Consider the following 57,671-nt stretch of genomic DNA (forward strand, 5'->3'; position numbering starts at 1 on the left):
CAGTAGTTATCCCCCTCCATCAGGCAGATCCCCAGACATTACTCACCCGTCCGCCGCTCGCCGGCAAAGTAGCAAGCTACTTTCCGCTGCCGCTCGACTTGCATGTGTTAGGCCTGCCGCCAGCGTTCAATCTGAGCCATGATCAAACTCTTCAATTTAAGATTTGTTTGATTTGCTACCCAAGGGTAGCGATGCTCAAAGATTACTTTCTGCAAATATGCATTCGAACCGAAGTTCAAATGTGTACTGCTTTGGTCACTCTTCAAGACTTTGATATTTCTTCTGCCTGCCGAAACAGGCTAGATATCGTCTTGCGAGTGCCCACACAGATTGTCTGATAAATTGTTAAAGAGCGTTCGTTACCTGTTCGCTTGCGGCGAATCTTACGGTAACGCGGGAGGTGCACATTACGCTTTCCCGCTACAGAGTCAACAACTTAATTCGTTAATTTTCTCTGCTCTCCCCGGCCACTCTGTGAAGTTGCTCACAGCGCCGTGTCGATGGATGCGCATTATAGGGAGCTGCTTCAGAATGGCAAGGGTTTATCGTAAACTTTATTCTGTTTGCTGATTATTTACGCTTTACGTTTATTTAATCCGCATTTTGATGGTTTTGGGTAGCTCTACAAGGCTATTCAGGACGATATCCGCCGCAGCTTCACCTTCTTCCGTTACCGGTTTACCGCTTCTGACCAATACCTTGGTACCCACATTGGCAGCCAGAGCAGCCTGCATATCTTCTATTTTGTCACCGACCATATAAGAAGCAGCCATATCAATGTTCAATTCTTGCTGTGCTTCTATTAGCATACCCGGTAATGGCTTGCGGCATTCGCAGATTTGGCGGAACGCCTCAACGCTACCTTCCGGGTGATGGGGGCAAAAATAGATACCGTCCAAATCAACACCACGATCGGCTAACGACCAATCCATCCACTCCGTCAGGCTAATAAACTGTGCTTCGGTGAATTTGCCACGAGCAATGCCAGACTGGTTCGTCACCAGCACCAAAGCAAATCCCATTTCCTTTAATTCGCGGCAGGCGTCAATCACGCCGTCTATAAACTGAAAGTTATCTATTTCGTGGACATAACCGTGGTCGATATTAAGGGTACCGTCACGATCTAAAAATATTGCGGGAACTGGCTGTGTCACTTATCTGCTCCTGAGGACTGTTAACCACGTTAGTATTGCATGTTTCACCCATCATTGAGAACGAAGAGAAATAACCTTCCCAGTTGACTTGGACGTCTAGACGCCTTAACATCCGATACATGCTTTGGTTTCACTAAAGTTTACTTTTTATCTAGCCACGGAAACTGACGATAAAATAAGAATAATATGATTAAACTCTCGAATATCAGCAAAGTGTTTCAGCAAGGTACGCGTGTTATTACCGCCTTATCTGACGTGACTCTCCACGTTCCTGCTGGGCAGATTTATGGCGTTATCGGCGCATCAGGCGCAGGTAAAAGCACCCTGATTCGTTGCGCCAACATGTTAGAACGCCCAACCAGTGGTCAGGTTCTGGTTGACGGTCAGGATCTGACATTATTATCAGAAAGCCAACTGACTCGTGCACGCCGTCAGATCGGTATGATTTTTCAGCACTTCAATCTGCTCTCTTCCCGTACTGTTTACGGTAATATCGCCCTGCCTTTAGAGCTGGATAATATGTCACGAGCAGAGATAAAGAAGAGAGTGCTCGAATTATTGGATCTGGTTGGGTTGACTGACAAGCAAGATGCCTATCCGGCAAATCTGTCCGGTGGACAGAAACAACGTGTAGCAATCGCCCGGGCGCTGGCCAGCAACCCCAAAGTGTTACTCTGTGATGAAGCTACCAGCGCACTGGATCCGGCAACCACTCGCTCGATTCTGGAATTGCTGAAAGATATTAACCGTCGTTTAGGTTTGACCATTTTGTTGATTACTCATGAGATGGATGTGGTAAAGCGCATTTGCGATCAGGTTGCCGTGATCAGCGAAGGTCAATTGATTGAAAAAGATAGCGTAAGCGAAGTGTTCTCTCATCCAAAGACACCGTTGGCGCAACAGTTTATTCAATCGACTCTGCATCTGGATATCCCAGAAGACTACGCCCAGCGCATGACTGCGGAACCGACATCCGATCGCGTACCACTTTTGAAACTGGAGTTCACGGGTCAATCGGTCGATGCGCCGCTGATTTCACAGGCTGTACGTCGCTTCAATATTGATATTGGGATTCTTAGTTCACAAATGGATTATGCCGGTGGCGTTAAATTCGGCGTTATGTTGGCGGAATTGCACGGCGATAATGAAAATGCATTATCTGCCATTAAGTTCCTGCAGGATCATCATGTAAAAGTAGAGGTTCTGGGTTATGTCTGAGGCAATGATGTGGTTAATGGGCCGGGGCATCTGGGAAACTATTATGATGACCTTCGTTTCCGGTTTCTTCGGTTTCGTGATTGGGTTACCGATTGGCGTACTGCTATACATTACGCGTCCGGGTCAAATCAGCGCCAATAATAAGCTGTACAATTGCTTGTCGGCACTGGTTAATATCTTCCGTTCTATTCCTTTTATTATTTTACTGGTTTGGATGATTCCATTTACCCGCATGATCGTGGGTACATCTATTGGTTTACAGGCCGCTATTGTGCCGCTAACCGTCGGTGCTGCGCCCTTTATTGCGCGGATGGTTGAAAATGCTTTGCTGGAGATTCCTTCTGGCCTGGTGGAAGCCGCTCGAGCCATGGGTGCTACGCCATTCCAGATCATCAAAAAAGTATTACTGCCAGAAGCTTTGCCTGGTCTGGTTAACGCTGCAACCATCACGCTGATTACTCTGGTTGGTTATTCTGCCATGGGTGGTGCGGTGGGAGCCGGTGGTTTAGGTCAAATTGGTTACCAGTACGGTTACATTGGCTATAACGCAACCGTTATGAATACTGTATTAGTGTTGTTAGTTATTTTGGTGTATCTGATTCAGTTCTGTGGTGATCGGATCGTTAGAACCGTGACTCATAAGTAATAATCAGCCTGCGATAGCGCTCACAACAGCGCATATTAAAATGAATGTCTATAGAGGAAAGGATATGTCTTTTAAATTGAAATCCATCGCGGCAGTCGGCGCGCTGATTGGTACTCTGGTTCTGACCGGTTGTGGCCAGGAAGAAAAAGATCCAAACCACATTAAAGTTGGTGTAATTGTGGGCACCGAGCAACAAGTGGCCGAAGTGGCTCAAAAAGTTGCAAAAGAGAAATATGGCTTAAACGTTGAGCTGGTTACGTTCAACGATTACGTATTGCCAAACGAAGCGCTGAGTAAAGGTGATATCGACCTTAACGCCTTCCAGCATAAACCTTATCTGGATCAGCAAATCAAAGACCGTGGCTATAAACTGGTGTCTGTCGGTAACTCGTTTGTTTATCCAATTGCTGGCTATTCCAAGAAGATCAAATCATTGGATGAACTGCAACCGGGTTCTCAGGTTGCTCTGCCCAACGATCCAACGAACCTTGGTCGCTCATTGTTGCTGTTACAGCAGCAAGGTCTGATCACTCTGAAAGATGGCGTTGGCTTGCTGCCAACCGTGCTGGATGTAACCGGCAATCCGAAAAACCTGAAGTTGGTTGAGCTGGAAGCACCTCAGTTGCCACGTTCACTGGACGATCAACAAATCGCACTGGCGGTCATCAACACCACTTATGCCAGCCAGATTGGTTTAACTCCGGCCAAAGACGGTTTATTTGTTGAAGGCAAGGATTCACCTTACGTTAATCTGATCGTGGCGCGTGAAGACAATAAAGATGCGGAAAATGTGAAGAAATTCGTGCAGGCATACCAGTCTGACGAAGTTAACGAAGCGGCGAATAAAGCCTTCAATGGCGGTGCAGTGAAAGGTTGGTAATTTTTTATTACCTATTTTAGTCACTATATCTGCAAGACGGGCTTCGGCCCGTCTTGTTATTTGTGAGATAGATTGCTTCAATAGCGCAACTTAAATATAAAGCAAAGGAATTTCTATGCGTGCGTTACCTCTTTGTTTGTTAGCTCTTTCGCTAACGGGATGTTCTATGTTGCAAAACGGTTCATCCACCAACGAAAGAATGTTGCCCAACAAACCACAGCCAACAATAAAAAATACTCAAGCTTCGGCACCGCGCCCTGCTCCGGTCAAACTGTACAAAACGGCTGAAGAATTGGTCGGCAAACCTTTCCGTGATTTAGGTGAAGTGTCAGGTGAATCCTGCCAGACCAGCGCCCAAGATTCACCACCGAATATCGCAACTGCACGCAAGAGAATGCAAATCAAAGCCTCTTATATGAAAGCGAATGCGGTATTACTCCATGAGTGCCAGATTCTCAGCGGCGTTCCAGGTTGTTACCAACAAGCTATCTGCCAAGGTTCCGCGCTAAACGTATCGTCAAAATGACCACATTTACCTTTGAGCAGATCGGTGTTATCCGCTCACCTTATAAAGAGAAGTTTGCGGTTCCCCGGCAGCCTGGGCTGATTGAAGATGGCGGCGGCGAGCTACAGCTTCTCGCGCCTTATAATCAGCCAGAAGCGGTTCGCGGATTAACCGATTTCAGCCATCTGTGGATCATGTTTGTTTTTCACCAGACCATGGATGGCGGCTGGCGGCCAACGGTGCGTCCGCCAAGACTTGGCGGTAATGCCCGCATGGGCGTATTTGCCACTCGTTCGACGTTTCGCCCCAACCCTATCGGCATGTCGCTGATTGAGTTAAAAGGCGTTCGCACCAAAGGTTCTGACGTCATCCTCGAACTCGGTAGCCTGGATCTGGTTGATGGCACGCCAGTTATCGATATCAAGCCCTATTTGCCGTTCGCCGAAAGTCAGCCGCAAGCCCGAGCCGGTTTTGCTCAATCGGCACCGGATGCTGATATGCCCGTCTCTTTTTCAGCTTATGCTCAGCAGCAATTGATTGAGCATCAGACCCGCTACCCGAATTTACAGCGTTTTATCCAGCAGGTTCTGGCGCAAGATCCTCGCCCGGCTTACCGCAAAAATGATGAAGAGTCGCGCGAATATGCCGTATTATTATTGGAATTTAACGTTCGTTGGCGAGTTATTGGGCAACAAACCGAAGTGTTATCCCTCGAACCACGCTAAATTTCATGCTGTTCTCTTTTGACAACCGGTTCTCACTGGTAAACTAAACTACTTTTATTGTTTTTGACTGCCTGACTACACGGCAGCCTGTTGCAATTTGCAGTTCTAATGGAACCAAAACATCATGCGCACTAGCCAATATCTGCTCTCCACTCTGAAAGAGACGCCTGCCGACGCGGAAGTCATTAGCCATCAACTGATGCTGCGTGCCGGCATGGTTCGTAAACTGGCCTCTGGTCTTTATACTTGGTTGCCCACCGGTATTCGCGTTCTGAAAAAAGTTGAAAATATCGTTCGTGAAGAGATGAACAACGCGGGTGCTATTGAAGTGTCGATGCCAGTGGTTCAGCCGGCAGACTTATGGCAGGAAAGTGGTCGCTGGGAGCAATATGGCCCAGAACTGCTGCGTTTTGTTGATCGTGGCGAACGTCCTTTTGTTCTCGGCCCGACTCACGAAGAAGTGATTACCGATCTGGTTCGTGGCGAAATCAACTCTTACAAACAGTTGCCGCTGAATTTCTTCCAGATTCAAACCAAATTTCGTGACGAAGTGCGTCCGCGCTTTGGTGTGATGCGTGCCCGTGAGTTTTTGATGAAAGATGCTTATTCTTTCCATACTACTCAGGAATCTCTGCAAGAAACCTACGATGCGATGTATGAAGCGTACAACCGTATCTTCAGTCGTATGGGGCTGGATTTCCGTCCTGTGCTGGCTGATACCGGTTCTATCGGTGGCGATGCTTCACATGAGTTCCAGGTTCTGGCTGACAGCGGTGAAGACGATATCGTGTTCTCAACGGGTTCTGACTACGCGGCTAATATTGAATTTGCCGAAGCCATGGCGCCTACCGAACCACGCGCCGCAGCAACAGAAGCGTTGCGTATTATCGATACGCCAAATGCTAAAACCATCGCAGAATTGGTTGAGCAGTTCCAGATGCCTATCGAGAAAACCGTCAAAACGCTGATGGTTCACGCTCACGAAGAAAGTGGCCATAAATTGGTTGCCTTGCTGGTACGTGGCGATCACGAACTGAATGAAATCAAGGCGGAGAAACTACCACAGGTAGCCAAACCTCTGACTTTCGCTACCGAAGAGGAAATTCGCGCTATCGTCGGTGCAGGTCCAGGTTCTCTTGGCCCAGTCAACCTGCCGATGCCTGTTGTGGTTGATCGCAGCGTAGCTGTCATGAGTGATTTTGGTGCCGGTGCCAATATTGATGGTAAACATTACTTCGGTATTAACTGGGAGCGCGATTTACCGCTGCCACCGGTTGCCGACCTGCGGAATGTCGTTGAGGGTGATATTAGCCCTGACGGCAAAGGTACGCTGCTGATCAAACGTGGCATCGAAGTCGGTCATATCTTCCAGTTAGGCACCAAGTACTCCGAAGCGATGAAAGCAACGGTTCAGGGCGAAGATGGCCGTAATCAGGTGATGGCCATGGGTTGTTACGGTATCGGGGTTTCCCGTGTGGTAGCAGCAGCGATTGAACAAAATCATGATGACCGTGGAATTATCTGGCCAGACGCTATCGCACCCTTCCAGGTGGCTATTCTGCCAATGAATATGCACAAGTCATTCCGCGTAAAAGAACTGGCGGAAGAACTGTATGCCACCCTGCGAACTAAAGGCATTGAGGTGATTCTGGATGACCGTAAAGAACGTCCAGGCGTCATGTTTGCCGATATGGAACTGATTGGTGTACCACATAACATCGTTATTGGTGATCGCAATCTGGATAGCGAAGAAGTCGAATACAAAAATCGCCGAACCGGTGAAAAGCAAATGATCAAAACCAGCGAAATCATTGAATTCCTGCTGAGTCAGATCAAAGGCTAATTCGCTAAAGTCAGCGACAAAAAAGCCCTATTTAAAATAGGGCTTTTTATTGCATCGTTCTCAATCATCGACTCACTGCAAATCAGCGATAATTTCCTCGCTACTCTTTGCTATCACAGGTTTTACCCGCAACAAACTGAATATCACCGTCTGGAATCATTGATTTATCCCATCGTCCCTCTTCCATAGAAGGACGCATGCCGAAATGTCCGTTTAGCATCAGAAATACCGGTTCGCCCGCTTTTCTCCGCACACTCAGGTAACCTTTTTCCAGCTCGATATTATTGTTTACGGCATAGCTTTGACCTGTCGTACAATCGGTAAACCGCGCCGCGTCAGCCATATAAACATACATGCCACGCAATGGTATCGACGTCGTTGGCAACGCTTCGCTTGCCGTTAACCGATAATTGAGTGACGACTGAATCGGCTGGCCAGTTTGATCGAGCATTTCCAGATCCTTACCAACCGGATGGAAGTAACGCTTTTCCCCCTTAGCATTGGTCAGCACTAGTTTATCGGCGGTTCGCGCCCAGGTTCCCTGCTCTGAAAAGACTTGATCGCCATCTTTGGTATCGCGATAGGTTTCCTGCAATACAAAAGTGCCATCATCATCTAAAAATAAAGAGGTATCCAACGCACTGCAATCGGCACAAGGCAATACACCCTGATAGCTTTGCAACATCGGTTGTAAAGTCTGTTCCGTGGGCTGATAACGATGATTACACCCAAGCAGCGACAACGCGCTAACCGCCAATAACAACGTAATACTGAGTTTACTCACAGTTTATCTCCTACTGCGTACCAATCCTATGGACCCACACCCCTCGCAGGCATCAATCCTGATGTATTTTACCGCGCAGTGCCTTAGTTGCGCCCTTGCGAACTTTGCCCTCAACCCGACGAATTTTAGAGCCTTTGGTCGGTTTGGTTGGCCGTCGGGTCTTTTCAACTACCATTGCCTGTCTGATCAACGCAACCAAGCGGGCTAGCGCGGCCTCCCGATTCATATCCTGACTACGGTATTCCTGTGCTTTGATGATCACAATACCGTCCGCCGTCACCAAATGATGATTCAATGCCAATAAACGTAGCTTATAGTACTCTGGCAGGCTGGAGGCCTTGATGTCAAAGCGCAAATGTATCGCCGTTGAGGATTTGTTAACATGTTGACCGCCCGCACCCTGAGCGCGGATGGCCGTCAACTCAATCTCACTGTCAGCCAGCATTAGGTTGTTGGAAATATTTAACACTGCTATTGCCCGTTGTCCTGCCACTCGGAAAAAGTAATTTCCAGATTATTCTGAGCGTCGGAAAGCCAAATAGTTCCCTCTTGCAGCGTAGCCTGCAACGTCATATTGCGTGTAGACAGTGCTGCCAGTTTGGCCATTTGCTCATCCTCCAGAAAACGCACCCGCAGATTGGCGTGGCCGGACAGCTTCTCTTTCACCTGCGGCCACCATACTTTTGCCGCACGTTCGCCATAGGCATACAACACAACCTGCTGTGATTGATTACAGGCTTTGCGTAACCGCTTTTCATCCGGTAAACCTAGCTCGACCCAAAGCTCAATACCATTATGGTCGTTATGCTGCCAGATTTCCGGCTCATCATCGGCACTTAACCCTTTAGTAAAGAATAAACGGTCGTCTGCATGACAAATCCACGCCAGTAGGCGCAACATCATGCGCTGGTCAGTTTCAGACGGATGTTGAGCAACCGTCAGGCTGGTATCCTGAAAGACATTGCGATCCATATCAGCAATATTAACGGTGGCTTTGTGAATGGTTGCTTTTAGTGCCATGGTGACCTCTTGGTTTTAAGGGGGACAGTGTACTTGATCGGCGATTAATGCGCTCAGTTAACCCATGAGAAAACCGATCATTAGTGCCTTTCGCTCCGCGAATAAACCTTGCGCCGAACGCTAATATCTCCCTAACTCCTGTGCTATAGTCCTTATAAGTTCAGAGTTTATCTTTGTGAATTTATGATGTGGTTTACCATTGAAAATCCACCGGGTTAAACTTTTCCAGGAGGATTACCGTGCAACAATACTGTGAATTAGTACGTCGTTTTTATGCCGAGATTGGCAGTGGCGATCTTGGTTATGTGCCTGATGCGCTGGGCTGTGTATTGAAAGCATTGGACGAAGTTGCGGCAAACAATGCGCTACCGTCCTCCGTTAGGGAACAGGCGGCTTATGCCGCCGCTAACTTATTGGTGAGCGATTATGTCGATGAGTGAAGAGTATCAACCCATCAATTGCGATGATTACGATAATCTGGAACTCGCCTGCCAGCATCACCTGGTACTGACGTTGAAGTTGAGAGGCGGCGAGATCGTAGAAGGTAAGGCCAGTGACCTGCTGTTAAGAAAACACGTTGAGTATCTGATTATCGAAGAATCAGGGAAAATACGCGAGTTACGTCTGGATCATATTGCCAGCTTCAGCCATCCAGAAATCGGAACTGTCGTCGTGAGTGCATCTTGACATTTCCAGCATAAAAAAGGGCCGCAATTTAAAAAACGGCCCATTTTTATTGGCTCCCGACAAAGCTAAGGTTTCAAACTGGCATAATAAGCGGCCAAATCGGACATATCCTCCTCGGTCAAACCTGATACATAGGCGCGCATGACTTCGGCCTGACCACCGGAACGCCCACCGGTTTTATAAGCCTTTAAGGATTGCTCCAGATAAAGCGCATTTTGCCCAGCGAGATTAGGATACATGGGAACAGATACTTTACCGTTCATGCCATGACAAGCAATACAGGTTGCCGATTTGGCTTTGCCTGCTGCGATATCGCTTTTTGCTAGCGCAGAAAAACTACTCAAACTCAACATCATTGCCACCAAAAGTACTGATCTCATCACCACTCCTCAATATCACTCTTTATTATTCTTTACTGTCCGTATCGCCGGTTTTCAGCCACTGTACTCGCCAATAAGGTCGGTTTTCTTCTGCTGCGCCCTGCGTCGTAACAAAAATGCCAATAGCCGCGATCAACTGCTCACCAAAATACAGGAGCGGAATACGTTCCCGTTCCCACGGAGGTATCCCTAGTTCTTGCCATAACTTTTTGGCACGACGAGAATGTAGACGCCCCACTATTTTAATTTCGCCTTGCAAGCCAAAACGGATACTGACGACCTCTTCAGCGGCTGGCGTTCTAATTTTTTGCCCGTTCTTATCGGATAATATCAAGGTGCCCATACCGGCAGGTAACACCAGCGGACTCGGGACTGACCAAGACACCACGGTTGGAAAAATTGCTTCCCTTATCGGCAACAGATAAAGATGCTGGCGAAAGCGTCGAATCTGATGATTTGACAGTTGTAGAATCGGTTCTGCATCGAGCCGTGCTAGCGCAATCTCATCCCATAATCGTTGTAATTGCTCTCTCGACGGCATCATGACACCTTGCCCGGCAAGCCAGCGTCGCAACAAAGCTGCGCGCTTGATATCTGACATTGCTTTCAGCCCGCTAATGGACAACGAACCATCGGGTTGCTGCAACTGCTGTAGTGGCTCAGCCAGCAGCTCATCCAGCAATTGTTCCTGCTCGGCACACAGTTCGGCACTGCGCGCCGTAGCGCGACTAAAATGTGGCCAACGCTCGGACAAAGTTGGCAGGACTTTCAGACGCAAGAAATTGCGATCAAAGCGATCGTCTTGATTACTGTCATCCTCGATCCAGGTTAGTTGGTAGTCATCCGCGTAACGCTCTAATTCCTGACGAGAAAGAGCCAGCAGCGGACGGATAATATAGCTATGGGCAAAAGGCATCAATGCCGCCATTGCAGATAGCCCCGCAGGGCCGCTACCGCGTTTTAAGGCTAACAGAAAGGTTTCGCACTGATCGTCGAGATGTTGAGCTGTCAGCAGAACTTCATCGCTGGCCAGCCTGGTTTTGAATGCCTGATAGCGCGCCGTTCGTGCCGCAGCCTCAATGCCAGTGTCGCTAGGGTCAATCTGGACTCGCACCATCTCCAATGCAATATTCCAACGCTGACACTGATGTTGACAATGCTCGCCCCAAGAATCCGCCAATGGGTTCAGACCGTGATGCACATAAATTGCCCGAATAACCAGATCGGGTAGCAGCCTGTCGCGTAACATCATCAGCGCGTGGAGTAACACGCTAGAATCCACCCCGCCGCTAAAACCAACCAGCAGGTGACGAGCGCCCTGCAACTGACTGGCTATATGTTTTATGATCGGATGCGGATCATGGTTCATCAATATGTCACTGTTTCGATTTGATTTCATACAATTCCAAAGGCAATCCATCCGGATCTTGGAAGAAAGTAAAACGTGAGTGGGTATAGGGATCAAGGCGAAGAGGTTCGCAGGTTACGCCTGCTGATTTAAGCTGTTGAATGCTTAATTCAATATCATCGACCTGAAAAGCCAAATGCCGTAAACCACAGGCTTCTGGGCGACTCGGGCGAGGTGCCGGTTCAGGGAAAGAAAATAACTCAATCGTATAATGGCCATTCAGTGCCAGATCGGCTTTCCAGGAATCACGCTCCTGACGATAAACCTCACTCAGCAAAGTAAAACCCAATACATCACAGTAAAAGTCTTTACTGGCCTGATAATTTGAGCCAATTATCGCAATGTGGTGAATCTGACGAATGCCTAACATCCTTTACTCCATATGATATCAATCCGCTTAAATATCGCGACCTCAGCGGATATTGGCGACCACTTTGCCAACCAGGTCCGCCATCTGACATTTTTCTATAATACCGCGAATCTGCGGCCAAAACATATCGTAAGGCGCCAGTTTCATCTCCGACAACCTATTCTTGATGTGCAAATTCAGATCAAAAGCTCGCTTAAACTCCATCGTTCGGCAGAGTAAACTCATTGTCGCCGCGTGTTGTGAAGTTCAGGGTTCAGTTAATTCTTATAGTATCCCTATTTAGCTAATAATCGTGATAATATTCTGCTGCATCTCCTCAAACCTCACATGATTGGCTATTCGCTTATAATAATATGAAAAAATATCACTAAACACCTAATTAGACAATGATATTGAGAGAGTTCATATCTAGCCAAATAAAAAACAAAACTAACAAAACTCATTCGCCCCCATCACCTAAACTTCAATGCAACATACCCAAAAAAACAAAGACAATAACATTAATAAAAAAATATAACGTTAACTTTTCTCACACCTCTATCTTTATTTTTATTTTTAATATTTTTTTATAAAGTTATAGTATTTTATTTAAATTTATAAAGGAGGTGTTATGCAGGAGAATTTCTTCTCTCTATTATTTAATCTATCATTTCTTATCGTTTTCTTATTTTTTTATATTCCGCCCAGCTACGCTATTCACCCCGTTAACATCGTATATCGAGCAGATACCAGAAACTTAGCAGAGATATATGCGGTCAACGGAATGCGACCTTGGGAAAATCAGCGTGTTGACTATGATCTGATTCATCATTTTGACGGCGAATCTGTGGATGATTACACCAGCGCTTTTGTCTCTACTAGCTCTTCATTAAGCCAAAGCGTTGAACATGCGGCATCACTTGCCAGAGCCAATAGCGAGGAACCTTTTGATGATGACTTTCGTATTTTTATCTACGCAATAAGACCCGGGTTAAATTTCTATAACGTCGAAGGCTCCATTGCTCATGCCAGAGATAATAGTGTAGAAAATTCACCACGACGATTAGGATTATCAGCTATATTACAAACTTATGGCGCAATGGAAGAATGGGTTGCGCTTGAAGGCATCGCGACAGATCGTATTATCTCTTTTATCGAACTAACCGGAGAAATGCTGCAACGTTATTATCAATCCGACCAGTTAGTTTCACATACATTTTGGGCTAATCGCTGGCAACCAAACTCAGGTTATAACGTAGCGAACGATCATGATATCAGTACCGTAGAGTTTTATACGAATATTGGTGATCCCCGCGGCTATCGTAATGTAATACAAATTGACACACAACATCAATTACCTACTTCGTTTATTTGTATAACACCCAACAGTGAATCGGCCAAGAAAAGGCAGGTGAAAAATAATATCTGTCAATTTAGGAAAGGCCGGCACTTCTATTTAATCAACAGACTAGTAGCAGCATTAGATAATAATTTTAAATAAAATATAAATTCATCATAATGAACTTTATACATGGAGGTTTCTTTGAATAAACCAATGATCTTTTCCATTTTAATATTATTAACTCCAGCCGTCTTTGCCGATAATACTCCCGGTAGTAGTTATGTAATAGACGGAACCGTCGCAGCTATTCGTATGTCTGATCAAGGATGTCGAATTTCATTTAGCGAAAAAACCGTGCCAAGAGAAAATAGGGTCTGGCATTTCAGTAACACCCCCATGATCTGCAATCTGGCAAAAACAGCTTACATACTGCGGGAAACAGTCAGGGTAAATGTGGATGTAGATCAGAACAAAGAATACGTTAACACCATTTCCAGCATTATTATTGGCGATACAAATTCAAAGTGGTTACCCAATAGTCTCTGATCAAATCGTTCGTATTTGCCAATAAAAAACCCGGAGCCAAATTTTGACTCCGGGTTTTTAACTGAAAGATTAAATCAGCAGTAGCCGTAATTCATCAAGCGCTGATAACGACGATTCAACAACTCTTCGTTGTTCAATACGTCCAGATCGCTAAGATCGGCCAGCAACTGCGCTTTCAGTGAAGCAGCAATGGCTTGATAATTACGATGCGCACCGCCTAATGGCTCAGGGATCACAGAATCGATCATTTTGAGTTCTTTCAGGCGCGGCGCAGTAATGCCCATAGCTTCAGCAGCCAACGGCGCTTTATCTGCACTTTTCCACAGAATTGATGCACAACCTTCCGGAGAAATAACCGAATAGGTACTGTATTGCAGCATATTCACTTTATCGCCCACACCAATGGCCAATGCGCCACCAGAACCACCCTCACCGATAACGGTACAGATGATTGGAACATTCAAGCGAGACATTTCACGCAAATTACGAGCGATGGCTTCAGATTGGCCTCGCTCTTCTGCACCAACGCCAGGATAAGCACCTGGAGTATCGATGAAAGTAATGATCGGCAGCTTAAAGCGCTCAGCCATTTCCATCAACCGCAGCGCTTTACGGTAACCTTCCGGTGCTGGCATACCAAAGTTACGACGAATCTTTTCTTTGGTTTCGCGGCCTTTCTGATGACCAATGATCATCACCGGACGACCTTCCAGACGAGCAATCCCACCGACGATAGCTTTATCATCAGCGTAAGCACGGTCACCCGCCAGCTCTTCGAAATCCGTAAAGATATTAGCGATATAATCCAGAGAATAAGGGCGTCGTGGATGGCGCGCTAATTGTGCGATCTGCCAGGCCCCGAGGTCCGAAAAAATCTTCCGCGTCAGCTCAACACTTTTCTCACGCAGACGCTGGACCTCTTCATCCAGATTAATATCTAATTTTTCGTCTTGACGGCTGACTGCAGTCAGCGAGTCAATTTTCGCTTCCAGCTCTGCAATCGGCTGTTCAAAATCAAGAAAATTCAGACTCATAGCATTCCTATTTTAGTCAAATTCCAGTTCCACCTGCTCATTACCCACCAACGTCCGCAAATCAATCAATAAGCGATCTGTTGGTGTCACACGCCATGTGGCACCAAACCGCAGCCTGGCACGCGCATCTTCCCGTTGGTAATAAAGATGGACTGGGATCGTCCCCGAACGATGGGGTTCCAACGATTGGCGGAGACGGTTCAAAAGCTGGTCATCAATTTGCCTGTCAGTCAGCGAGATAGCAAGCCCACGGGCATATTTTTCACGAGCTTCACTGATATCCATTAATTCGCGGGCGGTCATTTTAAGCCCACCGCTAAAGTCATCAAAGCTGACCTGTCCACTGGCTATCAGGATACGGTCTTTTTCCAATAAATGCTGATATTTTTCCAACGCATCCGTGAACAACATCACTTCAAGTCGTCCAGAACGGTCATCCAGGGTACAAATCCCGATGCGATTTCCGCGTTTCGTCACCATAACACGCGCAGCAGTGACCAGCCCTACCGCCGTCGTCATTTTGCCCCGATCCGTCGGGTGCATATCTTTCAAACGCAATCCACCAGTATAGCGTTCGATTTCCTTCAGATACTGCGTAATTGGGTGACCGGTCAAATACAGCCCCAGCGTCTCCCGTTCACCGTCTAGGACCACCTGTTCCTGCCAATGCGGGACATTGGCATAAGACTGCTCGACCTGTTCCGGCGCATCAGCCAATACGCCAAACATATCCGCCTGACCGATAGCTTCGGCTTTGGCATGTTGGTCAGCCGCTTTCAGCGCTTCTCCGAGTGAACTCATCAACGCGGCTCGGTGTGGTCCAAGCCGGTCGAAAGCACCAGACATGACCAGTTTTTCCAGAATCCGCCGGTTCAGTTTCTTGGTGTCCACCCGCGCGCACAGGTCAAACAGATCTTTAAAGTAGCCACCTTCGTTACGGGCTTCCAGCATCGCTTCGATTGGGCCTTCGCCCACACCTTTAATGGCACCGATACCGTAAACGATCTCACCTTCATCATTTACATGGAAATGATAAAGACCACTGTTAATATCTGGCGGCAGGATTTTCAACCCCATGCGCCAGCACTCATCCACCAGACCGACGACTTTCTCGGTATTATCCATATCGGCTGTCATGACAGCCGCCATAAATTCAGCGGGATAATGAGCCTTCAGCCATAGCGTCTGATAGGAAACCAAGGCATAGGCCGCTGAGTGGGATTTGTTAAAACCGTAACCTGCAAATTTTTCTACCAGATCGAAGATTTTAATCGCCAGTTCGCCGTCGATACCCTGACTTTTCGCACCATCTTCAAATACCGAACGTTGTTTAGCCATCTCGGCCGGATTTTTCTTACCCATTGCACGGCGTAGCATATCCGCCCCACCAAGCGAGTAGCCTGATAGTACCTGGGCAATCTGCATAACCTGCTCCTGGTACAGGATAATGCCATAGGTGGGTTCCAGAACCGGTTTAAGAGATTCATGCTGCCATTGGATATCCGGATAGGATAACGCTTCGCGACCGTGCTTACGGTCAATAAAGTTGTCTACCATGCCAGATTGCAGCGGCCCAGGACGAAACAGAGCCACCAGTGCGATCATGTCTTCGAAGCAGTCAGGCTTCAAACGTTTGATCAAATCTTTCATCCCGCGGGATTCAAGCTGAAATACTGCCGTCGTTTCCGAGCGTTGCAGCATATCGAAGCTTTTTTTGTCCTCCAGCGGAATAGAGGCGATATCAATAGGTTCCAGCCCGGTTTTGGCACGGCGGGCATTGATCATCTCCAGCGCCCAGTTAATGATGGTCAGAGTGCGCAAGCCAAGGAAGTCAAACTTCACCAGACCGGCATATTCCACATCATTTTTATCGAACTGAGTAACCGGGTTCTTCCCTTCGGCATCACAATATAGCGGGGCAAAATCAGTAATTTTAGTCGGGGCAATAACCACCCCACCGGCATGTTTACCGGCGTTACGGGTGACGCCTTCCAGTTTACGCGCCATATCGATCAAGGCTCTGACTTCTTCGTCAGCTTCGTAAATTTCAGCTAATTGCGGCTCAGCCTCAAAGGCTTTTTCCAACGTCATGCCCGGTTCAGGCGGAACCAATTTGGAAATACGATCCACAAAGCCATACGGATGACCGAGCACTCGTCCCACATCGCGGATAACCGCTTTGGCCGCCATCGTACCGAAGGTAATAATTTGTGAAACGGCATCTCGACCGTACATTTCCGCAACGTGCTCAATCACCAGATCGCGCTTTTCCATACAGAAATCGACGTCGAAATCGGGCATGGATACACGTTCCGGGTTCAGGAAACGTTCGAAAAGCAGGTCAAACTCCAAGGGATCAAGATCGGTAATCTTCAGGGCATAAGCCACGAGAGAACCGGCGCCCGAACCACGTCCTGGCCCAACAGGAACGCCATTATCTTTTGACCACTGGATAAATTCCATCACGATCAGGAAGTAACCGGGGAAGCCCATCTGGTTGATAACTTTAAGTTCAATATCCAGACGTTCATCATATTCAGGCCGTTTTTGCGCCCTGACTTCTGGGTCGGGGAATAAAAATTCCAATCGCTCTTCCAGGCCCTGTCTGGATTTCTCCACCAGAAAATCTTCCGTGCTCATATCACCGGTAGGGAATTGAGGCAGAAAGTATTCACCCAGACGGATAGTGACGTTACAGCGTTTGGCGATTTCTACGCTGTTAATCAGCGCCTCGGGGATATCCGCAAACAGTTCACACATCTGCTCTTCGTCGCGCATAAACTGCTGAGGGCTGTAATTCTTCGGTCGCTTGGGATCAACCAGCGTGAAGCCATCATGAATCGCTACGCGAATTTCATGGGCATCAAAATCAGATTCATCAATAAAACGAACATCATTGGTCGCAACAACGGGCAAACTGCGCGCGGTAGCCAGCGCCACCGCAGCATGCAGGTAATTTTCTTCATCCGGTCGTCCGGTACGGATTAATTCCAGATAATAGCTATCAGGGAAATATTCTTGATAAAAATCAAGGCACTGATCAACCTGAGACTGATTACCACGTACCAAGAACTTGCCCACGTCCCCCATCCGACCACCGGATAGCAAGATCAGCCCTTCGCGGTGCTTTATCAGCCAATCACGATCGATAGTGGGCCCGGCGGGGCCATAGCCACGCTGGTACGCTTCAGAAATAAGTAGGGTAAGATTTTGATAGCCTTGATTATTTTTAGCCAGAACTGTCAATTGTGCCAGCTCATCGCCCAGCATATCGCTTTGCACACAGAAATCAGCGCCGATGATTGGTTTGATTCCTGCGCCATGGGCACTACCGTAAAACTTCACTAAACCGCACAGGTTAGTAAAGTCAGTCACGGCCAAAGCTGGCATACCTAAAGCAGCAGCCCTTTTCACCAAGGGTCCAATCTTGGCTAATCCATCGATCATGGAGTAATCGCTGTGAACACGCAGGTGGACAAAACGAGGTTCGGCCATATCCAGATACCAGAAATTAGTGGATTGAATCACGCCCACAGGACAGGGCGTCCGAGGGCATCATAGCTAAGTGTGTCTAGCAGCAATACCGGCTTATATCAGCCCTAACACGTTTTTGACCGGTGAAAAGCTGCGACGATGATGTTCAGTTGCACCCAGTGCAGCCAGCCGCTCCAGATGGAGTGCTGTCGGGTAGCCTTTGTGTTGTGCGAAACCATAACCGGGGAAATAGCTATCCAGCTCAGCCATTTCTCTATCACGGGTGACTTTCGCCACAATAGACGCCGCGCTGATTTCGGCAACCCGGCTATCTCCTTTGACCACGGCTAAAGATGGCATTGGCAAGGCTGGGCAGCGATTACCGTCGATTAATACGTAATCCGGTGCAATATGCAGCCCGGCGACGGCTCTTTGCATTGCCAGCATGGTGGCATGCAAGATATTCAGTTCATCAATTTCTGCCGGTTCTGCACGACCAAGACTCCATGATAATGCTTTCTCGATAATCTCATCGTAAAGAGATAAACGGCGCTTTTCGCTCAGTTTTTTCGAATCTGCCAAACCGACTATCGGTCGTTTGGGATCAAGAATTACCGCCGCAGTGACAACCGCCCCGACCAACGGGCCACGGCCCACTTCATCCACGCCAGCAATCAAATTTGCCTGTGGGTAAATAAAGATATCAGTCATTGTCCTGCCAACTCCAATACGGCCTGTGCCGCTTGCTGATCCGCACCACAGCGGATGCTCTGATGTAAAATCTGGAAGCGTTCTTTTAAGGCCTCAACTGCTGCACCACCCTGCAACAATGGCAATAATGCGTCAGCCAATTTTTGCGGTTGGCATTCTTGCTGCAATAATTCAGTGACCAGTTCTTCTCCCGCCAGCAGATTAGGCAAAGAAACATAAGGTGTTTTTACCAGACGCTCGGCCAACCAGAAGGTGAAGGGCTTCATGCGGTAACCCACGACCATCGGCGAGCGAGCCAACATGCACTCCAACGCCGCAGTACCCGATGCCAGCAACGTCGCATCGCTAGCGACCATTGCAGCACGGGCTTGCCCATTGAGTAAATGCACGGGTAAATCCGGTGCAACTTCCATTTTGATGCGTTCGAACTGCTCCCGCCGTTGGCTATTGACCAACGGCACCAACACTTCTAAATCAGGGAATTTTTGTCGCAAAATCTCGGCAGTACGCAAGAAATCAGCGCTCAACATTTCGACTTCAGAATGGCGACTTCCCGGCAACAGAGCCAGGCAATGAGCATCAAGTGGAATACCCAATTCAGCACGAGCAGCGGCGCGATCGGCAACCAATGGCATTGCATCGGCCATGGTATGGCCAATAAAACGGCAGGGTACATTGAAACGATCGTAAAACGCTTTTTCGAAAGGCAGAAAAGCCAATACCATATCGGTAGCTTTGCCGATTTTGAAAACACGCTTTTGACGCCAGGCCCAAACAGAGGGGCTGACGTAATGAATAGTGCGAATTCCGTTCTGTTTTAAGCGCCCCTCAAGCGTGAGGTTAAAGTCTGGGGCATCGATGCCCACAAACACATCAGGAGACAGCTCGCTAAAGCGGCGCGTGAGGTCTTTACGAATTTTGAGTAAACGTGGCAGCCGCTCAAGAACCTCGACAATGCCCATCACTGCCAACTCTTCCATTTCATACCAGGCTTCGCAACCTTCGGCTTGCATCAATGGTCCAGCCACACCGACAAAGCGAGCGTTAGGTACCTGTTCTTTAAGTGCCCGAATTAACCCGGCACCTAAAATATCGCCGGAGGTTTCTCCGGCAACTAATCCGATAGTCAATGGACGATCTGCGATCATTACACGTTTTTGCATAAATTAACGGATAATGCCGCGGGTTGAACGAGCGAAGAAATCGCTGAATGGCTTAACCGCCGGATGCTGCTCGGCTATTTCGGCAATTTCAGGCTTCACTTCATCCAAGGTTCGACCACTGCGATACAACAGCTTGTAGGCATTGCGGATCGCATGCAGAGATTCTTTATCAAAACCACGGCGTTTTAACCCTTCGATATTAATACCGAACGGTGTCGCATGGTTTCCTTGCGCGATGACAAAAGGAGGTACGTCCTGCGCAACCCCGGAACAACCGCCAACCATCACATGCGCACCGATCACGCAAAATTGATGAATTGCTGTCATTCCGCCAATAATGGCATAATCATCCACTTCAACGTGGCCGCCCAAGGTCGCATTGTTGGCAAAGATACAGCGGTCGCCAATAATACAATCATGAGCAATATGAGCATTAATCATCAGTAGATTATCGCTACCCACTTTTGTCAGCCCAGTACCTTGAACAGTACCACGGTGGATAGTCACACTCTCACGGATACGGTTACGATCGCCAATTTCCACCCGTGTAGGCTCGCCCGCATACTTCAGATCCTGGTTCGCTTCACCAATGGAGGCAAACTGGTATATCTCATTATCGCGGCCAATTTTAGTGACACCATTGACGACTATATGGGATTTCAGTACCGTGCCCTCGCCGATCTCCACTTGGGAACCAACGTAGCAAAATGGACCAATATGTACATTGGCACCAATAACAGCACCTTCTTCAATAATGGCACTTGGATGGATAAAGGCGGTTTTGTCAATCACGTATCAAGACTCCTTGGATGCGGATACGGCTGGTGTTGCTGGTTTGCTTCGAGCACACATCATCGTTGCCGTACAAACAATTTCACCATCAACTTTAGCAACACCAGTAAAGCGTGTTAAGCCACGACGTTCTTTGACGAATTCAACTTCCATAATCATCTGATCGCCAGGAACGACCGGACGTTTAAAACGAGCGTCATCAATACCGGCAAAGTAGTAAAGTTCGCCTGGTTCAAGTTTACCCCGGCTTTTAAATGCCAGAATACCCGTAGCCTGCGCCATGGCTTCCAGAATCAATACGCCTGGGAAGATTGGCTTGCCCGGGAAATGACCTTGGAAGAAAGGCTCGTTGAAAGAGACGTTCTTCACTGCACGCAGAAATTTCCCTTCCTCAAAATCGAGGACGCGATCTACCAGCAAAAAAGGAAAACGGTGCGGGAGTAGATCCAAAATCTCTTCAATATGCAGAGTATGAGTGTCAGTAGTCAAAATACTCTTCCTGTCTAAAAAATTAATGCTATCAACGACACGGCCTGCTTTGACCCCAAAAGGAGATCATCATGCAGGCCGCAAATTAGGAACTCTGTACGCTTTGGGCGGTAGCGCCAATAGGTTTTGTTTATTGACTCAGAGCATCGTGCAGTGGCAACTATTCTTTATCGAATTTGCGCTCAACAGCTTTCAAACGCTTATTAATTTCATCGATATTCATCACCAATGCTGCGGTTTTGCGCCACACTTTATTCGGCTGTAACGGAATTCCGGAAGAGTATACCCCAGGTTCAGTGATTGGACGCATCACCATTCCCATCCCGGTTACCACAACCTTATCAGTTATCTCCATGTGACCATTGATCACACTGGCACCGCCAATCTGGCAGTAACGCCCAATTTTAAGGCTACCAGCCATGACCACACCGCCCGCAACTGCGGTATTGTCGCCAATAGTAACGTTATGCGCAATCTGACATTGGTTATCGATGATGACACCATTGCCAATAACCGTGTTATCCAACGCACCACGGTCAATGGTGGTACAGGCACCAATCTCCACACGGTCACCAATTATAACGGTACCAAGCTGCGGGATTTTGATCCAATTACCTCGATCATTCGCATAACCAAAGCCATCTGCACCAATGACCGTACCGGATTGAATCAGGCAATACTGCCCAATTTCAACTTCATGATAAACGGAGACATTGGCCCACAAACGGCTACCGGCACCTAGACGCGCATTTTTACCAATAAAGCATCCCGCACCGATAACAACGTTATCACCGAGAACAACACCGGACTCAATAACCGCATTAGCGCCAATTGAAACCTGACTGCCCAAGGTTGCTTCAGGAGAAATCACTGCACTGGGTGCAATATCCTGAGCCGGTTGTGGCGTCGTATCCATAATCTGAGCCATGCGAGCATAAGTCAGATACGGATTCTTAACGACCAACGCTGCTACTTTACAGTAAGGTCGGTCTTCCTCGGTCAATACCACGGCACTAGCCTGGCAAGTCGCAAGTTGTTCCCGATAGCGGCTGTTAGACAAAAATGTGATTTGCTTAGGCTGGGCAGAATGCATTGAAGCTATGCCGGTGATGACGATATCGCCATCACCGTACACTTGTGCATCCAACTGCTGGGCTAAATCAGCTAGTCGAATTGAACGCATGTTGTTATTTAACCTGTTTCAGCACTTCAGCAGTGATGTCTTTAGATGAGTCTGCGTATGCAACTGCATTCGCATCGATAACCACATCATATCCGCCTTTGCTTGCAACAGACTTAACAGCATCCTGAATACGGCTCAGAATTTTGTTACGCTCTTCCATCTGACGACGACGATTGTCTTGCTCAAACGCTTGAGCCTTCTGCGAGAAGGTTTCACGCTGTTTCATGACATCGCTTTCCAGTTTGGTACGATCGCTGGCTTTCATGGTAGAACCGTCACGCTGAAGCTTCTGCATTTTAGTTTGCAGATCGCGTTCCATTCCTTGCAGTTCGGTTGCTCGGCCTTTGAATTCATTCTCCAGCTGCTTAGCCACGGTTTCACGCGCAGGTAATTGTTGGAAAATGCTGGAAACATTCACAATAGCAATCTTGTCAGCGGCTTGAACGCTGGCTGAAGCAGCCAATGCTAAACCAAGACCTGCGGCACACAACCACTTTTTCACTATAAACTCCTTACCATTACCCGTTTGTGTCAGAGACACCCTGAAATGCACTTAACAGCTGATTGTCCACCCAGACAAACGTCACTTATTGGTCACGTCTGCCTGGGGGAGATCGGCGTCAGCGCGATCTTTACTATCTGTTTATAACGTCGTATTTATAACTTCGGCGACCTGTTACCAGGTTTTACCAATGTTAAACTGGAACTGTTCGGATTTATCACCCGGATAATCCTTGACTGGTTTGGCGTAAGAGAACACCAATGGCCCCAGCGGTGACATCCACTGTAGTGCCACACCCGCAGAAACGCGAATGTTGCTCGGGTCATTGTAGTCAGGAATACCGGCCGTTTGAGACATTGCGGTATTTTCCCAATGAGTATCCCAAACCGTACCGGAATCGATAAACACCGATGTACGCACCGAGTTGGAGTATTTCTCACTGATAAACGGTGTTGGTGTAATCAACTCAATACTCGCCACCGCCATGGCGTTACCGCCCACAGCATCGGTAGATTTGTTAATCTTAGTGCCGTTATCGGCATAATATGCAGCTTTCGGCCCGATGTTATTCGAACGGAAGCCACGTACGGTGCTGGAACCACCGGCATAGAAGTTCTCGTAGAACGGCATTTCTTTACCGCCGAGACCATCGCCATAGCCCAAACGACCACGACCTAACAGAACCCAAGAGCGATCCTGATCCAACGGCAGATAAGCTGAAGTATCAAAGGTGACTTTGTAGAACTCGTTATCGGAGCCTGGCACCGTAACTTTACTGTTCACTGAAGATTTCACCCCGGAAGTCGGGAAGAAGCCGCGGTCAAGGTTGTTATATGTCCAACCCAGGTTCAGCGTAAAGTCATCAGCGGTAAACTCAGCCCGATCCGTATAGTTAGGTTTTTGACCTACTGACTCGAGATAACGCCACATGGCAACCTGCGGCAACATGTCGGACAGGCTGTTATGTACATAGCCAACGCCAACACGCAGCGAGTTGTTTTCATTGATTGGGAACCCAAGGGTGCCGTCAACGCCATAACTGCTATTGGTATAACCGGACAGGTCGGCGTTATCTGCTTTAAAGTCGTTATAGAAGATACGGCCACCCAGACTCACACCATCAACGGTGAAGTAAGGGTCGGTCATCGTGAACTCTGCGTAGGTCTGGTAATCGTTTTTGGTACCGTTGATACCTACGGTGTTACCTGTACCCAACCAGTTATCCTGTTGGACACCTACCTGGAAACTCACACCGCTTTCAGTACCGTAACCGATACCAAAGTTCAGGCTACCGGTATTACGTTCTTTAACTTTGTAAGTCACGTCGACCTGATCGGCAGTCCCCGGAACACGCTGTGTTTCCACATCAACGGTTTCGAAGTATCCCAGACGGTTCAGACGATCTTTACCTTGTTCAACCTGATCGTTACCCAGCCAAGCGCCTTCCATCTGGCGCATTTCGCGACGCAGAACGGAGTCTTTACTGGTGTCGTTACCTTCGAAGCGAACTTTGCGTACATAGAAACGGTTACCCGCATCTACGTTAACACGCAGTTTTACCGTCTTGTTCGCGTCGTTGATTTCCGGTTGAATTTGCACCCGCGGATAAGCATAGCCATAACGACCCAGCATCTTTTTGATGTCGTCTTCCATGCGAGTCACTTTACCGCCATTGAACAATTCACCCGGTTCAATTTTAGTCAACTTTTCCGCTTCGGACTGATGACCAGCCAAGTTGCCGCTGACAATCACGCTATCCAGTTTGTACTGTTCGCCTTCGGTCAGGTTAATCGTGATGTAAATGCCTTTTTTATCCGGCGTCAAACTCACCTGAGTCGAATCAATATTGAAACGGGCATAGCCACGATCCAGATAGAAGCTACGCAGGGTTTCAAGATCGCCCGCCAGTTTCTGTTTCTGATATTTACGATCGCCAACCACGTTCCACCAAGGCACTTCATCGCGCAGTTGGAAACGGGAAATCAGTTCGTCGGTACTGAAGGCATGATTACCTACAATGTTAATCTGCTGGATTTTGGCAGACACACCCTCGGTAAAGACCAGTTTCAGATCGACACGGTTACGCGGCAAAGGCGTCACAACGGCTTTCACCGAGGCGCTGTATTTACCGACGCTGTAATAGAAATCCTCCAGACCTTTTTCAATGCTGGAGATCGTGGTGCGGTCTAATGCCTCGCCAACCCGAACGCCAGAGGCTTCCAGGTTCTGTTTAAGCATATCCTCTTTCACCGCTTTGTTACCGGAGAAAGTGATACTGGCGATCGTTGGGCGTTCTTTGACTTGGACAATCAGTGTGTCACCATCACGCAAGACGCGAACGTCTTCGAAGTTGCCTGTGGCAAACAACGCACGGATAGTATTACTGATGTCATCATCACTGACGGTATCGCCTACGCGAACCGGCATGTTAAGTAACGCCGCACCGACGGCGACTCGCTGCAGGCCCTCGAAATGAATGTCTTTCACTACGAACCCGTCTGCACCGTATACGGTGGCGCTGCCAAACAGCAGCGACGCTATGAGCAACTTTTTCATCGCCATCGTTGTTATGCGTTCTTCCTAACCTATCCCCAGCCGTTAAAAGCGGGAGAAATCATTGAAAAGTGCAAGTCCCATCAACAGCATCAGTAGTATTGAGCCAATGCGGTAGCTGAAATCTTGAACTCGCTCAGAAACCGGCCCCCCCTTAAGCTTTTCTATCGCCAGGAAGAGCAGATGTCCACCATCTAATACCGGTAACGGGAACAGGTTGATAATCCCCAAGTTGACACTAATCAGTGCCAGAAACATCAGGTAATACACCAACCCAAACTCAGCTGAAACTCCGGCGCCTTGTGCAATAGAAATCGGGCCACTCAGATTATTCAGCTTAACATCACCGGTAATCAGTTTACCCAACATGTTGACCGTCAACCGCATCAGTTGCCAGGTTTTATCCCCAGCCTGATAGAGTGCCGTAAAAGGTCCATATTGGCGAATCGTTTTATACTCGTCCGGAAGTGGGATAACTTTCGGAACTACGCCTGCAAAGCCTTCGGTTCTGTCTTTACCCACTGATTTTGTATCTGGAATCAACGTTAAAGACAAGGGAGAACCACCCCTTTCAATATCAACTATTAACGGCTTACCCGGATTTTCACGCACTCGGGTAGCAAATGCCTGCCAACCATTCAACAGCTGGCCGTCAACTTTAACGATCCTATCCCCTGCTTGTAAACCTGCCTTTTTCGCCGCCGACTCTGGTTGCACCTCTTGCAGTATCGATTCGATCTGCGGCCCACGGGGAATAATCCCCAGAGCAACCACCGGATCCTGCTTATCGGGTTCAAAACTCCATTGATGTAAATCCAGAGTTTTCTGTACGACCCGATCAGTACCAAAGGGAGCCACACCCACTTGGACTTGGGTATCGCCGAGCTTGCCGACTAATGCCAAACGCACGGCAGACCAGTCAGGCGTTTCGATACCGTCGATAGACTTAAGTTCCATTCCCGGCGAAATATTGGCTTGAGCAGCAATGGATTGCGGTGATATATCACCCACAACCGGACGAAAACTCGGTACACCGATGATAAACACCAGCCAATAGGCGAAAATAGCAAAGAGGAAGTTGGCAATGGGACCCGCGCTGATGATCGCCGCGCGTTGCAAGATGGTTTTGTTGTTAAACGCTTGGTGGCGAAGTTCTGGGGCAACCGCATCGACACGTTCGTCCAGCATTTTAACATAGCCGCCGAGCGGAATAAGGGCGATGACATACTCGGTGCCTTGACGGTCGGTACGGTGCCATAAGGCTTTGCCAAAACCGATAGAAAAGCGCTCAACACGAACACCACAGCGACGTGCCACCCAGAAGTGACCAAATTCGTGGACCGTAATCAAGATGCCTAGCGCGACGATAAACGCCGCCAGGTTCCAGAGTATGCTCATCATAATCCCTAAACTCCCCGTCAGTGACGGATTAAAACACTAACAGCATCAGGCAGGCAAATACCGGCACGGCTGCGGTCAGGCTATCGATACGATCCAGTATCCCGCCATGACCAGGAATCAAATGACCACTGTCTTTGATTCCCGCTTCACGTTTGAACATACTCTCGGTCAAATCGCCGAGCACTGAGGCCAAGGCTGCAACCACAGAGCACACTAACAATTTTTCTGGAATGATATCCAAAGGCGCATAACGCCCAAACAACCAGGCGATCAACGCTGAGGTCAGCAAACCACCAATCAGTCCTTCCCAGGTTTTCCCCGGAGACACCTTGGGAGCCAGCTTATGTTTGCCGAACATTTTTCCAAACATATAAGCGCCGGAATCCGCGCCCCAGACCAGCAACATAACGTAAAGTAGCCACCAAGAGCCGGTTGAATGATCCTGCTCATAGCCGTATTGGCGTAACGCAAACATGCCCCAGAAGAATGGCACGATGGTCAAAACACCGAAAACAATACGCAGTATTCGGGAGTGACGCCAAAAGCTAGCCGAGCGTGGGTAGGTCAATACCAGCAGTAGCGCCGCTATCCACCATCCAATCGAAGCCCAGAGCGGTCCGCTCACCTGCGGTAAATGCGCTGAATGCTGATAAGCAGGAATACTTAACAGCATGGATACCAGAAGGAAACCACAGAGTATGGCAAGCCAAATACGCTGTGAACGAGCTGCGAAGCCCGCCAGTTGCCCCCATTCCCACGCAGCCAACATGCAAACAACCAATGTCACGATGGCAAAACCGACCGGAGGAAGCAAAAACAACGCCCCGATGACGATAGGGATTAAAATCAAAGCAGTAATGAGACGATACTTCAGCAAAAGTTCCCCCTAAGATGCAGCAACATCGTTAGGTGTAGTTCCACCGAAGCGGCGCTCGCGTTGTGCAAATGCATTCAGCGCACCTTCAAAGACAAGTTCATCAAAATCAGGCCAGAGTACATCAGTAAAGTAAAGTTCAGCATAGGCGATTTGCCACAACAAGAAATTACTGATGCGATGTTCACCACCGGTTCTGATCACTAGATCTACCTCAGATTGTTCATGTAGGCAGATATGAGAATTTAATAGCTCTTCAGTGATATCTTCAGGCTGTAATAATCCTTTTTGCACCTGTCCAGCCAATTGACGCATTCCCTGAATAATATCCCAACGACCACCATAATTGGCAGCAATGTTAAGTTTCAGGCCGTCATTATTTGCAGTCAGCTCTTCAGAACGACGGATTCGATCCTGCAAACGCTTGCTAAAGCGGCTGATGTCACCAATAACACTTAAACGTACATTATGTTTATGCAGACTTTTTACTTCGCTGTCCAGCGCTCGAACAAAAAGCTCCATCAATGCGGTCACTTCTTGAGCAGGGCGATTCCAGTTTTCACTACTAAAAGCATAAAGCGTGAGTGCATCAAGATGATGAGTTGCAGCAAAACTGACTGCACGACGAACCGATTTCACTCCCGCTTTATGCCCGAAGATCCTTAGTTTACCCTGACGTTTAGCCCAACGCCCATTGCCATCCATAATAATAGCGACATGACGCGGACCCGGGAGGGACAAGTTAGCCCTATCTGTATTTGCGAACGACATAGCTCGAACTTTATTCCTCAATAAAAACGACGGCGCTTTCCAAACATTAGGCCGCAAACGCACAAAAAAAGCCGTGTACTAAATCACGGCTTCTTATATGACAGCCAAATTAGACGGTCTAAATACCTATTGGGCCATTAATCAAGGGGCTATCAATCCATTGACGGCGCAGACTATACCATCTCAGTCCGACACGAACAAATTCACCAATCAATAACCAGCGACTCACCGTTTCAATGCACCCAGCGCACGATTGGCAGCCTGACGCGCTAAACGATCAATATCTAAGACTTCATCTACCGTATTCGGTTCCTGCACTGACATGGATTCAACTACATTACGGTTTAATTTTGCAATATCAGTGAAACGAATCTGCGATTGCAAAAATGCCATCACCGAAACCTCATTCGCCGCATTCAATATGGTTGTCGCCGCCTGCCCAGCATTAAACGCGTCCATTGCCAGTTGCAAGCACGGATAACGGGCATAATCTGGCTCGGCAAAAGTCAATGCTCCCATCCGACAGAAATCCAGCGCCTCAACGCCAGATTCAACCCGATTCGGGTAAGCCATCGCATGAGCAATCGGCGTACGCATATCTGGCGTACCTAATTGTGCCAATACGCTCCCATCTTGATATCTCACCATCGAATGAATGACCGACTGCGGATGCAGGATGACTTCAATCTGTTCAGCCGAGGCATTAAATAACCAGCGGGCCTCAATGTATTCCAAACCCTTATTCATCATGGTGGCGGAATCGACGGATATCTTGCGTCCCATTGACCAGTTAGGATGAGCGCAGGCCTGATCGGGCGTCATCGCTTCGAACTGATCTAGCGGCGTCTCACGGAAAGGTCCGCCAGAACCGGTCAGAATAATCCGCGACACCCCGTTTTCGATCAATGAAGAATAGCCTAATTGCTGCTGAATGCGCTCGGGCAGGCTTTGAAAAATAGCATTATGTTCACTATCAATAGGGAGTAACTGCGCGCGACTTTCTCTCACCGCATCCATAAACAGGCGCCCACAGGTAATCAGCGACTCTTTGTTGGCCAATAACACCGTTTTCCCGGCTCGAATCGCAGCCAGCGTCGGCAAAAGCCCGGCGACACCAACAATAGCGGCCATAACCTGATCCACATCGTTCAGGGCCGCAAGCTCACAGGCCGCATTCTCGCCGGAGAACACTTCCGTTTTGCAGCCTTGTTCAGACAACCGTTGGCGAAGGGATTGTGCAGAATCTTCATCTGCCATCGCGGCATAACGCGGAGCAAATTCGAGACATTGTTCTGTCATTAATGTGACATTACGCCCCGCAACCAATGCGGTTACAGCGAATAAATCGGGGTTAGCCCGCACGACGGCCAAAGTGCTACAGCCCACGGAACCGGTAGAACCAAGAATAGTCAGTTGCTTCATGAGGGTGCTCTGAATAACTGTTTTTACCCTTTTATCTTTCAAATTGCTGCAGTATTGACCGCGACTCGAAATCTATTGGGTACATGATAAGAAGATGCATCAGTATGAAACATCTGCGTCCACAAGACTAAGATATTTAGCCTGGAATAACCGGCCATCTGTCATTGATAGAACCGCATAACGGTAAAAAAAACAAAGCGCCGCCTAAGCGACGCCCTGGAACATCTGACCAAAGCTTAGAAGTTCATCAACTCAGCTTCTTTCTCGGCCAATGCCGTATCAATTTTCTTGATATAGCTATCAGTCATTTTCTGAACGTCATCCTGACAACGACGGTCATCATCTTCACTGATCGCTTTATCTTTCAATAAGGCTTTAACCTTATCGTTGGTATCGCGACGCACGTTACGTACAGAGACACGACCCTGCTCAGCTTCACCACGGGCAACCTTAATCAGGTCTTTACGACGTTCTTCCGTCAGCGGAGGCAATGGCACGCGAATGACAGAACCCGCAGAAGAAGGGTTCAGACCCAAATCAGAGGACATGATCGCTTTTTCAACTGCAGCATTCAGGCTACGGTCAAACACGGTAATAGCCAGAGTACGAGAATCTTCAACCACCACGTTAGCCAGTTGACGCAGCGGTGTTGCACTGCCGTAATAGTCAACCTGAATGCCATCAAGAATACTCGGTGAAGCACGGCCGGTGCGGATTTTACTGATATGGTTTTGGAATGCATCTACGCACTTACCCATGCGGACTTCTGCATCTTTTTTAATTTCGTTAATCACGTTGCAAACCCTTGTAAACTGGTTACTTGGCAGGCTATACCTTGCAGCATAGCCGGTGAATATGTAAACCAACAATTGCTGGTTAAAGGCGACTCAGCGCACATTACGCCAAGTTCACCCTGATTAGAACGGCGCTTATTTAGCGATCAACGTCCCTTCGTTCTCACCCATCACCACGCGACGCAGCGCGCCAGGTTTATTCATGTTAAACACACGAATCGGCAAGTTATGGTCACGAGCCAACGTAAAGGCGGCTAGATCCATCACTTTCAACTCACGTTCCAACACATCTTGATAGGTTAACTGTTCATAAAGCGTAGCATCAGGATCTTTCACCGGATCGGCAGAGTATACGCCGTCAACTTTGGTCGCTTTTAACACCACATCGGCTTCGATCTCAATACCGCGTAAACATGCCGCTGAATCGGTAGTAAAGAATGGATTACCGGTACCGGCAGCAAAAATAACTACGCGGTTGTGACGCAGCAGGCTGATCGCTTCAGCCCAGCTATAGTTGTCACAGACACCATTCAACGGAATAGCTGACATCAGGCGGGCGTTCACATAGGCACGGTGCAGTGCATCTCGCATTGCCAGGCCGTTCATTACGGTAGCCAGCATTCCCATGTGGTCGCCCACTACGCGGTTCATCCCAGCCTGTGCCAAACCGGCACCGCGGAATAAGTTACCACCGCCAATGACCACACCGACCTGAATACCCAGTTCGACCAGCTCTTTGACTTCCTGAGCCATACGATCCAAAACGCTAGCGTCGATACCAAAACCTTCTGCGCCTTGCAGGGCTTCGCCACTCAGCTTAAGCAGGATACGCTGATATACGGGTTTTGCATTGGTTGCCATGGTGTTCTGTCCTAAGCAGCAGTAATAGTATTGGGGATCTGACCGTCAAATATTCAAGGCACTTGAGGCGTTGAAAGTTCACGGACTGAATTCTTGATTGGATGAAATGGAACCGCCTGTTGGCGGCTCCATTTTTAAGCATTAAGACTGTTTGCTCATCGCTGCAACTTCTGCAGCAAAGTCAGTCTCAACTTTCTCGATACCTTCGCCCACTTCAAAGCGGATGAAGTTAATTACGTCGGCTTTATGCTCTTTCAGCAGATCGCCAACGGTTTTGCTTGGGTCCATGACGAAGTGCTGACCAGTTAAAGAAACTTCACCGGTGAACTTACGCATACGGCCTTCAACCATTTTCTCGGCAATTTCGCGTGGCTTGCCAGATTCCATAGCGATGTCCAACTGGATTTGATGCTCGCGAGCAACAACTTCAGCTGGGACGTCTTCTGGTTTAACGTATTCTGGCTTGCTTGCAGCGATATGCATGGCAATATGCTTAACCAGTTCTTCATCAGCACCGGTAGCAGCGACCATAACACCGATACGTGCGCCGTGCAGGTAAGTACCCAGAATGTCGCCTTCCAGAGCAGCAACACGACGGATATTGATGTTTTCGCCGATTTTAGCTACCAGGTTAGCACGTTGCTCTTCGAACTGTGCTTTCAGCACTTCGATATCAACGATTTTACCAGCCAGTGCTGCATCGATAACTTCGTCGCCGAATGCTTTGAAGCCAGCATCTTTAGCAACAAAGTCAGTTTCGCAGTTCAATTCCAGCATCACACCGAATTTACCGTCGGCAGAAACTTTAGCCAGGATGATACCTTCAGCAGCGATACGACCTGCTTTCTTGGCAGCTTTAGCCTGACCGGATTTACGCATGTTATCGATCGCCAGCTCAATGTCGCCATCAGCTTCAACCAGCGCTTTCTTACATTCCATCATGCCTGCGGCAGTACGCTCACGCAGTTCTTTTACCAAAGCAGCGGTAATAACAGCCATTTCAATTTTCCTCGGTTCTCTCGTGAAGATAGTTCTCACTGTAGATAAGCAAAGGGGGCCTATAAAAGGCCCCCTAACCAACATATTTCAATACCTGGTTAATAAGGGCTCAGTGACGAGCCAGTCTTATTATTCAGCTTCTACGAAGCTTTCTTCCGCTTGAACGGCCAGATCTTGAGAACGACCTTCACGGACGGCGGTAGCAACAGCGCCCAGATACAGTTTAATTGCACGGATTGCGTCATCGTTACCAGGGATAATGAAGTCAACGCCATCTGGATCAGAGTTGGTATCAACGATAGAGAATACCGGGATACCCAGGTTGTTAGCTTCTTTGATAGCGATGTGTTCGTGATCGGCGTCAACAACAAACAGCGCGTCAGGTAAACCGCCCATGTCCTTGATACCGCCCAAGCTGTTTTCCAACTTGTTCAGTTCACGAGTACGCATCAGCGCTTCTTTTTTGGTCAGCTTGTCAAAGGTGCCGTCTTGAGACTGGATTTCCAGATCTTTCAAACGTTTGATGGACTGACGAACGGTTTTCCAGTTAGTCAACATGCCGCCCAACCAGCGATGGTTCACGAAGAACTGGTCGCAGTTGTTAGCAGATTCTTTTACCGCTTCGCTTGCTGCGCGTTTAGTACCAACGAACAGGATCTTACCTTTACGGGAAGAAATCTTGGTCAACTCAGCCAGAGCTTGGTTGAACATTGGTACAGTTTTTTCCAGGTTGATGATGTGAACTTTGTTACGTGCGCCGAAGATGAAAGGCTTCATTTTCGGGTTCCAGTAACGAGTTTGGTGACCAAAGTGAACACCAGCCTGAAGCATGTCGCGCATGGAAACAGTTGCCATGATTAAAACCTCTATATTTAACGATTGGGGTTATGCCTCCACGTGTCCCATAACACCGACCCCACAAGCCTCCGCAATAAGACAGTGGCTTTAGGGCACCCCGGTGAATGTGCCGACACGTGTGTGTTATTTACACATATGAGTGCGAGTAGTACTACTTGGCTAAACGCGCATTGCCGCCGAGATAACCCGATGACGCAGAGCGGATCTGCCGGCGCGCTTTATACCATAAACCAGAGCCACACACCAACTTTTGTTGCATTTCGTGGCACCCGGTAAAGGAAAGTTTGGCAGCAATTTGTTGGGCTGGTACCATATACGACAGCATTTTTTACTTATTTAATCATAACAGCGGCCACATTCTGGCCCCTGTGGACCCTCTTGAATGGCTATCACAATTAAAACACCTGCAGATATTGAAAAAATGCGCGTTGCTGGCCGCTTGGCCGCCGAAGTGCTGGAAATCATCGAACCCTACGTTAAACCAGGGGTAACAACCGGTGAACTGGATCGCATCTGCCATGACTACATCACCAATGAGCAGCAGGCTATCTCAGCCTGTCTGGGCTACCACGGTTTCCCGAAATCCGTCTGTATTTCAGTGAACGAAGTCATCTGCCACGGTATTCCAAGCGATGACAAGGTGCTGAAAGACGGCGATATCGTTAACATCGATGTCACCGTAATCAAAGACGGTTTCCACGGCGATACTTCTAAAATGTTTATCGTAGGTAAACCGACCATTCTGGGTGAGCGCTTGTGTCGCGTCACGCAGGAAAGTCTGTATCTGGCGATTAAAATGGTCAAGCCAGGTATTCGTCTGCGTACGCTGGGTAAAGAAATCCAAAAATTTGTCGAAGCAGAAAATTTCTCTGTTGTTCGTGAGTACTGCGGCCACGGCATCGGCGAAGGTTTCCATGAAGAGCCTCAGGTTCTGCATTACGATGCAGACGACAATGGCGTGGTACTGCAACCCGGTATGGCTTTCACGATCGAACCTATGGTTAACGCCGGAGATTACCGCATCCGCACCATGAAAGACGGTTGGACGGTAAAAACCAAGGATCGCAGCTTGTCTGCGCAGTATGAGCATACTATTGTGGTGACTGATAACGGCTGCGAAATAATGACGTTGCGTAAGGATGACACCATCCCCAACATCATAACGCACGAGTAATCACGACCAGCCGGCGATCGCCGGCTTTTTTATGGGCTGCGTTTTATATCAGGGAAATCTATGTCTGATAACAACACTGAAAACCACCTCCCGCAGGCATCTGTGGTTACTATCCCTGAGCAGCCCGCGTTTCCCGGAACTTACCTTGATAACGAACTGAATTGCCAAATACTGAAACAGCGTCTGGAAATCTTCCAGAAGTGGTTAGCTGACGCCTTTAATACCGGAGCCAGCGCTGAAAATTTGGTCGCTGCACGCAGCCATTACATTGATAGCCTGCTACATCGTCTGTGGTCGTTCTACGGTTTCGATAGCGTGACTGAAACGGCGCTGGTCGCAGTCGGAGGCTACGGGCGTGCCGAGCTCCACCCACTTTCCGATATTGATCTACTGGTACTGAGCAAACGACCTCTAAACGACGATCAGGCGCAGCGGATAGGCCAGCTCATTACTTTACTGTGGGATCTAAAACTGGAAGTCGGCCACAGCGTTCGTACGCTGGAAGAATGTTTGCTGGAAGGGCTGGCCGACTTAACCGTTGCCACCAACTTAATCGAATCCCGCATGATTTGCGGCGATGTCGCGCTGTTTCTGCAAATGCAAAAACATATCTTTAGCGACAGTTTCTGGCCTTCACCTGAATTCTTCGATGCCAAAATAGCCGAGCAGCGAGAACGGCATAAACGCTATCACGGCACCAGCTACAATCTGGAACCCGATATTAAAAGCAGCCCGGGTGGGCTACGCGATATACATACTCTAATGTGGGTTGCACGCCGCCATTTTGGAGCCACCTCGTTGAGTGAAATGGTTGAATTCGGTTTTCTGACCAAGGCTGAAAGTAACGAACTTCTTGAATGCCAAAGCTTTTTATGGCGGATTCGCTTTGCCCTGCATCTGGTGTTGAATCGCTACGATAACCGCCTGCTGTTTGATCGCCAGCTCAGCGTCGCCCAACTCCTGCGTTATCAGGGAGAAGGAAACGAGCCGGTTGAACACATGATGAAAGATTTTTACCGTATGACTCGTCGCGTCAGCGAATTGAACAACATGCTGCTACAACTGTTCGACGAAGCCATACTGGCGCTGGATACCAATGAAAAGCCACGACCGTTGGATGATGATTTCCAACTGCGCGGCAATCTGATTGATCTGCGAGATGAAAAACTGTTTATCCAGCAGCCAGAAGCCATCATGCGGATGTTTTATTTGATGGTGCGTAACCAAGATATCACCGGCATTTACTCCACCACCGTTCGCCAACTACGCCATGCCCGGCGTCATCTAAAACAGCCACTGTGTACCATTTCAGAGGCTCGTAAGTTGTTTATGGCTATTCTGCGCCATCCCGGTGCGGTTTCCCGCGCATTACTGCCGATGCACCGCCATAGCGTTCTCTGGGCCTATATGCCCCAATGGGGGAGCATTGTCGGTCAAATGCAGTTTGATCTGTTCCACGCCTATACCGTCGATGAACATACGATTCGGGTGTTACAAAAACTGGAAAGTTTCGCCGATGAATCGACGCGTTCACGCCATCCATTGTGCGTCGAACTGTATCCACGGCTGCCGCAGCCGGAATTATTATTTTTGGCGGCACTCTTCCACGATATCGCCAAAGGACGTGGTGGAGACCACTCTACTCTCGGCGCTCAGGATGTACTGGAATTTGCCGAACTGCACGGTTTGAATTCGCGGGAAGCTCAACTGGTGGCCTGGCTGGTGCGTTGCCATCTGCTGATGTCAGTGACGGCTCAACGCCGCGATATACAAGATCCGGCGGTAATCCAGCAGTTCTCCGCCGAAGTGCAGAGTGAAACCCGTTTACGTTATCTGATCAGCCTGACCGTAGCCGATATTTGTGCCACCAATGAAAACCTATGGAATAGCTGGAAGCAGAGCTTGTTACGTGAGCTGTATTTCGCCACAGAGAAGCAATTACGCCGTGGCATGGAAAACAGCCCAGACCTGCGTGAACGTGTGCGCCATCACCGCTTACAGGCGTTGGCCTTGTTACGAATGGATAATATTAACGAAGAAGCGCTCCATCATATTTGGAGCCGCTGCCGCGCTGACTACTTCCTGCGCCATTCACCCAATCAATTAGCCTGGCATGCTCGCCACCTGCTGAAGCATGATTCGACCAACCCCTTGGTGCTGGTTAGTCGTCAGGCTACGCGGGGCGGGACAGAAATCTTTATCTGGAGTCCGGATCGCCCTTCCCTCTTCGCCGCCGTCGTTGGTGAATTGGATCGGCGTAACCTGAGCGTACACGATGCCCAGATTTTCACCAATCGTGATGGCATGGCCATGGATACCTTTATCGTGCTGGAACCGGATGGCAGTCCGCTGGCGCAGGATCGGCACTCAGTCATTCGTCACGCACTGGAACAGGCAATGACGCAACCGAACTATCAACATCCGCGGGTCAGACGGTTATCCCCCAAACTACGCCACTTTAGCGTACCTACTGAGGTCAACTTCCTGCCAACCCATACCGAACGCCGCAGTTATCTGGAACTGATCGCACTGGATCAACCGGGATTATTGGCACGCGTCGGGGAAATTTTTGCTGATTTAGGGCTATCGCTTCACAGCGCTCGTATCACGACTATTGGCGAAAGGGTTGAGGATTTATTCGTATTAGCAGATAAAGATCGTCAGGCATTGAGTGCTGAAATACGAAAGGAATTAGCACAACGGTTGACAGACACCCTCAATCCGAACGATAAACTGTGATACAAATAACTTTTTAACGACTATTTTTTCTTACAACCTTTCAACTTCAGGAAAGAGAACCGGATGCAGCAATTACAGACCGTTATTGAAAACGCCTTCGAACGCCGTGCAGAGATGACTCCGGCTAACGTAGACACCATAACGCGCGAAGCCATCAACCACGTTATTAATCTATTAGACAGCGGCGCACTGCGCGTGGCGGAAAAGATTGACGGGCAGTGGGTAACGCATCAGTGGCTGAAGAAAGCCGTATTACTCTCTTTCCGCATTAATGACAATAAAGTCATGGAAGGAGCCGAAACCCGCTATTACGACAAAGTTCCGATGAAATTTGCCGATTACGACGAAGCGCGCTTCCAGCGTGAAGGTTTCCGCGTAGTCGCACCGGCCACTGTTCGCAAAGGTGCATTTATTGCTCGCAACACCGTATTGATGCCGTCCTACGTCAATATCGGTGCTTATGTCGACGAAGGCACCATGGTTGATACTTGGGCGACCGTAGGCTCTTGCGCTCAGATCGGTAAAAACGTTCATCTGTCTGGCGGCGTGGGCATCGGTGGCGTATTGGAGCCATTGCAGGCCAACCCAACCATTATTGAAGACAACTGCTTTGTTGGCGCGCGTTCAGAAGTGGTTGAAGGGGTTATCGTTGAAGAAGGTTCCGTCATTTCCATGGGCGTATTTATTGGTCAAAGCACTCGTATCTACGATCGCGAAACCGGCGAAATCCATTATGGCCGCGTACCTGCTGGTTCGGTTGTGGTTTCCGGTAACCTGCCATCAAAAGACGGGAGCTACAGTCTATATTGTGCGGTGATCGTGAAGAAAGTGGATGCCAAAACGCTGGGTAAAGTCGGCATCAACGAATTGTTACGCACCATTGACTAACATTCAATTGGCGGGCTAATTACCCGCTATTTTTTTGTCTTGTAAGCAGTTATCGCCTGCAATCACATATTACGATGGGATTTACTGTCATAATAAAAACTGTGGAATATAAAACCAAAAAGGTGGCGCTATGTATGACAACCTGAAAAGCTTAGGAATCACTCAACCGGAAGATGTCGATCGCTACAGCCTGCGTCAGGAGGCCAATAACGACATTTTGAAGATTTATTTCCGCAAAGATAAAGGCGAGTTTTTTGCCAAAAGCGTAAAATTCAAATATCCGCGCCAGCGTAAAACCGTCGTAGCCGATAACGCCGGACATGGTTACAAAGAGATTCACGAAATCAACCCGAATCTGCGTTACGTTATTGATGAGCTGGATCAGCTTTGCAAACGCGATCAGGTTGAAGTGGATCTTAAACGCAAGATTCTGGATGATCTGCGCCACTTGGAAAACGTGGTAGCTCACAAGATTTCTGAAATTGAGTCCGATCTGGAAAAACTGACTAAAAGTGGTCGTTAAGTTTTAACTCATGAACTATCGGATCAAAAAAGTGGCGACAAGGATATTGTTCGCCACTTTTTTATTTTCACTTCAGCAACTGACCCCATTGCTCAACCCAGGGACATGAAGCAGCTTCCGGTTCCGGTTGTTCGATAGCATCGATTTCCAGCATTTCGCCAATACGTGTAGCACCCTGCTCTTGTAATAAGGCATCAAAAGCACGCCCTGCACCGCAGTAGTTATCGTAGCTACTATCACCCAATGCGATGATGCCATAACGCAACTCCGGCTGAAAACCGACCTGATCGCGTACTGCCTGAAACAGTGGAGCAATACTATCCGGGAAATCGCCTTGCCCGGTGGTCGAAGTGATCACCAGAGCATAGTGCTGACGATAATATTGCCAGGCTTCCAACGTACCTTCGTCGAATAATTTAACTTCGTGGCCTTGCTCGTTCAGTATGTTTTCCGCTTCTTCTGCTACCAATAACGCATTACCATAAACCGTACCGACAAAAATACCCACCTGAGCCATAGAATACCTTCTTTAAATTACCGATTGGTTACTCGCTATCCTGACCTTCGTCAGCGGGAAACTCAACTCTTTCAAGCTCGGGGAGAAGACCCGTCCAGCCAAAAGATGACATTATCCCCTGCCAGGAGCAATCCCAACGAGCCGATAAATTCAGCGGTTCGCCAGTCACCGGATGATTCAAGGATAGATGGCTGGCATGCAGCATTAAACGTGAACAATCAAAATGTTGAGCCACGCCGCGATTCTGGCGTAAATCACCATGGGTGCTATCACCAATAATCGGATGACGAATATGAGCCATATGACGGCGTAATTGGTGCTTACGCCCGGTTTCTGGTGTTAACTCCATCAAGCTGTAACGGGCAGTTTCATAGCGACCGATAGCCACTGGCATCTCTGCCTGAGCCATTGCTCGGTAATGGGTGACTGCGGATTTCGGTGCTTTATCCTGACTGGAGAATTTATCGGCAATTTTGTCCAACTCTTCGGTTAGAGCATAGTCGAGAGTGTCATCTTCCAATACATAACCCCGCACAACCGCATGATAAACCTTCCTGACTTCATGCTGCTCAAACTGTTGCGAGAGCAACCGTGCCACATCGCTGGATAATGCCATCAGCAACACGCCAGACGTCGGGCGATCCAAACGATGTACGGTATACACATGCTGATCGATCTGGTCACGCACCGTTTGCATCACAAAAACCGTTTCATTACGGTCAAGCCAGCTACGATGAACCAGCCAACCAGCAGGCTTGTTCACTGCAACCATATGTTCATCTTGATAAAGTATTTCGAGCATTATTCACTTTCTATATTTAACAGGTCATCAAGACGCTGCAATTGTGCCAAAAGCAGACTGCAATCCGCCTTATGATCCTTTAACGCCACCTCAAAATAAGGCGCAACGGCAAAGCGAGTTGGTAACGGAGAATGACCATCCAACAACGCATACATTCGCGGCAACAACACCCATTGCAACCATTGTTCTGCGGCCATGGTATCAACACAGAAAGGTTCTGTGCTATCAAAGGCTGAGATTTCAGGCGGTGTTTCCTGCCAAAGTTCAACCACATGCAATGCCCGATCGATATCCTGTAAAATCTGACGTACCTGATTGTTTAAACTCATATTTAACTCTAGAACAAGAGCCGGCCAGGGCGAACATCCAGCCCCAACACGCCAATGACGCTAAAAAGCAGGCAAGCATACCATCGAATCGTATGGTGCCCAACTATGTGGGGTCAGTTCACATTGGGCGAGGGTTTACGGAGTTTTTGCTAAATATCAGGGGGAAATCATGCAGAATGTTATCGAATGAAAATACAAAAAAAAGGGGTACTGTTTAACCAGTACCCCTCTATTCGTTTTATAGCAATCCAGCTAAATTGATGCTCCCTGCTCAATCCTTGAAAACTTTTCCTGCGGTTATCCTAACCAGCAATCCTTCGCATTTTCCTACACCATCCAAGTGTTAATCCTTAGGTCTTCCTAACCCACCAATAATCCGTTACTGGCTCCCTGTCTCCATCCTGGAGGTGTCCCTTGTTTCATCCTAAAACGTCCCTTCACTCATCCTGAGCAATCCCTGATTCTTCATCCTGAAGCCACATCATCCCGATGCTGTTCCTTTCCAACCGGCTCCTATCCGGTTAAGAAAGGATCGCTTAATTGGCGAACAGAGACAAGATACTGTAAAGACTCTTATCTATACGATTTAATAGATAAAAAAATGAATGTTTATAACAAAGTGATTTTATTGAGAATAATTTTCATCCGAGAATTTTACATTTTAGAAATAGGAGCTATATCTTACAGCCCGTGTGAGAGATCTCTCACACGACAACAACAAGTAACCCATTAAATAATAGGGTTTAAGTCAGAAAAAACTGGGCGCAACGCGTCAAGGAAATGACTCAGATTGGAAGCTAAAATCGTTCGTTTATTACTGCCAAAGTGTTCAAGAACCACATTCCCGGTGATATTACATAGTGAAACCATGGTCATTTCCGACTCGGTGGTCGCCAAGAATAAAGTCGGTGACAATTTAAGGCGTTTTTGCGTCACCAGATGACCAATAAGATTTTCTTGTAAGCGGGTAAAATCATCTTCGCTCCATACCTGTAGCAAGGTAAGGCGATGATCGCCTAATTCCGCAGCCATATCCCCGGCATATTGTTGGGTATAAAAGGTGTGAATATCATCATGTAACTGAATTTCTAATGCCCGAGCCACATTTTCCAGTGTCGCTACAGGCAAAAATGGCTGTGGTAACCAATAAATCTGATCCTGCCGAGTTTCTATAATGCACGGGGAAGCCACGCCGTACAATTCTTCACTGGCGGGTGGATGGCCAGTCTGCTGCTGCCAAAGATCAACATAACGTTGAGTAAAATTTTGTAGAGCACTTGAAACATTCTGGTCCATATTTTTCTCTCAACATCCGCTAAGCCTGCGCTAAACTGGGAAAATGAAGCCTCGTCTCCCAGCACACAGCCAGACGCGGCATAAATGGTAAACTGTCGGCTATTGTACCGATCTCTCATCAAGGGAACAGCATGTCTTCATATCAAGATCATCAAGCTTTGGCCAAACTCACCCTAGGCAAACCTACGGATTATCGTGACCACTATGATGCAACACTGTTACAGGCGGTTCCCCGCAGTATGAACCGCGAACCTTTGGGTTTGTATCCTGATAATCTGCCGTTCCACGGCGCTGATATCTGGACACTGTATGAACTATCCTGGCTCAATGCCAATGGCTTACCACAGGTTGCGGTCGGGGAAATCAGCCTTAATGCCGACAGCATTAATCTGATCGAATCCAAAAGCTTCAAATTATACCTCAACAGCTTTAACCAAACCCAATTCAGTGATTGGGAAAGCGTCCGTCAAACCTTACAGCAGGATCTTGCCCACTGTGCCCAAGGCGAAGTCAACGTCAGTCTCTATACGTTGGATCAGATTGCAGGGCAACCTATCGCCAACTTCACGGGTCACTGTCTGGATGAACAAGATATTCGCATTGATCATTATGAATTCAGTACAGATTACCTGAAAAACGCCGTCGGTAACCAAATCGTAGAAGAAACACTGGTCAGCCACCTGTTGAAATCCAACTGCTTGATCACCCATCAACCTGACTGGGGTTCCGTACAAATCTGCTACCGGGGTCCACAAATTAACCCTGAAGCACTACTGCGCTATCTCATTTCCTTCCGTCATCATAATGAATTTCATGAGCAATGCGTAGAACGTATTTTCAATGACTTAATGCGTTTTTGTCATCCCGAAACCTTGTCAGTTTACGCTCGTTATACTCGTCGCGGTGGACTCGATATTAACCCTTGGCGTAGTAATACCACGTTCAATCCATCAACTGGCCGTCTGGCTCGTCAATAATGCGTGCCGCTACGCAACATCCGCATTGAAAGTCTCTTTAGTGTTGGTAAAAAGCTGGGGACAACGTTAAGGTAAATTGAAGTGTGTTAGCGGTACGAATAACAGATAGACATCGCCGAAACTCAGTTAACAATCAATTCGATATTCCTATAACAAAACAGAGAGCAGAATTCTGGTACGCAAAAAAGCGAGATCAAAAAAAGAATACTCGGCTCTCTGACGCAACCTGGTTACTAGCGCCTCCCAAGGAGGTGTAAAGGAGTAATTTTGATTACACATATTAGCCCACTAGGCTCAATGGATCTGTTGTCGCAGTTCGAAGTTGATATGCTAAAACGCACGGCCAGCAGCGACTTATATCGTCTATTCCGTAACTGTTCGCTTGCAGTATTGAATTCTGGTAGTCAGACCGATAACAGTAAAGAACTTTTATCTCGTTATGGAACATTTGATATCAATGTGTTGCGTCGAGAACGCGGCGTTAAACTAGAATTGATCAATCCGCCGGAACATGCCTTTGTTGATGGCCGAATTATTCGGGCATTGCAGGCTAACCTATTTGCCGTTCTGCGGGATATTCTGTTTGTTAACGGGCAAATTGCCAACGCTGGTCATTTTCAGCATCTTAATATGGAAAACTCCAGCCATTTGACCAATCTGGTATTTTCCATCCTGCGTAATGCACGAGCACTACACATTGATGAAGATCCCAATATGATTGTGTGCTGGGGGGGGCATTCAATAAACGAAACCGAATATCTTTATGCTCGAAAAGTCGGCAGCCAGCTTGGTTTGCGCGAACTGAATATTTGCACCGGTTGCGGGCCGGGAGCCATGGAAGCTCCGATGAAAGGTGCCGCTGTCGGTCATGCGCAACAACGCTACAGACAAGGCCGTTTTATTGGCATGACTGAGCCATCGATTATTGCCGCAGAACCACCAAATCCGCTGGTAAATGAGCTGGTTATCATGCCGGATATCGAGAAACGGCTGGAGGCCTTTGTGCGAATCGCCCACGGTATCATCATCTTCCCAGGCGGCGTCGGTACCGCCGAAGAGTTGCTCTATCTTCTGGGTATTTTAATGAATCCGCAAAATAGCGATCAGGTGCTGCCGCTGATTCTGACTGGCCCCAAAGAAAGTGCTGATTACTTCTTGGTATTGGATGAATTCATCATGAATACTTTGGGGGAAGAAGCACGTAAATATTACGAAATCATCATTGATGATCCCGATGCAGTGGCTCGTAAAATGAAGAAATCTATGCCACTGGTGAAGGAAAATCGGCGTAATACCGGCGATGCATATAGCTTTAACTGGTCTATGCGAATCGAACCTGACCTGCAATTGCCTTTTGAACCGACGCACGAAAATATGGCCGCACTTAACTTGCATCCAGATCAACCAGCTGAACAACTAGCGGCGGCGCTTCGTCGAGCATTTTCAGGTATCGTCGCGGGTAATGTAAAAGAAGTCGGAATTCATGCCATAGAAACACGCGGCCCTTACAAGTTACATGGCGATCAGCAGATGATGAAGCAAATGGACAGGTTATTGCAGGGCTTTATCGCGCAACATCGGATGAAACTACCAGGCAGTGCCTATACTCCATGCTATGAAATTTGTCCATAAAACGCAGGCGATCTTGATGACTCAGATCATATCCGTCATTTCCAAGTTGTAGCGGTGTTGGCTGCAGCTTGAAAGATGCACACTAAGGATTCCCCAATAGATTTCGAGTTGCAGCAAGGCGGCAAGCGAGCAAATCCTCAGGAGCTTAGCCCACTAAGTGACTGGGGTGAGTGAGAGCAGCCAACACCGCTGCAGCTTGAAAGATGAAGGGGAATATTATTTTTAATAATCAGGATAATGCACACAGTCCATGGACATACACCTTCTTATCGTCGACGCCCTCAATCTTATTCGCCGCATCCATGCTGTGCAAGGCTCACCTTGTGTGAATACCTGTAGCAATGCTTTACAAACGCTAATTTCGCACAGCCAGCCGACTCATGCCGTTGCGGTTTTTGATGAGGATGATCGCTCCGATAGTTGGCGTCATCGGTGTTTACCGGACTACAAAGCTGGGCGCTCGCCAATGCCTGACAATTTGCAGCAGGAAATGCCACAACTGCGGCAGGCTTTCGCTGATCTTGGTGTGTGTTGCTGGCATTCGCCAGGTAATGAAGCTGACGATCTTGCGGCGACATTAGTGGCAAAAATTGCTGGGGCTGGTCACCAGGTCACTATTGTTTCTACTGATAAAGGTTACTGCCAGTTGTTGGCTCCCCGAGTTCAAATCCGTGATTATTTTCAGAAACGTTGGCTGGATTTACCCTTCGTTCAGCAAGAATTTGGCGTTGCACCTCACCAGTTACCCGATTATTGGGGATTAGCTGGAATTAGCAGTAGCAAAATACCCGGCGTTGCCGGTATTGGGGCAAAAACGGCGGCGTTACTATTACAGCAGGCGGGCAGCCTAGAGGCTATCTATCAGGATTTGGAACAAATACCGGAAAAATGGCGTAAGAAGCTGCAACAACATCAAGCAATGGCATTTATCTGTAAACAGGTTGCCACGCTTAAAACAGATCTGTCGCTGAGTGGAAATTTACAGCAGCTTCGATTGAGCCAATAGCTAGCTAAGTCCTTCAGACGGCTGATAAACCTCGATTCTGCGATTTCTGGTAGCGAAGACCGGGTGAAGAATCCACGCTTGGGAGATCGCGGAATGAGACTATCAGGACGTAGTCACGGCGTCTTGACGATCTGCCTGTTTTCACACCACTGTGCTCACTTTGTCATTAACCTCAAGGGAGCCGAAAGCCCCCTTATATTATGCAAATCATCACGCTTGGCTGATTAAGCCCACTGCCGACTAGTCGCGTTCATCCCGACGACCCGGAGCTCCAGACCAGATGCGGCGCACGTGAACAGTGACTTCTTCACGATCGTGATACAACTGTTTGACCTGGATATGCGCGTTAATATTATTTTCCTTCAACTGATTATCCATTAACGCCAGATTTTGCAGCACTTCTTCATAACGCTTTTTCATTGGCAACTTAAGGTTAAAAATTGCCTCTCGGCACCAGCCGTTAACCAACCAATCGGTTATTAACTGGGTGACACGAGCCGGTTTCTCAACCATGTCACATACCAGCCAATAAATATTGCTGCGAGTTGGTTCATATTTGAAACCATCAACGCGGTGATGAGTGACCTGTCCAGTATCCATTAGGCTTTGCGCCATAGTACCGTTATCCACCGCTTGCACCATCATGCTGCGTTGAACCAACTGATAAGTCCAACCACCTGGGCAAGCCCCGAGATCCACCGCATGCATGCCGCTGGCCAAACGTTCTTCCCACTCATCTGCCGGGATAAAGACATGGAAAGCCTCTTCCAACTTGAGCGTTGAACGGCTTGGCGCATCCGAAGGGAATTTCAGACGTGGAATCCCCATATAGAATGGCGAGTTATTATTGCTGTAGGAATAACCGACGTAACAACAACCCGAGGCAATGAAGAATACGTGTACCACTGGGCGATGGGGGTTTTCACGCGCCTGCAAAATTTTCTGCTCACGCATACCGGCACGCAATGGAACCGTCAGTTTTCGGCAAAATTTCAGCAGTTCTTTACTTTCATTGGTGTCTGGTACTTCAACCCGCAGTTCACCGGCCTTTTCGACGACACCAACCAACATACCGACGATCGGTGAAACCCGATCTTCCGGTGGTAAATCTTTCAGCAATTCGCCAACAACCATCATTTGACGAGCAAAAATAAGCTCTTTAAACGGCAGCTCGCGAATTAGCCGATCGGCATCTTCGTGCTGGTGGCATTCAAACAGCACATAGCCACTATTGTCTTTTACCCGTGCAAAACCGAAAACTTCATGTTCCGCAGCCTTGGCGGTAATCTCTGCCGCACACTCTTTTTCAAATCCTTGACGGCAATATAAAGCAATTCTATTCATGGCGTTCTGCCCTTTTCCGTAGACGCAGCGCGCCAATCAACATCAAAATCCATCCCGCCAGAAAGCATACTCCGCCAATTGGCGTGATATATACCCAAAGTTTCAGGTGCGATAGAGCCAGGCAGTAGAGACTGCCACTAAATAACAAGATCCCGAGGGCCAGCAGAGCGCCACTCCAGTAAAACCAAATAATTACCTGTCGTTGCATCGCAACGGCCAATGCCAGAATAGCCAAGGTGTGAAATCCCTGATATTCCAAACCAGTGCGAACCCAAGCCATCTCATTGACGCCGAGGGTTCCATTCAAAACATGTGCGCCAAAAGCGCCAAAAGCGACATAGAAAAAACCGCTGATAGCGGCAAATATCAGCATCAAACGACCACTCATCGTTATTTACCTTATTTTATAAATAATTACTGTTGAAAAATTCAGCAACTTAGCATTTTTCACGATCAATTTTCGTAGCGGAATCGTAATTTCTCTTGCTCGCTGGCCGCCCGTGCCAAAATCCATTGGCGAAAGGCGGCTATTTTACCCAGTTCTGCCTGACTGTCATGACAAACCAGATAAAAAGCATTTTTACTGACCAAAACGTCATTGAATGGACACACCAAACGGCCTGCTTCAATTTCTGTTTGAGCCATCACGTTATTTACCAAGGCAATACCCTGACCATGCACCGCCGCCTGAACCACCATGGCGCTGTGACTAAAAATTGGCCCTTGTTGCACATTAATTTGTGGAACGCCCAATTGGCGAGTATAGGCTAGCCAGTCTCGACGTGAAGTATCATGCAACAGAGTATGATAGGCCAAATCAGTGGGAACTTTCAGCGGATGCTCCCCCATTAATAGGCCAGGCGCACAGACTGGCAGCAAAAATTCGGCATATAACCTTTCGGTACGTAATCCCGTCCAGTTACCACGACCATAGAAAATGGCCACATCTACATCATCTGCCAACTTATCTTCTTCGCGATCCACGGCCTGAATTCTGACATCAATTCCCGGATAAGCTGAGTTAAAGCTGGATAAGCGAGGAACCAGCCATTGAATGGCAAAGCTCGGCGGTAAACTAACCGTCAATGCCCCTTTAGCGCTACGCGCTTGCAACTTACGCGTTGCTTCGTTGATCGACGTAAAAATTTCTTTGATGTCGAGGTAATAACTCTGTCCCTCTTCGGTCAGCAACAAAGATCGATTGCGGCGACGGAACAATTTCAGGCCAAGGAAGTCCTCCAGCGATTTAATCTGGTGGCTAACAGCAGCCTGAGTGACAAACAATTCATCAGCCGCCTTGGTAAAACTAAGCTGGCGTGCAGCCGCATCAAACACGCGGAGAGCATTCAGGGGTGGCAATCGTTTTGACATGAGTTAGATACTTTTTTTTAACGGCTCATCCGTAGATGAAACCCTTTGTTTACTTATTAGTTTTTATAATGCGAGCCATTATAAATTGTCCGTTGATGATGCGCCAGCAAATACCTATAGTGACGACACTTCCCAAGCCGGAACGAAAAGCAGGTTTAGTCTCCAGGTACTAAAGTGCTTTTGGCTTTGTGGGTGTGATGTTGTGTTTGCAAATGGTCTGGTATGCCAGACATAGTAGCTAAGCTACTGTTTTTTCACTTCCTGTACATTTACCCTGTCTGTCCATAGTGATTTTATGCAGCACCGCCTGATAGCGGTGCTTTTTTTTGTTTTAAATTTAAGCTTTACTCAGCATGAGGTAATAGAAATCTTAAATTTAATCAATGAATTAAGATTCGCCACATGACTGGTTACTTCCCTTCTGCCATTTCTTTTACTTATGAATGATTAATCTGCTGTTCGGTTCCACGAGCACCAAGATCGCTGATCATCCCAGAATCATTATCGACTTTAGGTTTACCATCAGCGACGATGGTGCGACCATTATTAGCATGCATAATATAGTTGCCAGAACGGGTCACGAGAATAAAAGTCAGTATCAAAGCAGAAACTGTGGCGGCTATTTTTTTGATAGACAGCGTCTTGTAGGTAAAGCGCCAAGAAATTTACTTAAACTATTCAATTAGTTAATCCGACATGGTTATTTAGAGTAACAATCTAATTATCATTTTCCCATGTTCTATGTAATTAGCAGGCTAGTTACCAATTAGATAACTAACAACAAGAAAAATCTTAGGTTTTCAGAGGATGCGTGCATTGTATGAAGTCTTTTAACCCTGCTGTTTTTCGTGCAGAATTTCCTGCTGTCAATCATTCGGGGATTTACCTGGATAGCGCTGCCACGGCGCTAAAGCCTCGTGCGGTTATTGATGCGACTCAGCAGTTTTATGCACAGGATGCCGCAACAGTGCATCGTAGCCAGCATCAGGCCGCTCGTTCCCTGACGCTGCGTTTTGAACAAACCCGGCAGCAAGTTGCTGATTTTATTAATGCTCCAACGGCAGACTGTATCGTTTGGACGAAAGGCACCACCGAAGCCATCAATCTGATCGCCCAAAGCTATGCCCGCCCACGATTACAGCCGGGTGACGAGATTCTTGTTAGCGAAGCAGAACACCATGCCAATCTCATTCCTTGGCTTATGGTGGCAGAACAAACTGGCGCTACCTTGGTAAAACTACCGCTTGGCGACGATTTTCTCCCTGACTTACAGCAGCTACCAATCTTATTAACGGATAAAACCCGTATATTGGCATTAGGGCAAATGTCCAATGTCACTGGTGGTATTCCCGATTTGTCTTTAGCAATTGAGGTTGCTCACCGCAATAATTGCGTGGTGGTGATTGATGGCGCACAGGGTGTGGCGCACTGCCCAGCAGATGTTCAGGCTCTTGATATTGATTTTTATGCTTTTTCTGCCCACAAACTGTATGGTCCAACCGGTATTGGCATTTTGTACGGTAAACCTGAATTACTGGATACCATGCCTGCTTGGCAAGGAGGAGGGAAAATGCTCACTCAGGCATCATTTGCTGGCTTCACTCCGCAAGATGCTCCTTACCGCTTTGAAGCCGGAACGCCTAATATTGCAGGTGTTATTGGCCTGTCCGCGGCACTTGACTGGCTCGAAGGGGTTGATATGGCAGCCGCAGAAGAATACAGCAGCAGTCTGGCGACTCTGGCAGAAGAAAAACTGGCTGAGTTGAGTGGATTTCGCAGCTATCGCGCGTCAAATTCCAGCCTGCTAGCCTTTAATTTTGATGGCGTGCATCACAGCGATTTGGTCGCACTATTGGCAGAACAAGATATTGCTTTACGAGCCGGTCAACATTGTGCGCAACCGCTTATTCATGCTTTAGGCATCAGCGGAAGTTTGCGCGCCTCATTTGCACCCTACAATACCCGCGAAGAGGTAGAAAGCCTCTACTCTGCCATTGCTTTCGCGCTAACATTGTTACAAGACTGATGAATGCCCCAGGAAAACTTGTGACTCACTGAATAATATAGAAGAGAAGATAATGATCGCCCCACACCCTTTTGGCCACGAAATAACCTGCGATGACCTGATCAAGATATTCAGCACACAAAAACAGTGGGAAGATCGTTATCGCCAACTGATTTTATTAGCTAAACAGCTACCGCAGCTAGACGAATCGTTAAAATATTCCGAGATTGAGCTATCAGGCTGTGAAAACCGAGTCTGGTTAGGTCACGAGCTTTTGGCTGATGGTCGCCTGCATTTTTATGGTGATAGCGAAGGTCGCATCGTTCGTGGATTGTTGGCGGTGCTACTCACCCATATCGAAGGAAAAACAGCGAAAGAATTGCTGGCGATCGATCCTTTAGCTTTATTTGATCAACTGGGGCTTCGCCAGCAACTCAGTAGTTCCCGCACCAGTGGATTACAAGCACTGGCGCAGGGCGTAAAAATCATTGCCGCATGCTATCAGGGCTAAATACTTACTCAAGCTGATTCTGGCGCGCCGCTTTCGCCAACATTTTTTTCAGCACATGCGACACCGCAACAAAACCAAAGGTTGCGGTGACCATAGTAGCAGAGCCAAATCCAGCAGCACAGTCCATCTTTTTAGGGCCTTCCGCCGTGCTACGTGAAGCACAGACTGAACCGTCGGGTTGTGGATACACTAACGGTTCGGTAGAAAACACACAGTCGATACCCAACTTCCCTTTACTGTTCTTCACTACGTTGTAATCGTTTTTTAGCCTTTCCCTCAATTTGGCCGCCAGCGGATCTTGAATCGTTTTGGCCAAATCAACAACCTCAATGCGGGTAGGATCTATCTGTCCGCCAGCACCACCGGTAGCAATCACCGGAATTTTATAGCGACGGCAATACGCCAATAGCGCCGCTTTTGGTCGGACACTATCAATAGCATCAATGACATAGCTAAAATTACGATCCAGCATTTCTACTACATTTTCTGGCGTAATAAAATCATCAATGCAGGTAACCTGGCATTCAGGGTTAATCGCCCGAATACGCTCAGCCATAACTTCGGTTTTAGCCTGCCCGACATTTTGTCGTAATGCATGCACCTGTCTGTTGGTATTAGTGACACAGACATCATCCATATCAATTAGCGTTATGGTACCGATACCGGTTCTGGCCAGTGCCTCCGCTGCCCATGAACCCACGCCACCAATACCAATCACACAAATATGAGCCTGTGAAAACAGCGCCAAAGCCTGCTGACCATAAAGGCGAGCTATACCACCAAATCGCTGTTGATAAGCCTCAGAATAGAGTGCGCTCATAACCTTTTTACCTTCGAATAGAGAAATAACGTCAGTGACTCAGCATTACGAATACAAAAGCGGCCCGGCGGCCGCTTGGAGTCATCTGACGATGAAATAAAGCAACTGTGATTATTCGCCCTGGTTCTTTACCAGAAACGAGGAATCTGAGGCGGTGTGGGTCTGATTACCTTTATAGGCGGTAAACAAAGGACCGCCGCTTCGCGCATTCTTCAACACCCAAACCCGACCATAATGGTTATAAAAACCGGCCGCCTGACCAGCATCATGGCCAATGCCCTGATAAATATCAAAATGCTGCCCTTTTATTGCACCACCGACGTCCAATGCAACCATCAGACGCATTTGATATTGCCCGGTGAATTTACCCTGATTATCCAACAGTGGCACTTCGGCCAGTAAGGTCGTTCCCGCAGGGATTAACGAACGATCCGAAGCTACCGAGGCTTTAGCAATTAACGGAACTGCACTCGCGCCTTTTACTGGGGCATACATTTCCGGTTTGAAGAACACAAATGACGGATTCTGCTCTAATAATTCTCTGACTTCGGCTTCACTGTGTGTTTCCGCCCATTTACGGATGGCCTGCATCGACATATCGGCTTTTGCTACTTCGCCACGGTCGATCAGCACTTTCCCGATACTGCGGTACGCATGACCATTCTTACCTGCATAACCGAAGAAGGTCAGCGGCCGACCGTCACCAAAATCAACATAGCCGCTGCCCTGCACTTCCATCATAAAGTTATCCATCAACGAATTGGTGTAGGCGATAATTAAATTACGATTATCTAGCGCTCCCGCATAAATTCCGGCGCGATCTGGCAGACGGCCTTTGCCTTTTTTAGACGGCATACGATACAAAGGATGACGAAACTCCCCTTGCGGCGTATAGCGAGCTTGTAAAACGGGAGTGTAATAACCGGTAAACTGCACGTTACCGAAGTTATCCACGCCTTCCATCTGATAAGCGTTCAAACCAAATTGGCTAAGTTTGCTGGTATCCGCGCCTGCCAGCATCCAGTTCTGAACGGCCTCAAAAGTATGACTTTGGCGGTTGTAGAGATTAGGTGAAGCCTGATTAATCACTTTCACCTGATCCGAATAATCTTTTGCGTTAACCGGCTTACCCGTGGCGCTGGGCTCATTCACCAGTTCCATAGGATGATTCAGGCGACCATCTTTATATTGTTGACCACGATCGGTCGGCCGTGACTGACAACCAGCCAATACAGCAATCATTAATCCGCTCAGTAAGTATTTGCCCCAACGTCCTTTCATTACACGCCTTCTTATACCTATTTATCTTCTGGCAGAACGATAACAAAGGCCTATGGATAAAGGAATCAATAGCCACAAAAAATCATATTACCGAACCATATTGCCCATAACGTAGAAAAACAAACCACATAGTGCAGAAATTAGTCAGTTGGCTATCTTTATGCAGTTTAAATGCCAAAAGCACTTGCAAGAAATGTGATCCAGAGTATAGTGCGCTGAATCGGACGCGGGGTGGAGCAGCCTGGTAGCTCGTCGGGCTCATAACCCGAAGGTCGTCGGTTCAAATCCGGCCCCCGCAACCAACCGATACTGATTACCAGCAGTATCAAATAGTCGTCCGATGTTGTTGAAGTAAAAGTGAAAAAGTTGTTAGACGGACGCGGGGTGGAGCAGCCTGGTAGCTCGTCGGGCTCATAACCCGAAGGTCGTCGGTTCAAATCCGGCCCCCGCAACCAACAACTTGGCACTAAGTAGAAAATAAGCATTAAGACGGACGCGGGGTGGAGCAGCCTGGTAGCTCGTCGGGCTCATAACCCGAAGGTCGTCGGTTCAAATCCGGCCCCCGCAACCAATTCTTAATGATAACTTTCTTACTCAAGACACCCATATGGGTGTTTTTTTGTTTCTGGCGTCCAATCATCTCCAGTAGTATTCTTTTTGCCCTTCCTTCTCTGGCTAGCCATCCAGCTGTTTTTCACAAAAATCTAAAAGCAGCTAAAAAACTATAAGCGAGCCACTACATCACTGTGGGAAAAATACGCTTTGATGCCAGCAAACACCGACTCAGCTATTTGCTGTTGAAAATGGCTGCTGCGTAATTTCCGTTCTTCTTCAACATTACTAATAAAAGCCGTCTCAACCAGAATCGATGGAATATCTGGCGCCTTCAACACGGCAAAGCCCGCCTGATCAACCCGGTTTTTATGCAATTTATTAATCTTGCCTAAACGATGTAACACTTCTTTACCAAAGATCAGACTGTCATTTATCGTTGCCGTTTGCAGCAAATCGATCATCGTATGATCAAGATAGCGATCGCCACTCTTACTGACGCCACCAATCAAATCCGCTTCGTTCTGCGTTTGTGCCAGAAATTTCGCAGCCGTACTGGTTGCGCCTTTCGTCGATAAAGCGAATACCGAAGAACCACGAGCGGCACGATTGGTAAAAGCATCAGCATGAATGGAAATAAACAGGTCAGCTCGCTGTTTACGCGCTTTAGCCACCCTAACTTTCAGTGGAATAAAGACATCTTCATTACGCGTCATATAAACCCGCATATTAGGCTCACGTTGAATCAGCGCACGTAAACGACGAGCGATTTGTAGCACGATATCCTTTTCGCGGGTTTTATTTTTGCCAATAGCGCCAGGATCTTCACCACCATGGCCTGGGTCCAACATAATAACGATCGGACGATCTCGCCCAGCCTTACCTGCCCGTGCGGTTTCCGCTGGCAGCGATCGCTCCACATTGCCTTTGTTGTAGTCTTCAAGTAATGCCAGTAGCGGGTCATCTTCTGCGGTGTCCCCCCCTTTTTCTGGATAGAGATCAACCACCAACCGGTTATGAAACTTGGAAACCGGCTTCAGTGTAAATAGCTGAGGGCTAATGCTTTGCTTGAGTTCCAATACCAGGCGCACGGTGTTTTTATCAAACTGTCCAACTCTAGCCTGCTTCAGATAAGGATCGCCAGACTGAATCTGGTTGCCGATATCTTTCAGCGCACTGTTCAAATGGACGCCCTCAATATCCACCACAATCCTGTCCGGGCTGGTTAACGTAAATTGACGATATTTCAACGGCGAATTGGACTCCAGTGTCACCCGGGTATAGGTTGATGAAGGCCAGATACGTACGGCAATCACTTGAGTCGATGCGGCAAATCCAACCGGACTGACACTGAGCAGCCAGGTTGCAGCTACGCCTTGTAATAAACGACGACGCTCAGGATTATGATCTGAATTTGCCATGGAACTCCAAAGTAACCACCAATAAACGATGAAAAAACAAACAAAAAAGATAACAGTGGCAAAACTTTAGCGAATCACTCCGCCTCTGTCATCAGAAAACATTTTTATGTTATTCAATTTATTACTCTCACCAAGCCATATACATGCATTTAATAGCAATTTCTTACTTGCTATCACGGCAATAAAAGAATAAAAATACAAAAATAGCGAATAAAAATTCAATGAGGGTCTGCCGTGAAGGAACGTAGTACTGAACTGGTCCAAGGGTTTCGCCACTCGGTTCCCTATATTAATGCACATCGTGGCAAGACATTTGCCATCATGCTTGGTGGAGAAGCGATTGAGCACGAAAACTTCTCTAACATCGTCAATGATATCGGGTTATTACATAGTCTCGGAATTCGTCTGGTGGTGGTTTACGGTGCTCGTCCGCAAATCGACAATAACCTCGCTCAGCATAACTATGAACCTATTTATCATAAGCATACCCGCGTAACAGATTCCCGAACCTTGGAATTGGTTAAGCAAGCTGCCGGTTTATTACAGCTAGATATCACCGCTCGATTATCTATGAGCTTGAATAATACTCCGCTGCAAGGCGCACATATCAACGTCGTCAGCGGCAACTTCATTATTGCTCAGCCGCTGGGCGTGGATGACGGTGTCGATTATTGCCATAGTGGACGAATTCGTCGTATTGATGAGGAAGCGATTCATCGTCAGTTGGACAATGGTGCGATTGTTTTAATGGGACCGGTCGCCGTTTCTGTCACTGGTGAAAGCTTTAATCTGACCTCTGAGGAAGTTGCGACACAACTGGCAATCAAGCTAAAAGCAGAAAAAATGATTGGTTTTTGTTCATCTCAAGGGGTAACCGACCAGGAAGGGAATATTATTTCCGAGCTATTCCCGAGTGATGCCCAAAAACGCATCGAGGAACTCGAGCAGGAAGGTGACTACCATTCCGGTACCGTACGTTTCCTCCGTGGAGCCTTGAAAGCCTGCCGTAGCGGCGTTCGCCGTAGCCATTTATTGAGCTACCAGGAAGACGGCACATTAGTACAAGAGCTATTTTCACGCGATGGGATCGGTACCCAAATCGTGATGGAAAGTGCCGAGCAGGTAAGGCGTGCCACCATCAACGATATTGGCGGTATTTTGGAACTGATTCGTCCATTAGAACAGCAAGGCATACTAGTACGCCGCTCCCGTGAGCAGCTAGAAATGGAGATCGATAAATTTACGATTATTGAGCGCGATAATTTAACCATTGCCTGTGCAGCACTCTACCCGTTCCCAGAGGAACAGATAGGAGAAATGGCCTGCGTAGCCGTTCATCCTGACTATCGCAGTTCATCCCGTGGTGAGATGTTGTTGAAACGGGTGGCTAATCAGGCTCGTCAAATGGGATTAAAGAAACTGTTTGTATTAACGACGCGCAGTATTCACTGGTTCCAAGAACGTGGTTTTACACCGGCTGAAGTTGAAGTTTTACCGATTCAAAAGCAGGAGCTTTATAACTATCAGCGACGTTCAAAAATATTGCTGGCAGACCTTTAATTGCACCACAAACTGATTTAAACATGAAGGACGTCAAGCTCCGGAGGTAATTGACAAAGTGCCGTAGCGGAGGTAACAGGCTGTTTGTAAAAATACCGTAAATCCGTCCATATAGGCTCGAGCGAGCCGTCCGTGGCACCGATGCTTGACTCTTTTGCCCGCTATCACTACCAGAGATCGAGCCATTGGGTGGGTCAGTGACCTGAAGGAGCCTCTGCTCCTTTTTCTGATTAGCAGGCAACAAACGGATCGCAGCCCATTACTGCATTAAACGCTCAACCAAACCGCTTCGTCTCTGAGTCGGCGTCCGTATTGCACTGGTCAATACCGAGTCGGAGCAATAGAGCGTCAACCGCTTACGTGCACGGGTTATCGCGGTATAGACCAGTTCCCGGGTCACTACAGGTAAGAAATAGTTTGGCAATATCAGTGCGGTATGTTCAAACTCAGATCCTTGAGACTTATGTACCGTCATTACATACGCAGTTTCATGGCTTGGCAAACGGCTCGGTTGAACTGATTTTATACTGCCGTCAGGCAGGTGGAAGTGGACTCGAAGCTCACCGTCTGCGTCATACAATGCAATACCGATATCACCGTTAAATAACCCCAGTGCACTATCATTTCGGTCAATCATAATCGGCCTACCGGGATACCATCGACCCGATGGACCTGGTATCCGGCGTATCAAACCTTTCTTATTCAGCATCTGTTCAATACGTTCATTAAGACCACCCACACCAAATGGCCCAGTTCGTAGCGCACAAAGTAGTTGATAGCGACTAAACTCCGTCAATATGGCAACAGGATTCGCCTCTTCGGCAACCCGTTGCAGATAGTGTTGATAACCAGCGACGCTGTCCTGTAACAATCTCTGATAATCTTCGGTATCTGATAAAGGGAAACGTTCGATATCAGCATAATTCCCCTGAAACACAGACAATGCTTGTTTCGGGTTCCCTGCGTTAACTGCCAGAGCCAACTGACCAATACCAGATTGCTCATCAAAGCGGTAACTTTTACGCAGTAGACATAAGCTATCGCGAATTGTGGCTGTTTTCTCCGCCACCTTTCCTTGAAGCGAGCAGCCGGTTAGCTCGCTTAATTCTTCAGCTCGAGTGGGGCTGTAACCCGACTCAACCAACCGGCAGATATCACCCAATACTGCGCCAGCTTCAACTGATGCTAATTGATCCCGATCACCGAGAAAAATCACTTGAGCCTTCGCTGGCAATGCCGCAATGAGTTTCGCCATCATTGGTAAATCAACCATTGAGGCTTCATCAACTACCAGTACATCCAGATTTAACGGATTTCCCTGATGATAACGTAAACGCTGGCTATTTGGCTGAGCACCGAGTAGACGATGTAACGTAGAGGCCTGATCTGGAAAAAGTTTCCGCTCGCTCTCACTCAACGGTAATTGACGACTGGCTTTGCCTAATGATTCAGTTAATCGCGCAGCCGCTTTACCCGTCGGAGCAGCAAGTTGAATTCGCAGTCGTCGACCTTCATTTAATTGAACCAAAGCCGTGAGCAATTTGGCTACCGTCGT

57 protein-coding genes and 3 tRNA genes (1 of these 60 running past the window's edge) are annotated in these 57,671 nt (G+C 47.8%); 24 read left to right on the forward strand and 36 right to left on the reverse strand.

The window, feature by feature from the left end; all coding sequences use genetic code 11:
• Nucleotides 1-338, forward strand: a 338-nt coding sequence (locus DJ39_RS18180; protein ID WP_211248562.1) for a hypothetical protein, incomplete at its 5' end; no start/stop codon positions are given.
• A 249-nt stretch (nucleotides 339-587) separates the two neighbouring features.
• On the opposite strand, the gene gmhB is transcribed toward DJ39_RS18180, so the two are convergent.
• The gene (gene gmhB, locus DJ39_RS15755; RefSeq protein WP_004719612.1) at nucleotides 588-1,154 is read right to left on the reverse strand and encodes a D-glycero-beta-D-manno-heptose 1,7-bisphosphate 7-phosphatase; all 567 of its coding nucleotides are present in this window, start codon (nucleotides 1,152-1,154) and stop codon (nucleotides 588-590) included.
• 186 nt (nucleotides 1,155-1,340) lie between these two features.
• Here gmhB and metN point away from each other — a divergent pair, with 186 nt between their 5' ends.
• The 6 genes from metN (at nucleotide 1,341) to proS (ending at nucleotide 6,971) form a co-directional block, all read left to right on the forward strand.
• Nucleotides 1,341-2,372, forward strand: coding sequence for a methionine ABC transporter ATP-binding protein MetN (metN, locus tag DJ39_RS15760; protein WP_004719614.1), 1,032 nt, complete (start codon nucleotides 1,341-1,343; stop codon nucleotides 2,370-2,372).
• The gene (locus DJ39_RS15765) at nucleotides 2,365-3,018 is read left to right on the forward strand and encodes a methionine ABC transporter permease MetI (protein WP_038245144.1); all 654 of its coding nucleotides are present in this window, start codon (nucleotides 2,365-2,367) and stop codon (nucleotides 3,016-3,018) included. Before metN ends, DJ39_RS15765 begins: the two co-directional genes overlap by 8 nt.
• A 64-nt stretch (nucleotides 3,019-3,082) precedes the next feature.
• Complete coding sequence (locus tag DJ39_RS15770; protein WP_004719617.1) at nucleotides 3,083-3,898, forward strand: MetQ/NlpA family lipoprotein; 816 nt, start codon at nucleotides 3,083-3,085, stop codon at nucleotides 3,896-3,898.
• A 115-nt stretch (nucleotides 3,899-4,013) separates the two neighbouring features.
• Entirely contained in the window at nucleotides 4,014-4,424 is a 411-nt protein-coding gene (gene rcsF, locus DJ39_RS15775; RefSeq protein ID WP_038245146.1) for an Rcs stress response system protein RcsF, read from the forward strand.
• A complete protein-coding gene (gene tsaA, locus DJ39_RS15780; RefSeq protein WP_004719618.1) occupies nucleotides 4,421-5,128 on the forward strand; it encodes a tRNA (N6-threonylcarbamoyladenosine(37)-N6)-methyltransferase TrmO in 708 nt (235 codons plus the stop codon). Before rcsF ends, tsaA begins: the two co-directional genes overlap by 4 nt.
• A 124-nt stretch (nucleotides 5,129-5,252) precedes the next feature.
• Nucleotides 5,253-6,971: a proline--tRNA ligase gene (proS, locus tag DJ39_RS15785; protein WP_004719620.1), complete on the forward strand. Its 1,719-nt coding sequence runs from the start codon at nucleotides 5,253-5,255 to the stop codon at nucleotides 6,969-6,971.
• A gap of 100 nt (nucleotides 6,972-7,071) precedes the next feature.
• Here the strand turns inward: proS and nlpE are convergent, their stop codons facing one another.
• The 3 genes from nlpE to DJ39_RS15800 are packed head-to-tail and all read right to left on the reverse strand — an operon-like array spanning nucleotide 7,072 to nucleotide 8,775.
• Nucleotides 7,072-7,755: an envelope stress response activation lipoprotein NlpE gene (gene nlpE, locus DJ39_RS15790; RefSeq protein WP_004719621.1), complete on the reverse strand. Its 684-nt coding sequence runs from the start codon at nucleotides 7,753-7,755 to the stop codon at nucleotides 7,072-7,074.
• Between the two features lie 52 nt (nucleotides 7,756-7,807).
• Nucleotides 7,808-8,224 carry an alternative ribosome rescue aminoacyl-tRNA hydrolase ArfB gene (arfB, locus tag DJ39_RS15795; protein WP_004719623.1) on the reverse strand — a complete coding sequence of 139 codons (417 nt, stop codon included), beginning with the start codon at nucleotides 8,222-8,224 and terminating at the stop codon, nucleotides 7,808-7,810.
• Between the two features lie 2 nt (nucleotides 8,225-8,226).
• Nucleotides 8,227-8,775, reverse strand: coding sequence for a YaeQ family protein (locus DJ39_RS15800; RefSeq protein WP_004719626.1), 549 nt, complete (start codon nucleotides 8,773-8,775; stop codon nucleotides 8,227-8,229).
• A 239-nt stretch (nucleotides 8,776-9,014) separates the two neighbouring features.
• On the opposite strand from DJ39_RS15800, the gene DJ39_RS15805 reads away from it, so the two are divergent.
• Together DJ39_RS15805 and rof are read left to right on the forward strand one after the other, a co-directional pair.
• Complete coding sequence (locus DJ39_RS15805; RefSeq protein ID WP_004719628.1) at nucleotides 9,015-9,215, forward strand: YaeP family protein; 201 nt, start codon at nucleotides 9,015-9,017, stop codon at nucleotides 9,213-9,215.
• On the forward strand, nucleotides 9,202-9,462 hold the full coding sequence (gene rof, locus DJ39_RS15810) for a Rho-binding antiterminator (protein WP_038245151.1): 261 nt from the start codon (nucleotides 9,202-9,204) through the stop codon (nucleotides 9,460-9,462). The genes DJ39_RS15805 and rof overlap by 14 nt, the downstream gene beginning before the upstream one ends.
• Before the next feature lie 65 nt (nucleotides 9,463-9,527).
• Here the strand turns inward: rof and DJ39_RS15815 are convergent, their stop codons facing one another.
• From DJ39_RS15815 to DJ39_RS15825, 3 genes are read right to left on the reverse strand one after another with little or no spacing between them, the layout of a single operon-like run.
• On the reverse strand, nucleotides 9,528-9,842 hold the full coding sequence (locus DJ39_RS15815) for a c-type cytochrome (RefSeq protein ID WP_256466109.1): 315 nt from the start codon (nucleotides 9,840-9,842) through the stop codon (nucleotides 9,528-9,530).
• 25 nt (nucleotides 9,843-9,867) lie between these two features.
• Entirely contained in the window at nucleotides 9,868-11,211 is a 1,344-nt protein-coding gene (gene tilS / locus DJ39_RS15820) for a tRNA lysidine(34) synthetase TilS (protein WP_004719634.1), read from the reverse strand.
• A gap of 7 nt (nucleotides 11,212-11,218) precedes the next feature.
• Nucleotides 11,219-11,620 carry a VOC family protein gene (locus DJ39_RS15825; protein WP_004719636.1) on the reverse strand — a complete coding sequence of 134 codons (402 nt, stop codon included), beginning with the start codon at nucleotides 11,618-11,620 and terminating at the stop codon, nucleotides 11,219-11,221.
• A gap of 610 nt (nucleotides 11,621-12,230) precedes the next feature.
• Here DJ39_RS15825 and DJ39_RS15830 point away from each other — a divergent pair.
• Together DJ39_RS15830 and DJ39_RS15835 are read left to right on the forward strand one after the other, a co-directional pair.
• Nucleotides 12,231-13,100, forward strand: coding sequence for a hydrolase or acyltransferase (alpha/beta hydrolase superfamily) (locus tag DJ39_RS15830; protein ID WP_004719640.1), 870 nt, complete (start codon nucleotides 12,231-12,233; stop codon nucleotides 13,098-13,100).
• Nucleotides 13,101-13,142: 42 nt separating this feature from the next.
• Nucleotides 13,143-13,487 (forward strand): hypothetical protein, encoded by a 345-nt coding sequence (locus DJ39_RS15835; RefSeq protein ID WP_131474311.1) that lies wholly within the window; start codon nucleotides 13,143-13,145, stop codon nucleotides 13,485-13,487.
• A gap of 74 nt (nucleotides 13,488-13,561) precedes the next feature.
• Here the strand turns inward: DJ39_RS15835 and accA are convergent, their stop codons facing one another.
• From accA to rpsB, 17 genes are all read right to left on the reverse strand, one after another.
• Nucleotides 13,562-14,521, reverse strand: a complete 960-nt coding sequence (gene accA, locus DJ39_RS15840; RefSeq protein WP_004719642.1) for an acetyl-CoA carboxylase carboxyl transferase subunit alpha — start codon at nucleotides 14,519-14,521, stop codon at nucleotides 13,562-13,564.
• Between the two features lie 12 nt (nucleotides 14,522-14,533).
• On the reverse strand, nucleotides 14,534-18,016 hold the full coding sequence (gene dnaE, locus DJ39_RS15845) for a DNA polymerase III subunit alpha (RefSeq protein ID WP_038251560.1): 3,483 nt from the start codon (nucleotides 18,014-18,016) through the stop codon (nucleotides 14,534-14,536).
• Nucleotides 18,017-18,109: 93 nt separating this feature from the next.
• The gene (rnhB, locus tag DJ39_RS15850) at nucleotides 18,110-18,706 is read right to left on the reverse strand and encodes a ribonuclease HII (RefSeq protein ID WP_038251561.1); all 597 of its coding nucleotides are present in this window, start codon (nucleotides 18,704-18,706) and stop codon (nucleotides 18,110-18,112) included.
• Nucleotides 18,703-19,869 (reverse strand): lipid-A-disaccharide synthase, encoded by a 1,167-nt coding sequence (gene lpxB, locus DJ39_RS15855; protein ID WP_004719648.1) that lies wholly within the window; start codon nucleotides 19,867-19,869, stop codon nucleotides 18,703-18,705. The genes rnhB and lpxB overlap by 4 nt, the downstream gene beginning before the upstream one ends.
• A 3-nt stretch (nucleotides 19,870-19,872) precedes the next feature.
• A complete protein-coding gene (gene lpxA, locus DJ39_RS15860) occupies nucleotides 19,873-20,661 on the reverse strand; it encodes an acyl-ACP--UDP-N-acetylglucosamine O-acyltransferase (protein ID WP_004719650.1) in 789 nt (262 codons plus the stop codon).
• A gap of 3 nt (nucleotides 20,662-20,664) precedes the next feature.
• A complete protein-coding gene (fabZ, locus tag DJ39_RS15865) occupies nucleotides 20,665-21,150 on the reverse strand; it encodes a 3-hydroxyacyl-ACP dehydratase FabZ (RefSeq protein ID WP_004719653.1) in 486 nt (161 codons plus the stop codon).
• A 160-nt stretch (nucleotides 21,151-21,310) separates the two neighbouring features.
• Nucleotides 21,311-22,333 carry a UDP-3-O-(3-hydroxymyristoyl)glucosamine N-acyltransferase gene (lpxD, locus tag DJ39_RS15870; RefSeq protein WP_004719655.1) on the reverse strand — a complete coding sequence of 341 codons (1,023 nt, stop codon included), beginning with the start codon at nucleotides 22,331-22,333 and terminating at the stop codon, nucleotides 21,311-21,313.
• Between the two features lie 4 nt (nucleotides 22,334-22,337).
• A complete protein-coding gene (skp, locus tag DJ39_RS15875; RefSeq protein WP_038245168.1) occupies nucleotides 22,338-22,835 on the reverse strand; it encodes a molecular chaperone Skp in 498 nt (165 codons plus the stop codon).
• A gap of 174 nt (nucleotides 22,836-23,009) precedes the next feature.
• Nucleotides 23,010-25,397, reverse strand: a complete 2,388-nt coding sequence (bamA, locus tag DJ39_RS15880; RefSeq protein ID WP_004719660.1) for an outer membrane protein assembly factor BamA — start codon at nucleotides 25,395-25,397, stop codon at nucleotides 23,010-23,012.
• A 36-nt stretch (nucleotides 25,398-25,433) separates the two neighbouring features.
• The gene (gene rseP / locus DJ39_RS15885; protein WP_004719661.1) at nucleotides 25,434-26,789 is read right to left on the reverse strand and encodes a sigma E protease regulator RseP; all 1,356 of its coding nucleotides are present in this window, start codon (nucleotides 26,787-26,789) and stop codon (nucleotides 25,434-25,436) included.
• A gap of 28 nt (nucleotides 26,790-26,817) precedes the next feature.
• Complete coding sequence (gene cdsA, locus DJ39_RS15890; protein ID WP_038245176.1) at nucleotides 26,818-27,666, reverse strand: phosphatidate cytidylyltransferase; 849 nt, start codon at nucleotides 27,664-27,666, stop codon at nucleotides 26,818-26,820.
• A 9-nt stretch (nucleotides 27,667-27,675) separates the two neighbouring features.
• Nucleotides 27,676-28,434 carry a (2E,6E)-farnesyl-diphosphate-specific ditrans,polycis-undecaprenyl-diphosphate synthase gene (gene ispU / locus DJ39_RS15895; protein ID WP_038245179.1) on the reverse strand — a complete coding sequence of 253 codons (759 nt, stop codon included), beginning with the start codon at nucleotides 28,432-28,434 and terminating at the stop codon, nucleotides 27,676-27,678.
• Between the two features lie 225 nt (nucleotides 28,435-28,659).
• Nucleotides 28,660-29,856, reverse strand: coding sequence for a 1-deoxy-D-xylulose-5-phosphate reductoisomerase (gene ispC, locus DJ39_RS15900; protein ID WP_004719669.1), 1,197 nt, complete (start codon nucleotides 29,854-29,856; stop codon nucleotides 28,660-28,662).
• A gap of 236 nt (nucleotides 29,857-30,092) precedes the next feature.
• Complete coding sequence (frr, locus tag DJ39_RS15905; RefSeq protein ID WP_004719672.1) at nucleotides 30,093-30,650, reverse strand: ribosome recycling factor; 558 nt, start codon at nucleotides 30,648-30,650, stop codon at nucleotides 30,093-30,095.
• Between the two features lie 135 nt (nucleotides 30,651-30,785).
• Nucleotides 30,786-31,511 (reverse strand): UMP kinase, encoded by a 726-nt coding sequence (gene pyrH / locus DJ39_RS15910; RefSeq protein ID WP_004719674.1) that lies wholly within the window; start codon nucleotides 31,509-31,511, stop codon nucleotides 30,786-30,788.
• Nucleotides 31,512-31,652: 141 nt separating this feature from the next.
• Nucleotides 31,653-32,510 (reverse strand): translation elongation factor Ts, encoded by an 858-nt coding sequence (gene tsf, locus DJ39_RS15915; protein ID WP_004719677.1) that lies wholly within the window; start codon nucleotides 32,508-32,510, stop codon nucleotides 31,653-31,655.
• Nucleotides 32,511-32,639: 129 nt separating this feature from the next.
• The gene (gene rpsB, locus DJ39_RS15920) at nucleotides 32,640-33,365 is read right to left on the reverse strand and encodes a 30S ribosomal protein S2 (protein WP_004719679.1); all 726 of its coding nucleotides are present in this window, start codon (nucleotides 33,363-33,365) and stop codon (nucleotides 32,640-32,642) included.
• Nucleotides 33,366-33,750: 385 nt separating this feature from the next.
• Here rpsB and map point away from each other — a divergent pair, with 385 nt between their 5' ends.
• From map to DJ39_RS15940, 4 genes are all read left to right on the forward strand, one after another.
• Complete coding sequence (gene map, locus DJ39_RS15925) at nucleotides 33,751-34,542, forward strand: type I methionyl aminopeptidase (RefSeq protein WP_004719684.1); 792 nt, start codon at nucleotides 33,751-33,753, stop codon at nucleotides 34,540-34,542.
• A gap of 60 nt (nucleotides 34,543-34,602) precedes the next feature.
• A complete protein-coding gene (glnD, locus tag DJ39_RS15930) occupies nucleotides 34,603-37,281 on the forward strand; it encodes a bifunctional uridylyltransferase/uridylyl-removing protein GlnD (RefSeq protein ID WP_004719685.1) in 2,679 nt (892 codons plus the stop codon).
• A gap of 63 nt (nucleotides 37,282-37,344) precedes the next feature.
• Entirely contained in the window at nucleotides 37,345-38,169 is an 825-nt protein-coding gene (dapD, locus tag DJ39_RS15935; protein ID WP_004719687.1) for a 2,3,4,5-tetrahydropyridine-2,6-dicarboxylate N-succinyltransferase, read from the forward strand.
• Between the two features lie 130 nt (nucleotides 38,170-38,299).
• Nucleotides 38,300-38,692: a DUF3461 family protein gene (locus DJ39_RS15940; protein WP_004719689.1), complete on the forward strand. Its 393-nt coding sequence runs from the start codon at nucleotides 38,300-38,302 to the stop codon at nucleotides 38,690-38,692.
• Nucleotides 38,693-38,759: 67 nt separating this feature from the next.
• Here DJ39_RS15940 and DJ39_RS15945 read toward each other — a convergent pair whose 3' ends face one another.
• The 4 genes from DJ39_RS15945 to syd all read right to left on the reverse strand — a co-directional run bounded on the left by DJ39_RS15945 (nucleotide 38,760) and on the right by syd (nucleotide 41,636).
• On the reverse strand, nucleotides 38,760-39,209 hold the full coding sequence (locus DJ39_RS15945; RefSeq protein WP_004719691.1) for a flavodoxin: 450 nt from the start codon (nucleotides 39,207-39,209) through the stop codon (nucleotides 38,760-38,762).
• 28 nt (nucleotides 39,210-39,237) lie between these two features.
• Complete coding sequence (gene truC, locus DJ39_RS15950) at nucleotides 39,238-40,011, reverse strand: tRNA pseudouridine(65) synthase TruC (protein ID WP_004719693.1); 774 nt, start codon at nucleotides 40,009-40,011, stop codon at nucleotides 39,238-39,240.
• Nucleotides 40,011-40,340, reverse strand: a complete 330-nt coding sequence (locus DJ39_RS15955; RefSeq protein WP_038245194.1) for a YqcC family protein — start codon at nucleotides 40,338-40,340, stop codon at nucleotides 40,011-40,013. The genes truC and DJ39_RS15955 overlap by 1 nt, the downstream gene beginning before the upstream one ends.
• A gap of 729 nt (nucleotides 40,341-41,069) precedes the next feature.
• Nucleotides 41,070-41,636: a SecY-interacting protein gene (syd, locus tag DJ39_RS15960; RefSeq protein WP_004719694.1), complete on the reverse strand. Its 567-nt coding sequence runs from the start codon at nucleotides 41,634-41,636 to the stop codon at nucleotides 41,070-41,072.
• A 131-nt stretch (nucleotides 41,637-41,767) separates the two neighbouring features.
• Between syd and queF the strand changes: the two genes are divergently transcribed.
• From queF to xni, 3 genes are all read left to right on the forward strand, one after another.
• The gene (gene queF / locus DJ39_RS15965) at nucleotides 41,768-42,613 is read left to right on the forward strand and encodes an NADPH-dependent 7-cyano-7-deazaguanine reductase QueF (protein ID WP_004719696.1); all 846 of its coding nucleotides are present in this window, start codon (nucleotides 41,768-41,770) and stop codon (nucleotides 42,611-42,613) included.
• Nucleotides 42,614-42,880: 267 nt separating this feature from the next.
• Nucleotides 42,881-44,245 carry a nucleotide 5'-monophosphate nucleosidase PpnN gene (gene ppnN / locus DJ39_RS15970; protein WP_038245198.1) on the forward strand — a complete coding sequence of 455 codons (1,365 nt, stop codon included), beginning with the start codon at nucleotides 42,881-42,883 and terminating at the stop codon, nucleotides 44,243-44,245.
• 250 nt (nucleotides 44,246-44,495) lie between these two features.
• Nucleotides 44,496-45,251 carry a flap endonuclease Xni gene (xni, locus tag DJ39_RS15975; RefSeq protein WP_038241131.1) on the forward strand — a complete coding sequence of 252 codons (756 nt, stop codon included), beginning with the start codon at nucleotides 44,496-44,498 and terminating at the stop codon, nucleotides 45,249-45,251.
• Nucleotides 45,252-45,491: 240 nt separating this feature from the next.
• On the opposite strand, the gene rlmM is transcribed toward xni, so the two are convergent.
• The 4 genes from rlmM to DJ39_RS15995 form a co-directional block, all read right to left on the reverse strand.
• A complete protein-coding gene (gene rlmM, locus DJ39_RS15980) occupies nucleotides 45,492-46,595 on the reverse strand; it encodes a 23S rRNA (cytidine(2498)-2'-O)-methyltransferase RlmM (protein WP_038241129.1) in 1,104 nt (367 codons plus the stop codon).
• On the reverse strand, nucleotides 46,588-46,983 hold the full coding sequence (locus DJ39_RS15985; RefSeq protein WP_004719703.1) for a DUF423 domain-containing protein: 396 nt from the start codon (nucleotides 46,981-46,983) through the stop codon (nucleotides 46,588-46,590). The genes rlmM and DJ39_RS15985 overlap by 8 nt, the downstream gene beginning before the upstream one ends.
• A gap of 65 nt (nucleotides 46,984-47,048) precedes the next feature.
• Entirely contained in the window at nucleotides 47,049-47,966 is a 918-nt protein-coding gene (locus tag DJ39_RS15990) for a transcriptional regulator GcvA (RefSeq protein ID WP_038241127.1), read from the reverse strand.
• A 437-nt stretch (nucleotides 47,967-48,403) separates the two neighbouring features.
• Nucleotides 48,404-48,598, reverse strand: a complete 195-nt coding sequence (locus tag DJ39_RS15995) for a YgdI/YgdR family lipoprotein (protein WP_038251562.1) — start codon at nucleotides 48,596-48,598, stop codon at nucleotides 48,404-48,406.
• Nucleotides 48,599-48,786: 188 nt separating this feature from the next.
• On the opposite strand from DJ39_RS15995, the gene csdA reads away from it, so the two are divergent.
• A complete protein-coding gene (gene csdA / locus DJ39_RS16000; protein WP_004719708.1) occupies nucleotides 48,787-49,992 on the forward strand; it encodes a cysteine desulfurase CsdA in 1,206 nt (401 codons plus the stop codon).
• A 52-nt stretch (nucleotides 49,993-50,044) separates the two neighbouring features.
• Entirely contained in the window at nucleotides 50,045-50,482 is a 438-nt protein-coding gene (gene csdE, locus DJ39_RS16005) for a cysteine desulfurase sulfur acceptor subunit CsdE (RefSeq protein WP_004719711.1), read from the forward strand.
• A gap of 4 nt (nucleotides 50,483-50,486) precedes the next feature.
• Here the strand turns inward: csdE and tcdA are convergent, their stop codons facing one another.
• Both tcdA and mltA read right to left on the reverse strand, forming a co-directional pair.
• A complete protein-coding gene (gene tcdA / locus DJ39_RS16010; protein ID WP_004719713.1) occupies nucleotides 50,487-51,302 on the reverse strand; it encodes a tRNA cyclic N6-threonylcarbamoyladenosine(37) synthase TcdA in 816 nt (271 codons plus the stop codon).
• 111 nt (nucleotides 51,303-51,413) lie between these two features.
• Nucleotides 51,414-52,583 carry a murein transglycosylase A gene (gene mltA, locus DJ39_RS16015; protein WP_004719715.1) on the reverse strand — a complete coding sequence of 390 codons (1,170 nt, stop codon included), beginning with the start codon at nucleotides 52,581-52,583 and terminating at the stop codon, nucleotides 51,414-51,416.
• A gap of 225 nt (nucleotides 52,584-52,808) precedes the next feature.
• On the opposite strand from mltA, the gene DJ39_RS16020 reads away from it, so the two are divergent.
• From DJ39_RS16020 to DJ39_RS16030, 3 genes are all read left to right on the forward strand, one after another.
• Nucleotides 52,809-52,885, forward strand: a tRNA-Met gene (locus tag DJ39_RS16020).
• Between the two features lie 76 nt (nucleotides 52,886-52,961).
• Nucleotides 52,962-53,038: transfer RNA gene (locus DJ39_RS16025), tRNA-Met, on the forward strand.
• A 39-nt stretch (nucleotides 53,039-53,077) separates the two neighbouring features.
• Nucleotides 53,078-53,154 (forward strand) — tRNA-Met (locus DJ39_RS16030).
• 151 nt (nucleotides 53,155-53,305) lie between these two features.
• Here DJ39_RS16030 and amiC read toward each other — a convergent pair.
• Nucleotides 53,306-54,556 (reverse strand): N-acetylmuramoyl-L-alanine amidase AmiC, encoded by a 1,251-nt coding sequence (amiC, locus tag DJ39_RS16035; RefSeq protein ID WP_004719716.1) that lies wholly within the window; start codon nucleotides 54,554-54,556, stop codon nucleotides 53,306-53,308.
• Nucleotides 54,557-54,790: 234 nt separating this feature from the next.
• Here amiC and argA point away from each other — a divergent pair, with 234 nt between their 5' ends.
• Nucleotides 54,791-56,116 (forward strand): amino-acid N-acetyltransferase, encoded by a 1,326-nt coding sequence (argA, locus tag DJ39_RS16040; protein ID WP_004719718.1) that lies wholly within the window; start codon nucleotides 54,791-54,793, stop codon nucleotides 56,114-56,116.
• 259 nt (nucleotides 56,117-56,375) lie between these two features.
• Here argA and recD read toward each other — a convergent pair whose 3' ends face one another.
• Nucleotides 56,376-57,671, reverse strand: partial view of an exodeoxyribonuclease V subunit alpha gene (gene recD / locus DJ39_RS16045; protein ID WP_038241107.1) — the 3' portion only. It continues 549 nt past the right edge of the window; 1,296 of the gene's 1,845 nt are visible here — the last part of the coding sequence; the start codon falls outside the window, past its right edge; it ends in the stop codon at nucleotides 56,376-56,378.

The sequence above is a fragment of the Yersinia ruckeri ATCC 29473 genome (assembly GCF_000754815.1).
In the GTDB taxonomy this organism is placed as follows: Bacteria; Pseudomonadota; Gammaproteobacteria; order Enterobacterales; family Enterobacteriaceae; genus Yersinia; species Yersinia ruckeri.

What these genes read in the sequence shown, in the direction of transcription:
- DJ39_RS15800 (WP_004719626.1), bottom strand. Translation starts at nt 8,775, where the DNA reads ATGGCACTAAAAGCAACCATTCACAAAGCCACCGTTAATATTGCTGAT.
- tcdA (WP_004719713.1), bottom strand. Translation starts at nt 51,302, where the DNA reads ATGAGCGCACTCTATTCTGAGGCTTATCAACAGCGATTTGGTGGTATA.
- tilS (WP_004719634.1), bottom strand. Translation starts at nt 11,211, where the DNA reads ATGAACCATGATCCGCATCCGATCATAAAACATATAGCCAGTCAGTTG.
- metN (WP_004719614.1), top strand. Translation starts at nt 1,341, where the DNA reads ATGATTAAACTCTCGAATATCAGCAAAGTGTTTCAGCAAGGTACGCGT.
- DJ39_RS15825 (WP_004719636.1), bottom strand. Translation starts at nt 11,620, where the DNA reads ATGTTAGGCATTCGTCAGATTCACCACATTGCGATAATTGGCTCAAAT.
- DJ39_RS15985 (WP_004719703.1), bottom strand. Translation starts at nt 46,983, where the DNA reads ATGAGTGGTCGTTTGATGCTGATATTTGCCGCTATCAGCGGTTTTTTC.
- DJ39_RS15990 (WP_038241127.1), bottom strand. Translation starts at nt 47,966, where the DNA reads ATGTCAAAACGATTGCCACCCCTGAATGCTCTCCGCGTGTTTGATGCG.
- bamA (WP_004719660.1), bottom strand. Translation starts at nt 25,397, where the DNA reads ATGGCGATGAAAAAGTTGCTCATAGCGTCGCTGCTGTTTGGCAGCGCC.
- syd (WP_004719694.1), bottom strand. Translation starts at nt 41,636, where the DNA reads ATGGACCAGAATGTTTCAAGTGCTCTACAAAATTTTACTCAACGTTAT.
- ispC (WP_004719669.1), bottom strand. Translation starts at nt 29,856, where the DNA reads ATGAAGCAACTGACTATTCTTGGTTCTACCGGTTCCGTGGGCTGTAGC.
- tsf (WP_004719677.1), bottom strand. Translation starts at nt 32,510, where the DNA reads ATGGCTGTTATTACCGCTGCTTTGGTAAAAGAACTGCGTGAGCGTACT.
- tsaA (WP_004719618.1), top strand. Translation starts at nt 4,421, where the DNA reads ATGACCACATTTACCTTTGAGCAGATCGGTGTTATCCGCTCACCTTAT.
- rnhB (WP_038251561.1), bottom strand. Translation starts at nt 18,706, where the DNA reads ATGACTGATATCTTTATTTACCCACAGGCAAATTTGATTGCTGGCGTG.
- rpsB (WP_004719679.1), bottom strand. Translation starts at nt 33,365, where the DNA reads ATGGCAACTGTTTCCATGCGCGACATGCTTCAGGCTGGTGTTCACTTT.
- csdE (WP_004719711.1), top strand. Translation starts at nt 50,045, where the DNA reads ATGATCGCCCCACACCCTTTTGGCCACGAAATAACCTGCGATGACCTG.
- pyrH (WP_004719674.1), bottom strand. Translation starts at nt 31,511, where the DNA reads ATGGCAACCAATGCAAAACCCGTATATCAGCGTATCCTGCTTAAGCTG.
- DJ39_RS15945 (WP_004719691.1), bottom strand. Translation starts at nt 39,209, where the DNA reads ATGGCTCAGGTGGGTATTTTTGTCGGTACGGTTTATGGTAATGCGTTA.
- rcsF (WP_038245146.1), top strand. Translation starts at nt 4,014, where the DNA reads ATGCGTGCGTTACCTCTTTGTTTGTTAGCTCTTTCGCTAACGGGATGT.
- truC (WP_004719693.1), bottom strand. Translation starts at nt 40,011, where the DNA reads ATGCTCGAAATACTTTATCAAGATGAACATATGGTTGCAGTGAACAAG.
- mltA (WP_004719715.1), bottom strand. Translation starts at nt 52,583, where the DNA reads ATGAAAGGACGTTGGGGCAAATACTTACTGAGCGGATTAATGATTGCT.
- rlmM (WP_038241129.1), bottom strand. Translation starts at nt 46,595, where the DNA reads ATGAATAGAATTGCTTTATATTGCCGTCAAGGATTTGAAAAAGAGTGT.
- lpxD (WP_004719655.1), bottom strand. Translation starts at nt 22,333, where the DNA reads ATGCGTTCAATTCGACTAGCTGATTTAGCCCAGCAGTTGGATGCACAA.
- rseP (WP_004719661.1), bottom strand. Translation starts at nt 26,789, where the DNA reads ATGATGAGCATACTCTGGAACCTGGCGGCGTTTATCGTCGCGCTAGGC.
- DJ39_RS15770 (WP_004719617.1), top strand. Translation starts at nt 3,083, where the DNA reads ATGTCTTTTAAATTGAAATCCATCGCGGCAGTCGGCGCGCTGATTGGT.
- DJ39_RS15830 (WP_004719640.1), top strand. Translation starts at nt 12,231, where the DNA reads ATGCAGGAGAATTTCTTCTCTCTATTATTTAATCTATCATTTCTTATC.
- proS (WP_004719620.1), top strand. Translation starts at nt 5,253, where the DNA reads ATGCGCACTAGCCAATATCTGCTCTCCACTCTGAAAGAGACGCCTGCC.
- DJ39_RS15955 (WP_038245194.1), bottom strand. Translation starts at nt 40,340, where the DNA reads ATGAGTTTAAACAATCAGGTACGTCAGATTTTACAGGATATCGATCGG.
- xni (WP_038241131.1), top strand. Translation starts at nt 44,496, where the DNA reads ATGGACATACACCTTCTTATCGTCGACGCCCTCAATCTTATTCGCCGC.
- dnaE (WP_038251560.1), bottom strand. Translation starts at nt 18,016, where the DNA reads ATGGCCGAACCTCGTTTTGTCCACCTGCGTGTTCACAGCGATTACTCC.
- accA (WP_004719642.1), bottom strand. Translation starts at nt 14,521, where the DNA reads ATGAGTCTGAATTTTCTTGATTTTGAACAGCCGATTGCAGAGCTGGAA.
- DJ39_RS15940 (WP_004719689.1), top strand. Translation starts at nt 38,300, where the DNA reads ATGTATGACAACCTGAAAAGCTTAGGAATCACTCAACCGGAAGATGTC.
- ispU (WP_038245179.1), bottom strand. Translation starts at nt 28,434, where the DNA reads ATGTCGTTCGCAAATACAGATAGGGCTAACTTGTCCCTCCCGGGTCCG.
- dapD (WP_004719687.1), top strand. Translation starts at nt 37,345, where the DNA reads ATGCAGCAATTACAGACCGTTATTGAAAACGCCTTCGAACGCCGTGCA.
- DJ39_RS15765 (WP_038245144.1), top strand. Translation starts at nt 2,365, where the DNA reads ATGTCTGAGGCAATGATGTGGTTAATGGGCCGGGGCATCTGGGAAACT.
- map (WP_004719684.1), top strand. Translation starts at nt 33,751, where the DNA reads ATGGCTATCACAATTAAAACACCTGCAGATATTGAAAAAATGCGCGTT.
- csdA (WP_004719708.1), top strand. Translation starts at nt 48,787, where the DNA reads ATGAAGTCTTTTAACCCTGCTGTTTTTCGTGCAGAATTTCCTGCTGTC.
- lpxB (WP_004719648.1), bottom strand. Translation starts at nt 19,869, where the DNA reads ATGCAAAAACGTGTAATGATCGCAGATCGTCCATTGACTATCGGATTA.
- glnD (WP_004719685.1), top strand. Translation starts at nt 34,603, where the DNA reads ATGTCTGATAACAACACTGAAAACCACCTCCCGCAGGCATCTGTGGTT.
- DJ39_RS15815 (WP_256466109.1), bottom strand. Translation starts at nt 9,842, where the DNA reads ATGAGATCAGTACTTTTGGTGGCAATGATGTTGAGTTTGAGTAGTTTT.
- rof (WP_038245151.1), top strand. Translation starts at nt 9,202, where the DNA reads ATGTCGATGAGTGAAGAGTATCAACCCATCAATTGCGATGATTACGAT.
- queF (WP_004719696.1), top strand. Translation starts at nt 41,768, where the DNA reads ATGTCTTCATATCAAGATCATCAAGCTTTGGCCAAACTCACCCTAGGC.
- amiC (WP_004719716.1), bottom strand. Translation starts at nt 54,556, where the DNA reads ATGGCAAATTCAGATCATAATCCTGAGCGTCGTCGTTTATTACAAGGC.